Annotated in this window: 52 protein-coding genes, 1 pseudogene and 1 riboswitch (1 of these 54 cut by a window edge); of the genes and pseudogenes, 11 read left to right on the top strand and 42 right to left on the bottom strand. The window is 70.7% G+C overall.

Going from position 1 to position 57022, the window contains the following annotated elements:
* From AB0I98_RS30615 to AB0I98_RS30580, 8 genes are all read right to left on the bottom strand, one after another.
* A protein-coding gene (locus AB0I98_RS30615; RefSeq protein ID WP_362947677.1) for a hemolysin family protein crosses the window boundary here: on the bottom strand, positions 1-1125 show its 5' portion. Its footprint begins 204 nt before the window's first position; 1125 of the gene's 1329 nt are visible here — the first part of the coding sequence; its start codon is at positions 1123-1125; its stop codon lies off the left edge, out of view.
* A 174-nt stretch (positions 1126-1299) separates the two neighbouring features.
* Positions 1300-1743: a PH domain-containing protein gene (locus AB0I98_RS30610; protein WP_362947675.1), complete on the bottom strand. Its 444-nt coding sequence runs from the start codon at positions 1741-1743 to the stop codon at positions 1300-1302.
* 15 nt (positions 1744-1758) lie between these two features.
* Entirely contained in the window at positions 1759-2607 is an 849-nt protein-coding gene (gene hisG, locus AB0I98_RS30605) for an ATP phosphoribosyltransferase (protein WP_362947673.1), read from the bottom strand.
* 45 nt (positions 2608-2652) lie between these two features.
* Positions 2653-2925 carry a phosphoribosyl-ATP diphosphatase gene (locus AB0I98_RS30600; protein WP_086760055.1) on the bottom strand — a complete coding sequence of 91 codons (273 nt, stop codon included), beginning with the start codon at positions 2923-2925 and terminating at the stop codon, positions 2653-2655.
* Between the two features lie 34 nt (positions 2926-2959).
* Positions 2960-3445, bottom strand: coding sequence for a 6,7-dimethyl-8-ribityllumazine synthase (ribH, locus tag AB0I98_RS30595; protein ID WP_362947672.1), 486 nt, complete (start codon positions 3443-3445; stop codon positions 2960-2962).
* 20 nt (positions 3446-3465) lie between these two features.
* Positions 3466-4755, bottom strand: a complete 1290-nt coding sequence (locus tag AB0I98_RS30590; protein WP_362947670.1) for a bifunctional 3,4-dihydroxy-2-butanone-4-phosphate synthase/GTP cyclohydrolase II — start codon at positions 4753-4755, stop codon at positions 3466-3468.
* Positions 4752-5393 carry a nicotinamide mononucleotide transporter family protein gene (locus AB0I98_RS30585; RefSeq protein WP_362947669.1) on the bottom strand — a complete coding sequence of 214 codons (642 nt, stop codon included), beginning with the start codon at positions 5391-5393 and terminating at the stop codon, positions 4752-4754. Before AB0I98_RS30585 ends, AB0I98_RS30590 begins: the two co-directional genes overlap by 4 nt.
* The gene (locus AB0I98_RS30580) at positions 5390-5995 is read right to left on the bottom strand and encodes a riboflavin synthase (RefSeq protein WP_362947667.1); all 606 of its coding nucleotides are present in this window, start codon (positions 5993-5995) and stop codon (positions 5390-5392) included. The genes AB0I98_RS30585 and AB0I98_RS30580 overlap by 4 nt, the downstream gene beginning before the upstream one ends.
* 145 nt (positions 5996-6140) lie before the next feature.
* Positions 6141-6271: riboswitch (FMN riboswitch) on the bottom strand.
* A 345-nt stretch (positions 6272-6616) separates the two neighbouring features.
* Between AB0I98_RS30580 and AB0I98_RS30575 the strand changes: the two genes are divergently transcribed.
* Together AB0I98_RS30575 and AB0I98_RS30570 are read left to right on the top strand one after the other, a co-directional pair.
* Positions 6617-6802 (top strand): hypothetical protein, encoded by a 186-nt coding sequence (locus AB0I98_RS30575; protein WP_362947665.1) that lies wholly within the window; start codon positions 6617-6619, stop codon positions 6800-6802.
* Positions 6799-7562: pseudogene (locus tag AB0I98_RS30570) on the top strand (NAD(P)H-binding protein). Before AB0I98_RS30575 ends, AB0I98_RS30570 begins: the two are co-directional and overlap by 4 nt.
* Positions 7563-7610: 48 nt before the next feature.
* Here AB0I98_RS30570 and AB0I98_RS30565 read toward each other — a convergent pair.
* A complete protein-coding gene (locus tag AB0I98_RS30565) occupies positions 7611-8987 on the bottom strand; it encodes an ROK family transcriptional regulator (protein ID WP_362947664.1) in 1377 nt (458 codons plus the stop codon).
* Between the two features lie 109 nt (positions 8988-9096).
* Between AB0I98_RS30565 and AB0I98_RS30560 the strand changes: the two genes are divergently transcribed.
* Positions 9097-10308, top strand: a complete 1212-nt coding sequence (locus tag AB0I98_RS30560) for an MFS transporter (RefSeq protein ID WP_362947663.1) — start codon at positions 9097-9099, stop codon at positions 10306-10308.
* A 22-nt stretch (positions 10309-10330) separates the two neighbouring features.
* Here AB0I98_RS30560 and AB0I98_RS30555 read toward each other — a convergent pair whose 3' ends face one another.
* Together AB0I98_RS30555 and AB0I98_RS30550 are read right to left on the bottom strand one after the other, a co-directional pair.
* On the bottom strand, positions 10331-11599 hold the full coding sequence (locus tag AB0I98_RS30555; protein WP_362947661.1) for an alginate lyase family protein: 1269 nt from the start codon (positions 11597-11599) through the stop codon (positions 10331-10333).
* A gap of 142 nt (positions 11600-11741) precedes the next feature.
* Complete coding sequence (locus AB0I98_RS30550; protein WP_362947732.1) at positions 11742-12878, bottom strand: glycoside hydrolase family 6 protein; 1137 nt, start codon at positions 12876-12878, stop codon at positions 11742-11744.
* Positions 12879-13080: 202 nt separating this feature from the next.
* Between AB0I98_RS30550 and AB0I98_RS30545 the strand changes: the two genes are divergently transcribed.
* The gene (locus AB0I98_RS30545; RefSeq protein WP_362947659.1) at positions 13081-13767 is read left to right on the top strand and encodes a DUF5995 family protein; all 687 of its coding nucleotides are present in this window, start codon (positions 13081-13083) and stop codon (positions 13765-13767) included.
* A 6-nt stretch (positions 13768-13773) separates the two neighbouring features.
* Here the strand turns inward: AB0I98_RS30545 and AB0I98_RS30540 are convergent, their stop codons facing one another.
* Positions 13774-15471: an NAD(P)/FAD-dependent oxidoreductase gene (locus AB0I98_RS30540; protein WP_362947657.1), complete on the bottom strand. Its 1698-nt coding sequence runs from the start codon at positions 15469-15471 to the stop codon at positions 13774-13776.
* A 40-nt stretch (positions 15472-15511) separates the two neighbouring features.
* Positions 15512-16300 carry a carbon-nitrogen hydrolase family protein gene (locus AB0I98_RS30535; RefSeq protein WP_362947655.1) on the bottom strand — a complete coding sequence of 263 codons (789 nt, stop codon included), beginning with the start codon at positions 16298-16300 and terminating at the stop codon, positions 15512-15514.
* A gap of 299 nt (positions 16301-16599) precedes the next feature.
* Between AB0I98_RS30535 and AB0I98_RS30530 the strand changes: the two genes are divergently transcribed.
* A complete protein-coding gene (locus AB0I98_RS30530) occupies positions 16600-17169 on the top strand; it encodes a hypothetical protein (RefSeq protein WP_362947653.1) in 570 nt (189 codons plus the stop codon).
* Here the strand turns inward: AB0I98_RS30530 and AB0I98_RS30525 are convergent.
* The 9 genes from AB0I98_RS30525 to AB0I98_RS30485 form a co-directional block, all read right to left on the bottom strand.
* The gene (locus AB0I98_RS30525) at positions 17166-17543 is read right to left on the bottom strand and encodes a DUF742 domain-containing protein (protein WP_362947651.1); all 378 of its coding nucleotides are present in this window, start codon (positions 17541-17543) and stop codon (positions 17166-17168) included. The genes AB0I98_RS30530 and AB0I98_RS30525 overlap by 4 nt on opposite strands.
* A 7-nt stretch (positions 17544-17550) precedes the next feature.
* Complete coding sequence (locus AB0I98_RS30520) at positions 17551-17988, bottom strand: roadblock/LC7 domain-containing protein (protein WP_362947649.1); 438 nt, start codon at positions 17986-17988, stop codon at positions 17551-17553.
* Positions 17978-20275 carry an ATP-binding protein gene (locus AB0I98_RS30515; RefSeq protein ID WP_362947647.1) on the bottom strand — a complete coding sequence of 766 codons (2298 nt, stop codon included), beginning with the start codon at positions 20273-20275 and terminating at the stop codon, positions 17978-17980. The genes AB0I98_RS30520 and AB0I98_RS30515 overlap by 11 nt, the downstream gene beginning before the upstream one ends.
* A gap of 143 nt (positions 20276-20418) precedes the next feature.
* Complete coding sequence (locus tag AB0I98_RS30510) at positions 20419-21561, bottom strand: MFS transporter (protein WP_362947730.1); 1143 nt, start codon at positions 21559-21561, stop codon at positions 20419-20421.
* 104 nt (positions 21562-21665) lie between these two features.
* Positions 21666-22118, bottom strand: coding sequence for an Lrp/AsnC family transcriptional regulator (locus tag AB0I98_RS30505; RefSeq protein WP_062713983.1), 453 nt, complete (start codon positions 22116-22118; stop codon positions 21666-21668).
* 10 nt (positions 22119-22128) lie between these two features.
* A complete protein-coding gene (locus AB0I98_RS30500) occupies positions 22129-23598 on the bottom strand; it encodes an amino acid permease (RefSeq protein WP_362947645.1) in 1470 nt (489 codons plus the stop codon).
* A 234-nt stretch (positions 23599-23832) separates the two neighbouring features.
* Positions 23833-24327, bottom strand: a complete 495-nt coding sequence (locus AB0I98_RS30495; protein ID WP_362947643.1) for a GNAT family N-acetyltransferase — start codon at positions 24325-24327, stop codon at positions 23833-23835.
* Positions 24328-24416: 89 nt separating this feature from the next.
* Complete coding sequence (locus AB0I98_RS30490) at positions 24417-25883, bottom strand: GuaB1 family IMP dehydrogenase-related protein (RefSeq protein ID WP_362947641.1); 1467 nt, start codon at positions 25881-25883, stop codon at positions 24417-24419.
* A gap of 134 nt (positions 25884-26017) precedes the next feature.
* Entirely contained in the window at positions 26018-28168 is a 2151-nt protein-coding gene (locus AB0I98_RS30485; RefSeq protein ID WP_362947640.1) for an MMPL family transporter, read from the bottom strand.
* A gap of 379 nt (positions 28169-28547) precedes the next feature.
* Between AB0I98_RS30485 and AB0I98_RS30480 the strand changes: the two genes are divergently transcribed.
* Both AB0I98_RS30480 and AB0I98_RS30475 read left to right on the top strand, forming a co-directional pair.
* The gene (locus AB0I98_RS30480; protein ID WP_362947639.1) at positions 28548-29756 is read left to right on the top strand and encodes a sensor histidine kinase; all 1209 of its coding nucleotides are present in this window, start codon (positions 28548-28550) and stop codon (positions 29754-29756) included.
* Positions 29753-30430 carry a response regulator transcription factor gene (locus AB0I98_RS30475; RefSeq protein ID WP_362947637.1) on the top strand — a complete coding sequence of 226 codons (678 nt, stop codon included), beginning with the start codon at positions 29753-29755 and terminating at the stop codon, positions 30428-30430. Before AB0I98_RS30480 ends, AB0I98_RS30475 begins: the two co-directional genes overlap by 4 nt.
* Positions 30431-30434: 4 nt before the next feature.
* On the opposite strand, the gene AB0I98_RS30470 is transcribed toward AB0I98_RS30475, so the two are convergent.
* On the bottom strand, positions 30435-30749 hold the full coding sequence (locus tag AB0I98_RS30470; RefSeq protein ID WP_362947635.1) for a barstar family protein: 315 nt from the start codon (positions 30747-30749) through the stop codon (positions 30435-30437).
* 130 nt (positions 30750-30879) lie between these two features.
* Between AB0I98_RS30470 and AB0I98_RS30465 the strand changes: the two genes are divergently transcribed.
* Positions 30880-31479: a hypothetical protein gene (locus AB0I98_RS30465; RefSeq protein WP_328368269.1), complete on the top strand. Its 600-nt coding sequence runs from the start codon at positions 30880-30882 to the stop codon at positions 31477-31479.
* 15 nt (positions 31480-31494) lie between these two features.
* Here AB0I98_RS30465 and AB0I98_RS30460 read toward each other — a convergent pair whose 3' ends face one another.
* The 3 genes from AB0I98_RS30460 to rpe all read right to left on the bottom strand — a co-directional run bounded on the left by AB0I98_RS30460 (position 31495) and on the right by rpe (position 33898).
* Positions 31495-31962 (bottom strand): DUF1801 domain-containing protein, encoded by a 468-nt coding sequence (locus tag AB0I98_RS30460; protein ID WP_362947633.1) that lies wholly within the window; start codon positions 31960-31962, stop codon positions 31495-31497.
* A 127-nt stretch (positions 31963-32089) separates the two neighbouring features.
* A complete protein-coding gene (locus AB0I98_RS30455; RefSeq protein WP_362947632.1) occupies positions 32090-33133 on the bottom strand; it encodes a sugar-binding domain-containing protein in 1044 nt (347 codons plus the stop codon).
* A gap of 78 nt (positions 33134-33211) precedes the next feature.
* A complete protein-coding gene (gene rpe, locus AB0I98_RS30450) occupies positions 33212-33898 on the bottom strand; it encodes a ribulose-phosphate 3-epimerase (RefSeq protein WP_362947630.1) in 687 nt (228 codons plus the stop codon).
* A gap of 134 nt (positions 33899-34032) precedes the next feature.
* On the opposite strand from rpe, the gene AB0I98_RS30445 reads away from it, so the two are divergent.
* Entirely contained in the window at positions 34033-36213 is a 2181-nt protein-coding gene (locus AB0I98_RS30445) for an MMPL family transporter (protein ID WP_362947629.1), read from the top strand.
* Here the strand turns inward: AB0I98_RS30445 and AB0I98_RS30440 are convergent.
* Positions 36194-37603: a transcription antitermination factor NusB gene (locus AB0I98_RS30440; protein ID WP_362947628.1), complete on the bottom strand. Its 1410-nt coding sequence runs from the start codon at positions 37601-37603 to the stop codon at positions 36194-36196. The genes AB0I98_RS30445 and AB0I98_RS30440 overlap by 20 nt on opposite strands.
* Positions 37604-37715: 112 nt before the next feature.
* Positions 37716-38648, bottom strand: coding sequence for a methionyl-tRNA formyltransferase (fmt, locus tag AB0I98_RS30435; RefSeq protein ID WP_362947627.1), 933 nt, complete (start codon positions 38646-38648; stop codon positions 37716-37718).
* A gap of 344 nt (positions 38649-38992) precedes the next feature.
* Between fmt and AB0I98_RS30430 the strand changes: the two genes are divergently transcribed.
* Positions 38993-39535 (top strand): hypothetical protein, encoded by a 543-nt coding sequence (locus tag AB0I98_RS30430; protein ID WP_362947626.1) that lies wholly within the window; start codon positions 38993-38995, stop codon positions 39533-39535.
* 155 nt (positions 39536-39690) lie between these two features.
* Here AB0I98_RS30430 and AB0I98_RS30425 read toward each other — a convergent pair whose 3' ends face one another.
* The 14 genes from AB0I98_RS30425 to pyrR form a co-directional block, all read right to left on the bottom strand.
* Positions 39691-41841: a primosomal protein N' gene (locus AB0I98_RS30425; protein ID WP_362947625.1), complete on the bottom strand. Its 2151-nt coding sequence runs from the start codon at positions 41839-41841 to the stop codon at positions 39691-39693.
* A 125-nt stretch (positions 41842-41966) separates the two neighbouring features.
* A complete protein-coding gene (metK, locus tag AB0I98_RS30420; RefSeq protein WP_362947624.1) occupies positions 41967-43175 on the bottom strand; it encodes a methionine adenosyltransferase in 1209 nt (402 codons plus the stop codon).
* Between the two features lie 239 nt (positions 43176-43414).
* Positions 43415-44617 carry a bifunctional phosphopantothenoylcysteine decarboxylase/phosphopantothenate--cysteine ligase CoaBC gene (gene coaBC / locus AB0I98_RS30415; RefSeq protein ID WP_362947623.1) on the bottom strand — a complete coding sequence of 401 codons (1203 nt, stop codon included), beginning with the start codon at positions 44615-44617 and terminating at the stop codon, positions 43415-43417.
* A 102-nt stretch (positions 44618-44719) separates the two neighbouring features.
* The gene (gene rpoZ, locus AB0I98_RS30410) at positions 44720-44992 is read right to left on the bottom strand and encodes a DNA-directed RNA polymerase subunit omega (protein WP_003982715.1); all 273 of its coding nucleotides are present in this window, start codon (positions 44990-44992) and stop codon (positions 44720-44722) included.
* A 38-nt stretch (positions 44993-45030) separates the two neighbouring features.
* A complete protein-coding gene (gene gmk, locus AB0I98_RS30405; RefSeq protein WP_362947622.1) occupies positions 45031-45588 on the bottom strand; it encodes a guanylate kinase in 558 nt (185 codons plus the stop codon).
* A 58-nt stretch (positions 45589-45646) separates the two neighbouring features.
* A complete protein-coding gene (locus AB0I98_RS30400) occupies positions 45647-45970 on the bottom strand; it encodes an integration host factor (RefSeq protein WP_003977346.1) in 324 nt (107 codons plus the stop codon).
* Positions 45971-46248: 278 nt separating this feature from the next.
* Entirely contained in the window at positions 46249-47091 is an 843-nt protein-coding gene (pyrF, locus tag AB0I98_RS30395) for an orotidine-5'-phosphate decarboxylase (RefSeq protein ID WP_362947621.1), read from the bottom strand.
* The gene (locus AB0I98_RS30390) at positions 47088-48194 is read right to left on the bottom strand and encodes a quinone-dependent dihydroorotate dehydrogenase (RefSeq protein ID WP_362947620.1); all 1107 of its coding nucleotides are present in this window, start codon (positions 48192-48194) and stop codon (positions 47088-47090) included. The genes pyrF and AB0I98_RS30390 overlap by 4 nt, the downstream gene beginning before the upstream one ends.
* Before the next feature lie 54 nt (positions 48195-48248).
* Positions 48249-51557: a carbamoyl-phosphate synthase large subunit gene (carB, locus tag AB0I98_RS30385; protein ID WP_362947618.1), complete on the bottom strand. Its 3309-nt coding sequence runs from the start codon at positions 51555-51557 to the stop codon at positions 48249-48251.
* Positions 51550-52692, bottom strand: a complete 1143-nt coding sequence (carA, locus tag AB0I98_RS30380; protein WP_362947616.1) for a glutamine-hydrolyzing carbamoyl-phosphate synthase small subunit — start codon at positions 52690-52692, stop codon at positions 51550-51552. Before carA ends, carB begins: the two co-directional genes overlap by 8 nt.
* Positions 52689-53264, bottom strand: coding sequence for a hypothetical protein (locus AB0I98_RS30375; protein WP_362947615.1), 576 nt, complete (start codon positions 53262-53264; stop codon positions 52689-52691). The genes carA and AB0I98_RS30375 overlap by 4 nt, the downstream gene beginning before the upstream one ends.
* Entirely contained in the window at positions 53261-54547 is a 1287-nt protein-coding gene (locus AB0I98_RS30370; protein WP_362947613.1) for a dihydroorotase, read from the bottom strand. The genes AB0I98_RS30375 and AB0I98_RS30370 overlap by 4 nt, the downstream gene beginning before the upstream one ends.
* 5 nt (positions 54548-54552) lie before the next feature.
* Positions 54553-55530 (bottom strand): aspartate carbamoyltransferase catalytic subunit, encoded by a 978-nt coding sequence (locus tag AB0I98_RS30365; protein WP_362947611.1) that lies wholly within the window; start codon positions 55528-55530, stop codon positions 54553-54555.
* Positions 55531-55620: 90 nt separating this feature from the next.
* Positions 55621-56202: a bifunctional pyr operon transcriptional regulator/uracil phosphoribosyltransferase PyrR gene (gene pyrR, locus AB0I98_RS30360; protein ID WP_362947610.1), complete on the bottom strand. Its 582-nt coding sequence runs from the start codon at positions 56200-56202 to the stop codon at positions 55621-55623.
* Between the two features lie 252 nt (positions 56203-56454).
* On the opposite strand from pyrR, the gene bldD reads away from it, so the two are divergent.
* Positions 56455-56958 (top strand): transcriptional regulator BldD, encoded by a 504-nt coding sequence (gene bldD / locus AB0I98_RS30355; protein ID WP_062722566.1) that lies wholly within the window; start codon positions 56455-56457, stop codon positions 56956-56958.
* The last annotated feature ends 64 nt before the right edge of the window (positions 56959-57022 follow it).

Genomic DNA, 57022 nt, shown 5'->3' with positions numbered 1-57022 from the left:
GAGGACGTCGACGCGGCAGCTGCCGTCGACGTCCCACGCGGCCCTGCCGTCCTCCGGCGGGGCGGGGGCGAGTTCGGGCACGTCCTGACCGTCGTGCTCGTCACGGACCTCGCCGACGATCTCCTCGACGATGTCCTCCAGGGTGACGACCCCGGCCGTACCGCCGTACTCGTCGACGACGACGGCGATGGGCTGCTCGCTGCGCAGCCGGGCCAGCAGGGGCTGCACCGGCAGGGTCTCGGGAACCAGCAGGGGCGTTTGGGCGATTCGGGTGACGGGGGTGCGCAGCCGTTCGCGCGCGGGGACCGCCAGGGCGTCCTTGAGGTGGACCATGCCGACGATCTCGTCGATCCGCTCCCGGTAGACCGGAAAGCGGGACAGACCGGTGGCGCGGGTGAGATTGACGACGTCCTCGGCGGTCGCCGACGACTGCAGCGCGCTGACCTTCACCCGCGGGGTCATGACGTGCTGTGCGGTCAGCTCGGCGAGCGACAGGGTCCGTACGAACAGGTCCGCGGTGTCCTGTTCCAGGGCGCCGGCGCGTGCTGAGTGCCGGGCCAGGGAGACGAGTTCGCCGGGGGTGCGGGCGGAGGCCAGCTCCTCGGTGGGCTCGATGCCCAGGGTGCGGACGAGCCGGTTGGCGACCGCGTTCAGCCCGGCGATCACTGGACGGAACAGCCGTGCGAAGGCGTGCTGCGGGCGGGCGACGAAGCGCGCGACCTGCATCGGGCGGGAGACCGCCCAGTTCTTGGGCACGAGTTCGCCGATCACCATCTGCACGGCCGAGGCCAGCAGCATGCCGACGACCACGGCGACGCCGGGTACCGCACCGTCGGGGATGCCGATCGCCGTGAGCGGGCCGTCCAGCAGCTGGGCGAGCGCCGGTTCGGCAAGCATGCCGACGACGAGGGAGGTGATGGTGATGCCGAGCTGGGTGCCGGAGAGCTGGAAGGACAGCTCCTTCAGCGACTCGACCACCCTACGGGCGCGTTTGTCGCCCTCGGCGGCGGCCTTCTCGGCGTCCGCGCGCTCGACCGTCACCAGGCCGAACTCGGCCGCGACGAAGAAGCCGTTGGCGAGAATCAGCAGGAATGCGGCTGCGAGCAGCAGCAAGGGGGTGGTCATGCCGCCGCCTCGATATGTCGGGAGGGGGCGGCGCAGGTACTACAGGACGATCCGTCCATCGCTGGAAGGAGTCACTCCTCGGGTAGCAGGGGGCCTCTGAAGACTCGGTGGAACATCAGAGACGGAGGCGCAACGAATACGCCTCCGCCAACAGATTAATCAAGACATGGCCTTCTACGTCAGATCCCTCATCGAGTGTGCTTCGGCGAGCGCCCGCAGGGTCCTGGCGTCGGCGATGGCGCGCTGCTTGGCGATGCCCGGCTGGATGCCGAGCGCGGGCAGGCTGGTGCCGTCGCTGAGGTCGAGGAACACCCAGGGGTCGCCCGGACGCAGGTTCACCTGAAGGATTTCGGCCCATTCGAGATGCCGCCGGCCGGCGATGTTCACGACGCTCACCCCGGTCTCGTCGGCGACCACTTTCGGCCGGGCGAGCATCAGGAGGACGCCGCACAGCAGGGCCGCCGTGAAGATGAAGCTGAGGCGCTCGCCGGGGCTGAGCTGCTCCAGCAGCAGCGCGACGGTCGTGATGACGACGAAGATCGCGGCAGCGGCGGTGAGCAGGACGGCCCGGGTGCGAGTCGGCCGGAAGGTGACGGGGAGGGCGGGCAGGTCGGACATGTTCTCCACTGCCTCTCAGAGACGGCAGGCGTGGATGGCCGTGGTCAGGATGGCCCGGGCACCGATGTCGTACAGGTCGTCCATGATCCGCTGGGCTTCCTTGGCGGGGACCATCGCGCGGACGGCGACCCAGCCCTCGTTGTGCAGCGGGGAGACGGTCGGCGACTCCAGGCCGGGCGTGAGCGCGACGGCCTTCTCCAGCTGCTCGACGCGGCAGTCGTAGTCCATCATCACGTACGTCCGGGCGACCAGGACGCCCTGGAGGCGGCGCAGGAACTGCTGCACCTTGGGCTCCTCGCCGTTCTCGCCGGTGCGGCGGATCACGACGGCCTCGGACTTCATGATGGGCTCGCCGATGACCTCGAGGCCCGCGTTGCGCAGGGAGGTGCCGGTCTCGACGACGTCCGCGATGACTTCGGCGACACCGAGTTCGATGGCGGTCTCGACGGCGCCGTCGAGGTGGACGACCGAGGCGTCGATGCCGTGGTCGGCGAGGTGCTTGGCGACGATGCCCTCGTAGGAGGTCGCGACCGTCATGCCGTTGAGGTCCTTCACGCCACCTGCCGTGCCCGGCTTGGTGGCGTAGCGGAACGTGGAGCGGGCGAAGCCGAGCGGGAGGATCTCCTCGGCGTTGGCGCCGGAGTCGATGAGCAGGTCACGGCCGGTGATGCCGATGTCGAGGCGGCCGGAGGAGACGTAGATCGCGATGTCGCGGGGGCGGAGGTAGAAGAACTCGACCTCGTTGTGCGGGTCGACGATCCGCAGTTCCTTGGACTCGCGGCGCTGCTGGTAGCCGGCCTCATGCAGCATCTCCGCCGCAGGGCCGGACAGTGAACCCTTGTTGGGGACGGCGATGCGCAGCATGAGGTCGGCTTCCTTTGCTTGAAGGGTGGTGCGGGGGACGGGGATTCACAGGTGGGCGTAGACGTCGTCCAGGGAGATGCCGCGGGCGACCATCATCACCTGAACGTGGTAGAGCAGCTGCGAGATCTCCTCGGCGGCCGCCTCCTTGCCCTCGTACTCGGCGGCCATCCAGACCTCGGCGGCCTCTTCGACGACCTTCTTGCCGATGGCATGGACGCCCTTCCCGACCAGTTCTGCGGTGCGGGAAGTGGCGGGGTCGCCGGTGGCGGCCTTCTGCTGGAGCTCGGTGAAGAGCTCCTCGAACGTCTTCTTGGACATGGTGGCGCCCACTTTACGCGGTGGGGCGACCGACCTAACGCCACGGCTCGGATACTGAGCGGAGGGTCGCCGCCGTCGCCACCGCGGCCGTCACCGCCTCGTGTCCCTTGTCCTCGTTCGAGCCGGGCAGCCCGGCCCGGTCGAGGGCCTGCTCGTCGGTGTCGCAGGTCAGCACGCCGAAGCCGATGGGGACGCCGGTGTCGACGGAGACCTGGGTGAGGCCCTGGGTGACGCCCTGGCAGACGTACTCGAAGTGGGGGGTGCCGCCGCGGATGACGACACCGAGGGCGACGATCGCGTCGTAGCCGCGGCCCGCGAGGACCTTCGCGACGACCGGGAGTTCCCAGCTGCCGGGGACCCTGAGGAGGGTCGGCTCGTCGATGCCGAGGTCGTGCAGGGCGCGCAGGGCGCCGTCCACCAGGCCGTCCATCACCTTCTCGTGCCACTGTGCCGCGATGACGGCGACCCGCAGGTCCCCGACGTTGCGTACGGACAGTTCCGGTGCACCCTTGCCGCTCACGTCTCTCCTCGGTTCTGTTCTTACTGGTTGCCGCAGGTGGACACGGCAGGCGTGTCCAGCCAGGGCAGGTCGTGCCCCATCCGGTCCCGCTTGGTGCGCAGGTAGCGGAGGTTGTGCTCGCCCGCCTGTACGGGCATCGGCTCGCGGCCGTTGACCTTGAGGCCGTGCCGGACGAGCGCGTCGGTCTTGTCGGGGTTGTTGGTCATCAGGCGCACGCTGCGGACGCCGAGGTCCTCGAGGATCTGGGCGCCGGCGCCGTAGTCCCGGGCGTCGGCGGGCAGGCCGAGTTCCAGGTTGGCGTCGAGGGTGTCGCGGCCCCGCTCCTGAAGCTCGTACGCCCGCAGTTTGGACAGCAGCCCGATGCCGCGGCCCTCGTGGCCGCGCAGATAGACCACCACTCCCCTGCCCTCGGCCTGGATGCGCTCGAGGGAGGCGCTCAGCTGGGGGCCGCAGTCACAGCGCAGGGAGTGGAAGATGTCGCCGGTGAGGCATTCGGAGTGGACGCGGACGAGGACGTCCTCGCCGTCGCCGATGTCGCCGTGCACGAGGGCGACGTGCTCGACGCCGTCGACGGTGGAGCGGTAGCCGTACGCCGTGAAGTCGCCGAAGGCGGTGGGGAGTTGGGTCTCGGCCTCGCGGCGGACGGTGGGCTCGGAGGTGCGGCGGTAGGCGATCAGGTCCTCGATGGAGATGATCGTCAGGCCGTGCTTGCGGGCGAACGGGATCAGTTCGGGGAGGCGGAGCATACGGCCGTCCTCTCCCGCGATCTCGACGATCGCGCCGGCCGGGCGCAGCCCCGCGAGGCGGGCGAGGTCGACGGCGGCCTCGGTGTGGCCGTCGCGCACCAGCACGCCGCCGGGCCGGGCGCGCAGCGGGAAGATGTGGCCGGGGCGGACGAAGTCGTCGGCCTGGGCCTCGCCGCCCGCGAGGAGTTGCAGGGTGGTGGCGCGGTCGGCGGCGGAGATGCCGGTGGTCACGCCGTGCGCGGCGGAGGCGTCCACGGAGACGGTGAACGCGGTCTTCATGGACTCGGTGTTGTCGTCGACCATCTGCGGCAGCCGCAGCCGGTCCAGCTCACCGCCCTCCATGGGGGCGCAGATCAGGCCACGGCACTCGCTCATCATGAAGGCGACGATCTCGGGGGTCGCCATCTCGGCGGCGATGACGAGGTCGCCCTCGTTCTCCCGGTCCTCGTCGTCGACGACCACGACCGGGCGGCCGGCGGCGATGTCGGCGATGGCCTGCTCGATCGGGTCGAGCGACCAGTCCTCGATGTTGTCGGTGCTGTAAAGGATCGGTGCCGCGGTCATGCCGGCGCTCCTTCCAGAACGGGCCGCGCGTCCTCGCGGGAGCGCAGCCACCAGTCGCGCATGCCCCACAGGACGAGTGCGCCGTAGATGACGTAGACGAAGCCGGAGAAGGCGTAGCCGTTGGCGAAGTTGAGCGGCACGCCGACCAGGTCGACGAGCAGCCAGGCGAACCAGAACTCGACCATGCCGCGGGCCTGGGCGTACATGGCGACGATCGTGCCGACGAAGATGTACGCGTCCGGCCAAGGGTCCCAGGACAGGGTCGGGTATGCCTTGAAGAGCAGGGCGACCGCGACCGTGCCCGCCGCGGCGGCGGCGATCATCGCCGCGCGCTCGCGCCAGGTGGCGAACCGGACGGAGATATGGCCGTCCGCCGCGCGGTCCTTGCCGCGCTGCCACTGCCACCAGCCGTACAGCGCGACGGCCATGACGACCGCCTGCTTGCCGGCGCTGCCCGTCAGATGGCCGAAGAAGGCACCGAAGAGGATGAGGCCGGCGGCGAACTGCACCGGCCAGGTCCACAGGGAGCGCCGCCAGCCCAGCGCGAGGGCGATCAGGCCGAGGACGTTGCCGACCATGTCCGACCAGATGATGTGCTGGCCGAAGAGGACGAACGCCTCGGAGTTCAGCCAGCTCACCGGTCCGCCTCTCGGCCCGCCGCGAGCAGCCGCTCGACGTACTTGGCGATGACGTCGACCTCGAGGTTGACCGGATCGCCGGGCTGCTTGAGGCCGAGCGTGGTCAGGGCGAGGGTGGTGGGGATCAGGCTGACGGAGAAGTGGTCGGGGCCCGCGTCGACGACGGTGAGGCTGATGCCGTCGACGGTGATGGAGCCCTTCTCGACGACATAGCGCGTGAGGTCCGCGGGGAGGGAGATCTTCACGATCTCCCAGTTGTCGGACGGCTTGCGCTCCAGGATCTCGCCGGTGCCGTCGACATGGCCCTGCACGATGTGGCCGCCGAGGCGTGCGCCGACCGCGGTGGGGCGTTCGAGGTTGACGCGGGAGCCTGCGGCGAGGATGCCCAGGCTGGAGCGGTTGAGTGTCTCGGCCATGACGTCGGCGGTGAACTCGTCGCCCTCGTGGTCGACGACGGTGAGACAGACACCGTTCACGGCGATGGAGTCGCCGTGCTTCGCGCCCTCGGTGACGACGGGGCCGCGCAGCCGGAAACGGGAGGCGTCGCCGAGGTTCTCGACGGCGGTGATCTCGCCCAGCTCTTCGACGATTCCGGTGAACACTTCCCGGGTCCTCCTGCCTCTTCGGGCACGGACTCCGGGGCTGTCGATGACGACAGAATGTACGGACTGCGGCACTGGGCGACGCCGGACGGACCCGTCCCCGAGGGAACGAGCAAGATCGGCGGCGCGCACGAATGCCCGCCCGCCGCGCACTGCCTCCCATCCGGACTTTAACCGTCGGTCCAGGAATTTCACCTGGTCAACCGATCACTGGAGGCGATCGGGTCGCGGACTGTAACCGCCGGTTCGGACTTTCACCGACCCCGGAGTGCGCTGCTTCTGGTACAGAGCCAGTGTGCCACGCCTGATCGAGGTCCATACGGGTGAAGGGTGTGGAGTGGCTCACAGACGGTGTGCCTGGACTTCCCGGGCGGGCCATGACGGGCCCAACTCCCCCCTGGGGTGAGGGTCTTGAGATTGGTCCATACCTATTGACGTACTGGTCTAGTCCTTTCTAAGCTCCTGTGCCAAGGTCTCATCCCGAGCAGACCGGCCCGGCGGCGGTGACGACGGCCCTTGCCCGCCGTCGGGCCCTCCCATCCCCCGCCCGTGTGCCCTCTGGCAGGGTGAAGTCATGAGGTCGTCACCAACCTCTGTCTCTCCCGGCTGACCTCGGCCACCGTGAAGTCCAGGCCCGAGGTCAACGGCGAGAGCGCGCTGGCGGCATGGGACGGCGGGACGCTGATCGGCGTGGCCGCGGTGGACGCGCGGGACGGGTTGATCGTAGGGATGCGGGCCGTGGTGAACCCCGAGAAGCTGGAATTCGTACGACGTCAGCTCGGCGCGGAAGGGACGGAAGCGGCATGACCACGATTCTCGTGACCGGCGGTACCGGAACGCTCGGGCGGCATGTCACCGAGCGGTTGCGAGCGGACGGGCACGAGGTGCGGGTGCTCAGCAGGCACAGCGCGCCGTACGCCGTCGATCTGCGCGAGGGCGGCACCGGACTGGACGCGGCCGTCGCGAGCGTGGACACGATCGTGCACTGCGCCTCCAGTCCGCGCGGCGGTGACGAGCAGGCGGCGGAGCGTCTCATCGCGGCCGCGCACCGGGCGGGTGTGGGCCATCTGGTCTACATCTCGATCGTCGGCGTGGACCGGGTGCCGTTCGGCTACTACAAGTCCAAGCTCGCCGTGGAGAGGCTCGTCGGGGACTCGGGGACTCGGGGCTGGACTGGACGGTGCTGCGCACGACGCAGTTCCACGATCTGCTGGCGCAGGTGTTCGGGGCGCTGGCCAAGCCGCCCGTGATGCTGCTGCCGGCCGGTGTCTCCGACCAGCCGATCGAGGTGGCCGAGGTCGCGAACCGGCTCGCCGAGCTGGCCGCGGGGGCTCCTGCCGGGCGCGTCGAGGACATGGGAGGACCGGAGGTACGGTCCTTGGAATCGCTGGCCCGCGCGTATCTGGCGGCGACGGGCCGGAAGCGGCGGATCCTGAACGTGCCGCTGGCGGGCAAGGCGTACCGGGCGTTCCGTGCGGGCGGACACCTCACACCCGAACTGGCCGTGGGGAAGGGGACGTTCGAGGAGTACCTCGCGGCTCGGTACGGGGCGGGGCAACGGCCGTGAGCAACGGTCCGTCGGCTACCGCTCTCCCGTGAGCGCCGTGCCCCTCGGCTAGCGTTCCTCCCCCGGCGCGAACAGCTTCTCCTGAGCCCGGTCGCGAGCGGTCAGCAGGGCCCCGCGCAGCACCGCGCCGCCGCCGAGGCTGCTGGCGCGTACCTCCGTGGGCAGCGGCGACATCCGGGCGAGCCGTCGGTGCACCCGAGCCGCCAGCTCGTCCCCGCCCGCCCGGCCGACCTCGCCCGCCAGCACCACACAACCGGGGTCCAGTACGGAGACGACGGCGGCGACGCCGAGGACCACGCGGTCGGCGAGGGCGTCGAGGAAGCGGTGGGCTGCCTCGACATCGGCGGTCGCTTGGTCGGCACCTCCAGCATGGTCGGCACCCCCGTCCACATCACGCCCGCTCGCGCCGACCAGGCCTTCCCCAGCCGCCGCCCCCGTCACCCGCCCCACCGCCGCCCGGACCAGCCGTACCGCACGCGGCTCGTCGGCCGCGCCGGATGCCGTGATGCCGTGCTCGGCCGCCGGCGTCGCGATCGCCGCCGCGCCGGATGCCGTGACCCCGTGCTCCGCCGCCAGCGTCGCGATCGCCGCCGCGCCGGCCAGGGAGTGGAAGCCGCCCTCGCAGTCGGTCGCCGAGGGCAGGCCGGTGGTGCCCGGTACCGGCAGGAAGCCGAGTTCGCCGGCGCCGCCGGAGGCGCCGCGGCGGAGGCGGCCGTCGAGGACGACGGCGGCGCCGATGCCCATGCCGAGCCAGAGCAGGACGAAGGTGTCGCGGTCCCGGGCGGCGCCGTCGCGCATCTCGGCCAGGGCGGCGAGGTTGGTCTCGTTCTCGACGTTGACGCGGGCGTCCGGGAAGCGTTCCTGAAGGGCGGCCACCAGTCGGCGATGCCACTCCGGCAGGCCCGAGGAGTCCCGGAGTTCACCGTCGGCCGGGTCGATCAGGCCGGGCGCGCCGATCCCCACGGTGTGCAGCCGCCCCCACTCCTGGGCGGGCGCGCGTGGAGGCGCCGCCAGCGTCCCGGCCTCCTTCACCGCGCGCTCGACCAGCGTCACCGCCTGCTCCACCGCCGGTCCCGTGCCGGTGTCGTCGCCGATCGGCACGGACGCGTCGGCGAGCACCCTGCCGAGCAGGTCGGCGACGACGACGGAGACGCCCTCGGTGCGGACGTCGAGCGCGGCCAGCTGGGCCCGGTCGGCGACGATCCCGTACACCTTCGCGTTCGGCCCGCGCCGCTGCTCGCCCGACTCCCCCACCACCTCGATCAGTCCGGCGGCGGTGAGGCGTTCGACGAGGTCGGCGACGGTTGGCCGGGACAGGCCGGTCAGCTGCTTCAACTGCCCCGCCGTCAAGGGGCCCTCCTGCTGGAGCAGACGCAGGGCGAGCCGGTCGTTGATGGCTCGGGCGGTACTCGGGGATGCGGGCATGCCGGGATCCTTCCAGATCGGGCGGCCGGTATTCCGCTATCTATCAGGCAGGCTTCCTGATAGTTTACGCGGCGCGAGCGGGAACCATGAGCCAGGGAGGGGCCGGAGAATGAGTGCAGTGGTGTACGACCTTCGTGAGGTGAGGCGGGCCCGCTATGCCGTGGCCGCCGTCTTCGCCGTGCACGGCGCCGTCACCGGCTCCTTCGCGACCCGGGTGCCCTGGATCCAGGACCATGCGGGGGTGAGCGCGGGCCAGTTGGGACTCGCTCTCGCCTTCCCGGCGCTCGGCGCCTCCGTCGCGATGCCGCTCGCGGGCCGGATCAGCCACCGTTTCGGCGCCCGGACCGCCCTGCGCGGCCTGATCGCACTGTGGACGCTCTCACTGGTTCTGCCCGCCCTCGCCCCGAACTTGCTGACGCTGTGCCTGGCCCTGTTCACGTACGGCGCCACGGCGGGCATGTCGGACGTGGCGATGAACGCGCTCGGCGTCGAGGTGGAGAACCGTCTGGGCCGCTCGATCATGTCCGGCCTGCACGGCATGTGGAGCGCGGGCGCCCTGATCGGCTCGGCGGGCGGCACGCTCGCCGCGCACCTCGGCGCGGACGCCCGACTGCACCACACGCTGGCGGCGGCCGTCCTGACCGTACTCGGCGTCGCCGCCTGCGCCTGGGTGCTCGACCTCCAGCCCGCCGAGGACGAGGAACCGCCGCCCCGCTTCGCCCTGCCGCCCAGGTCGGCGCTGCTGATCGGCGCGGTCGGGTTCTGCGCGGTGTTCGCGGAGGGCGCGAGCCTGGACTGGTCGGCGGTCTATCTGCGTGACCAACTGGAAACCTCGGCCGGTCTGGCGGCGGCCTGTACGACGGGCTTCACGCTCACCATGGCGATCGCCCGGATCGCCGGGGACAAGGTGGTGGACCGGTACGGCTCGGTGCGCACGGTGCGCACGAGCGGCGTCCTCGCCGTCCTCGGCGGGCTGCTGATCGTCGTCTCGGATCATCCGGCGGTGGCGATGAGCGGCTTCGCGCTGATGGGCCTGGGCATCGCCGTGGTCGTCCCGCTGTGCTTCGCCGCGGCGGGCCGCAGCGGGTCCAACCCCAGCCTGGCCATAGCGGGCGTCGCGACGATCACCTACACCTCGGGCCTGATCGCACCCAGCGCCATCGGCACGCTGGCCCAGGCGACCAGCCTGGTGGTGTCGTTCGGGCTGGTGACCGTCCTGTCCGGCGGGCTCGTCGCCTTCGCCGGCGTGCTGCGCGCGGGCGACCGAGACCGGCCGAAGGTCAGCGCGCCGGACACGGCGGTTCCCGACCCTCGGCCCTGAGACGGCCACCAGCCTGGTCCGGTCAGCCCGCGATCGAGTCCAATTGCTCGGTCGCCGGGCGCAGCGCCCACAGGTCACCGCCGGGCGGCGCCTCCAGCAGCGGCACGGCCTGCCGCGCCCGGGCGTCGCCCGCGTCGGCCGCCGCGTGTACGACGTCGGTCGCCGCGTACCGGTGGAACTCCATCTCCGGATGCGGCCACGCCTCGGCGCCGGTCGCGGCGGGCAGTAGATACCGCACCGCCTTGAACAGGCTCTGCCCGTCCGGGCCTTGATGGGCCCACAGGTTCACGCCGAGGTTCCGGCCGATGGCCGCGAGCCGCGTGTAGGCGACGAGGTCGAAGGTCGAGTAGTGCCAGCTGCGGGTGCGGGTCAGCTCCTGCGGCTGGCTGCCGTCGGCCGCGATCTGCGGATCGATACGTCGGGAACCCGCCTCGCGGACCGTCGTGCGGGCCAGTTCCCTGTCGCCGGTCGCGTGCGCGAGGGCGGCGAGCTGCATGTCGTAGAACGTGCCGTGGTTGTTGGTCGCGGCGGCCTCCTGCTTGCCGAACTCGCTGTTCTTCAGCCAGTCGAGGAAGTCGGCGTTCCAGCGGTCCATCCGCGTGCGGTCGGCCTTCGTCCAGCCGGGGGCGCCCGTGCGGAGGATCGCCAGCGCGTCGACGACGGCGGTGTAGGACTGCGAGAAGTCGATGATGCCGATCGCCCGGCCGTCGTACTTGCAGGGGATGAACTGTGCGTGGTTCAGGTTCGGGTTCATCCGTGTGGCCGGGTCGAGGAACCAGGTGCGCAGAATGCGTCCGGCCTTCTCGGCGTACCGCGGCCGGCCCGTGTAGTACCAGGCGAGCGCCAGGTCGTACGTCGAGTCGAAGACCTTCTCGACGTCCTGGCGGTCGGTACCGCTGTCCACCTCGGGGTTGCGCTCCCCGTCGCGCTGGACGTAGGGGCAGCCCCAGGGGTTGTCGGCGGTGGGGGGCTTGGTGGGCCACCAGTAGGGCGCCTGGCTCAGGTAGTCGTGGACGTCACCGCCGGGCGCGGGCTTGGGCTTGTCGACGACCGTCCAGGGGCCCTTGTCCAGCCAACGGTCGGCGCGGGCAGTCAAGTCCCGCAGGGCACGGCGGAGTTGGGGGTCGCCTCGGTCGAGCCGGATCTTCGTCTGCTTGAGCCGGGTGCCGTCGAGGACTGCCGTCTCCGGGACCTTGGGAGCCGTGCCCTCGGCGGCGGTCGCCGGGACGATCCCCGTGGCGAACACGGCCGCCAGGACCGGCAGGACGCTCAGGCGTTGTCTTGCACTCATCGAGCCTCCGATCACAGATGTGAACATCGTTCATGAGCAGGACTGGGTGAGCGTAAGACCGGCAGGTACAAGTGACAATGACTCGGACGGCCTTCATGTACGGAGTCGCGACGCAGCTACCGCCACCGGCCGAGGGGATCTCCTACGACGACGCCAGGTCGAAGGCGTACGACGGACTGAACGTGCCCGGCGTGCCCTTGCAGCCGTCCGACTCCCCCGGCAGCTTGACCCACAGGTAGCCGTCGATGCGGGCCTCGCCGGTGTTCAGGGTGGGCGCCCGGCCGATCTTCCGGCCGGCCGGGTCGCACCACTGGCCGTCGGGCGGGGCGCCGTTGCCGTTGCGGCTTGTGTCGATGACGGCGCCGAGGGAGGCGGGGCCGCCGAGGGCGTCGAGGACCTGTCGGTCGTAGGCGATCTCGTCGGCCGTGCGGTGGAAGTTGGAGACGTTGCTGAAGATGCCGTCGGAGGAGGCGGCCGAGGCGGCGCCCGCCTGCTTCAGCAGAGCCGCCTGCTTGGCGGCCGGGTTCCAGCCGGAGTGGCCCGCGTCGAAGTAGACCCGCGCCTTGGGGTTCGCGGCCTTGAGGACGCGGCCCGCGCGGGCCAGCGAGGCGAAGCGGTCGGCGCGGGCACCCGCGGAGAGACAGTCGGACTGGGCGATAGAGTCGGGCTCCAGAATCACGATGACGTCACCGGAGCCCAGCCCCGCCGCGAAGGCGTCGATCCAGGCGTCGTACGCCCCGAGGTCGGGCGCACCGCCGTCCGAGTACCCGCCGCAGTCGCGGTCCGGGATGGCGTACGGCACGATCACCGGCGCCCGGCCCTGCGCCGCGCCGCCGGAGGTGACCGCGCGGACCCGGTCGGTGATGGTGGCCGGTGTGTAGTCGGCGAACCACACGGCCGCCGGATGATCGGCGATACGGGACTCGATGACCGCGTGGCGCGGGTCGCCGGGGTTGGCGCGGACCCAGTCGAGCACCTGGGACTCGGGGTGGCGGTAGAGCCGTGTGGACGCGGCGGCGGTCTGCTGCGTCGGCTCCGTCTTCGTGGGCGAGGGGGTCGGCTTCTCTTCCTCCCTCTTCTTCGAGGGAGACGGCGACGGGGTCGGGGAAGCGGACGCCTTCGTCGACGAGGACGCCGACGGGATTGCGGGCAGCGGTTCCAGGCGTGGGGAGCTGGTCACCTCGGGCCTGGCCTCGTCGGACCCTCGTCCGTCGTCGAGCGCGGACATCATGCCGGTCACCGTGCCGATGGCGACCACGACCGAGGCCGCCGCGACCATGGCGCCGCGCCGGGCGGCGCTTCTGCGCTCGGCCCTGCGTGCGGCCAGGCGGCGGGCACGTGAGCCTGACACAGTCCAGCTCCCCCCTTGTTTCGCACCCTGCGCGACGTTCTCCCCCTGCGCGACGGGCGCGTTACCCCATTCCGGCGAAGCGTCGGGCCCGCCGGTACCCCGGCCAGCCTAGGCCTGCGACCCTGCGTGCATGGCGCAATTGGAACAGATCACCACACCCGTCGACACGGTCGTCTCCCGCATGCGCGCCCTCGACGCGGCCCTGCCCGAGCGGGACGGGCTCGCCGTGTTCAACCGCGTCTACCTCACCGTCACGGAGGCCGTCGACCGGCGTATCGACGCGGGCCGGTTCACCGACCCACGGGCCGCGATCACGCTGGATGTGCGGTTCGCGGAGCGGTACTTGGCGGCCGTGGACGCGGTTGCCGACGAGCGGCGCCCGCCGGCCTGCTGGCGGCCCCTGTTCCAGTACCGCCGCCATCCCGGGGTACGTCCGCTGCAGTTCGCGCTGGCGGGCATCAACGCGCACATCGGTCACGATCTGGCGCTCGCGGTCGTGGACGCCTGTCGTACGCTCGGCTGCGAACCCGCCGAGCTGGAGGACGAGTTCGACCGCGTGGGGGATCTCCTCGTCTCGCTGGAGGAGCGCATCCGCGAAGATCTGATGCCGGGCCCCGATCTCCTCCAGATCGCCGACCCGCTCACCCATCTGCTCGGCTCCTGGAGCCTGGAGCGGGCCCGGGACGCCACCTGGTCGACGGCCCGGGCACTGTGGGCGCTGCGTGAACTCCCCGATGTCGCCGAGGAGTTCACCGAGCGACTGGACGCGGTGGTGGGGTTCGCGGGGCGGATGCTGCTCACCCCGCTCCCCGACTGAGCCGGGTCAGTCCTCCGGGAGCTCCACCGGCGCGATCTCGTCGTACACGTCGCCCGGGCCGGGGTTGGTCGCGTCGGTCTCTCCGCCGAAGTGGTGCATGACGCCCCACACCGCGTTCAGCGCGGTCTGGATCGCGCCCTCGGCCCAGCCCGCCGTCCAGGAGATGTCGTCGCCGGCCAGGAAGATGCCCCGCTTGTCCTCGGGCAGCCGGTCCTGCATGAAGTGCGTGAACAGGCGCCGCTGGTAGCGGTAGTGACCGGGCAGGTTGGCCTTGAACGCGCCCATGAAGTAGGGCTCGTTCTCCCAGGACACGGTCACCGGGTTACCGATGATGTGCTTCCTGATGTCGACTTTCGGATAGATCTCGCCCAGCGACTTGAGCATGACCTCCATCCGCTCGTTCGCGGACAGCGGCAGCCACTTCAGGCTGTCGTCGCACCAGGTGTACGACAGACAGATCACCGCGGGCCTGTCGGGGCCGTCGTCGAGGAGGTAAGTCCCGCGCGTCATACGGTCGGTGAGGGTCATCGACATGACGTCGCGGCCGGTCTCCTCGTCCTTGTCGAGCCAGAAGGGCCGGTCGACGGGGACGAAGAGCTTGGAGCTCTCCATGTAGTGGGTGCGCTCGATCGCGGTCCAGTGGTCGATCGGGAACAGCGAGTCGTCGCAGGCGATCTTCGACAGTAGCATCCATGACTGGGCGGTGAAGACGGCCGCCTTGAAGGTGCGGATGTCGCCATTCGCGTCGGTGACGGTGATGTGGTTGCCGGCGGTGCGGTGCAGGCGGGTCACGGCGGGGCGCGGTTCACCGTTGTCGTGCAGGGACTTCAGCGAGGTGCCGTACGCCCAGTGCACGATCTTCTCCGGCTCGCGCTCCCAGAGCCTGAGCGGCAGCTGCTGCGAGCCGCCGACGATGCCGCGGTGGTGGTCGTCGGCCTCGGTGTAGACGACCCGCAGGATCTCCAGGATCGAGTTGGGGAAGTCGGTGTCCCAGCCGCCGGTGCCGAAGCCGACCTGGCCGAAGATCTCGCGGTGCCGGAAGGACTTGAAGGCCTCGGAGTCACAGAGGAAGCCGTAGAAGGTCTGGTTGTCGAGCTTCTCGACGAGCTTCGCCCAGATCTCCCGGATGCGCGGTACGTCACGCTCGCGCAGGGCCCGGTTCATGTCGGAGAAGTCGGCGCCCTCCTCCAGACACCTGTTCCAGGCCTCGGCGACGTCCCGGTAGACCTGCGGCAGGTCGTCGACCGTCTCGGCGTAGTGCGACTCGCCCTTGAGGTCGACGACCGTCGAAGGGGTGGCCTCCGCAAGGGGGTTGGGGAAGGGCCGGGTCTTCAGGCCCACCAGGTCGATGTAGTGCTGGAGCGCCGTGGAGGACGGCGGGAAGCGCATCGCGCCCATCTCGGCGGTGAGGGAAGGGTCGCAGCCGTCGAAACCGACGGTCCGCAGCCGGCCGCCGATCTGGTCGGCCTCGTAGACCAGGGGCTTGAGGCCCATCTTCATCAGCTCGTAGGCGGCCACGATGCCGGACAGCCCGCCGCCGATCACCGCGACCTCGGTGCCGTGCTCGGTCGCGGGTATCTGGCCGAGGCCCGCAGGGTGGGCGAGGAAGTCGTCGTACGCGTACGGGAAGTCCGGACCGAACATGGTGATCGGCGGCTGCTGCGCGTCGGCGTGCTGGACGGCGTTGGGCACCGTGGACGTCATGGGGTAGGGACTCCTTGCACGAACAGAGCGGGGTGGGGGTTCAGGTGAGGGACCCGTAGAGGCCGGGGCGGCGGTCCTGCAGATACGGGTTGGCCTCGCGGGAGGCGGCGAGGAAGGCCGGGGCGACGTCCGCGAGGAGCAGCTCCTCGCCGCGGCCGGCGCGGGTGCGGGCGATCCCGTCGGGTCCGGCCAGCGTGGAGAGGCCGATGAACTCGAACTCGCCCTCCTGGCCGACCCGGTTCACGTACGCGACGTACATCTGGTTCTCGAAGGCCCGCACCGGGACCACGGACTCGGCGACGAACTGGAACGGGTGCATCTGCGCGGTCGGCACCAGGAGGAGGTCGGTGCCGGCGAGAGCGTGGGCGCGGACGTTCTCCGGGAACTCGATGTCGTAGCAGATCATGAGGCCGACGCGGAGGCCGTTCAGCTCGGCCTGGACGACCGGCTGCTCGCCCGGGGTGAAGTGATCGCGCTCGAAGCAGCCGAAGAGATGGGTCTTGCGGTAGTTCGCGAGGCGGGTGCCGTCGGCGGAGATCAGCTGGGCGGAGTTGAAGACGGTCTCGCCGGAGCGCTCGGGGTAGCCGTAGGTGATCGCGAGGCCGTGTCGCGTGGCGGTCTCGGCGACGGCGTCGGCCCAGTCGCCGTCCGCGGGTTCGGCGAGGCGGGCGATGTCGTCGCCGATGGCATACCCGGTCAGGAACATTTCCGGCGCGACCAGCAGCCCGGCACCGGCGTCCGCCGCCCGGCCCGCGGCCTCGTCGAGGACCTTGAGGTTCTCGACGACGGAGCCGGGGCGGCCGGAGCTCTGGAGCAGGGCGGTGCGCATGCGTGAACCTCACCGGGACGGAAGGGTGGTTGTGGGGGCCACGTAGACGGTACGGGCGGCCGGCTCAGGCGGACAAGGAGGAGCCGTTGCGCGTCAGTGAGCGGAATGTTGCGTCCGTTCCGGCTCCGGCGTCGATTCGTTGCGCGACCTCGGGCGGAGGTCCAGTACCCCCTGAGGCGCAGATCACCGCGGTGCCCCCGCCGGACGGCGGAGGCAGGGTGCCGCCCCTGGCGCGATGTGGCGCGGGCGCCGCCCGGCGAGAGTGGTGAGCGTCCGGTTGACCTGCGGAAAGGACCGCCATGAACCGCCGTACGAAGACCGCCGTACTCGGCGCCGCGCTGCTGCTCACCGCCGGAGCGGCGGGATCGGCCACTGCCGGTGACGAGCGACAAGACGCACGACAAGGTGCCACCGCTGGTGACGAGCGGCGCGAGGCCGCCGCGCTCACCGGCACCGCGAAGCTCTACCGCGTCGCCGGGGACGACATCACCTTCACCTTCGACGCACATCTGGCGGCGAAGAACACCGACGACCCGATGAAGGCGACCGGCACCTTCCAGTGGAGCCACTACTCACTCGACGGCGAAGGCGGCTGGGCGAAGGCCAAGGTCGACTGCCTGGTCACCGGCGGCAAGGTGGCCGTGGTGTCCGGGGTCGTCACGGACACGGACCTCGACGGGGTGGAGGGCATCCGGGTGGGCATCACCGTCCACGACACCGGCGGACTCGACCGGCTCGGCTACAGCTGGGCGGCAAGTGAGGACCTGGGGACGAAGGACCTGCCCAAGTGCGTGAGCTCGGCACCGTTCGAGCGGGTGAAGAAGGGCACGGGCGACTTCAGGGTCGTGCCCTGGCAGCCGGGCTTCTAGATCTCGCGCAGCCGCGCGACGATCACCCGCAGCAGTTCGGGGTCGGCGGCGGGACCGTCCGGCCCCGTCCGCCGCGGTTCGTCGATGCGTACGAGTCCGGCCTCGGCCAGATCCCCGAGCAGTACGCGTACGACGGTCAGCGGCAGGTCGGCGTCCGCGGCGAGCTCGACGACCGGGCGAGGGCCGCGGTGCGCCAGGGCGAGCAGGGAGGCTCGGGCGTGGTCCACGCCCGGCGGTCCGCCGTCCGGCCGTAAAGCCGTGACCTGCGCCAGCATGTCGATGTGGTCCGCGGGCCGGGTGCGGCCGTGCGTGACGGTGTAGGGGCGCACCATCGCCCCGGTCTCGTCCTCGTACCAGTGCTCGTCGTCGGTCACGGGCGGATCAGGGGTCTGCCGGGTCGGCGGCGGCCGACCGTGCGCCGGTGGCCAGATGCCGGCCGACGCGGCGGACGAGCAGGGCCATCTCGTGGGCGAGCTGTCCGACGTCGGTCTGTGTACCGCTGAGCACGGCGAGCCGGGTGCCGTCGCCGGCCGGGGTGATGAAGAGGTAGGCGTCGTCGAGCATCACCATCGTCTGCCGCACCTTTCCCGCGGCGAACCGCTCCCCTGCCGAGCGGGCGAGCCCGTGGAAGCCGGAACTGACGGCGGCGAGGTGCTCGATGTCCCTGGCCGCCATGCCCTCCGACATGCTCAGCGGGAGGCCGTCGGCGGTGAGGAGTACGGCCTGGCGGACGTGATCGGTCCGCGCGACGAGGTCGTCGAGGAGCCAGCCGAGGTCGGTGCCGGCGCGTTCTGGAACGGAGTTCTGGTCAGGGCGCATCGTCGGCGTCCGTCCCCTCGGTATCGGTTCGCTGCGTGGTGTCGGCGGGCAGGCCTTTGCGTCCGCGGTCGGTGCCGCGTTGGAAGGCCCCGAAGATCGCTCGCATCTCATCGGGCGTGACGTCGGGCATTCCATCCGTGACCGGCGCGTCCGTGGCCGGCCCGTCGTCGCGCAGGCCCTCGGCGAGCGATGCCTGGCGGACGCGGGTGGGCAGAGCGGGCGTGGCCCGGTCGCGACCGCGCAGGGCGAGCACGGCCGCCCCGCTCCCGGACTCCTCCCGCCCCTTCCGTGACGGCGGCGCCTCGGACGGCCCCGCACTCCGCACCACCGACGACGCCCCCGGCCTCCCGCTCTCCGCCGCCTCCGGCGTCCGCCCGTCCACCTCCGCCAAAACGGCTTCCGGCAGTAGCACCACCGCCGTCGTCCCGCCGTACGGCGACCCGCACAGCGTGACCTCGATGCCGTGCCGCGCCGCCAGCCGGCCCACGACGTACAGGCCCAGCCGGTCGTGCCAGGTCGGGTCGAAGTGGTCCGGGTCGGTGAGGGTGCGCCGGGCCTCCTCGAGCTGGTCGGGGTCGAGGCCGAGTCCCCGGTCGTCGATCTCCAGGACGAAGCCGCCGCGGGCCTGCCCGGTGCGCATGGTCACCCGGGTGTGCGGCGGCGAGAACACCGTGGCGTTCTCGACGAGTTCGGCGATGAGATGGACGACATCGGCGACCGCGTCCGCCGCGACGCCCACCCGCGGCATCGGCGGCACCTCCACGCGCGCGTAGTCCTCGATCTCGCCCACCGCGGAGGAGACGACGTCGGCGATCGGCACCGGACGCCGCCATCTGCGGCCGGGCGCCGCGCCGGAGAGGATGATCAGGCCCTCCGCGTGGCGCCGCATCCGGGTGGTCAGATGGTCGATGCGGAACAGCTGGTCGAGGACGTCCGGGTCGTTGGTGCGCCGCTCCAGCGTGTCGACGAGTTTCAGCTGGCGGTGCACCAGCGCCTGGTTGCGCCGCGCGATGGTGAGCAGCACCGAGAACTGGCCCCGGCGAAGGGTGGCTTGCCGCACGGCCGCCTCGATCGCGGCGTGCCGGGCCGCGTTGAAGGACCGGCCGACCTGCCCGATCTCGTCGGCGCCCGCCTCCCCGTCGGCCAGTGGCGGCGCCTCGGCGAGCGCGTCCACTTCCTCGCCCGCGCTCAACCGCTCCATGACATCCGGGAGTTGCCGCGTCGTGAGCAGATCGGCCGCGTCCCGCAGATCCTCCAGCCGACGCGAGATACGACGCGCCCCGCGCACCGCGAACCACAGCGACAGCCCTACGGCCGCCAGTCCCACGACACCCACCACCGCGGCCTTGGCCAGCTCACGGTAGGCGAACGCCCGCCCGCGCTCGGCGGAGTTCCGCGCCGCCTCGGTGCACAACTCCATGTACCGCTTGACCGCACGGTCGGTCGTCGTCCGCCATGAGTCGGCCGCGACGGCCTGCCCCGCCCCCTCCGCGCCGGCCCGCAGCAGCGCGTCCTCACCGGCGGTCAGCGCCCGGTGCACCTCCCCGCGCCGGAACTCCTCGAAGAGCGCCCGCGAGTCGGACGGCAGATCCGGCACATACGTCCGCTGGAAGACCCGGCGGTCCTCGATCGTCGCCGTGAGTGCGTCGTACTGCCGGTCGGTGAGGGTGCCGGCCGCCCGCGCACCGGCAACGAGGGCGTCCTCGCGGGAGACGAACTCCCGTACCCGGACGAGCTCGATGACGACCTGCGCCTCCCGTGCCAGCTGCCCGGCCTGGAGCGCGGTGAGCGTGGACTGGACGTCGAACCCGGGGTCCACGAGCGCGCCGTACTCGGTGACGGCACGGTCCCAGGAGATCTCGCGGGTCAGCACGCGCTCGCGCAGGCCGTCGAGTTCGTCCACGGTGTCGAGCATGGTGGCGAGGGCCCGCCGCTGCCGGTCGGAGAGCCGGTCGCGGTCCCCGTCCCGGACCGCCTCGCGCAACGCGGTCACCGCGTGATCGGTGCGGCGCTGCTGTTCCATGAGGTCCAGGGCGGCCGGTGTGCGGTGGCCGGCGCCCAAGTAGGCGGCGGCGAGCCGTCGTTCGATCTGGATCTGCCCGATCGCCGTGTCGACGGGGGTGCCGAAGTCGTCGTACACCCCCTCGACCCGGGCGAGAGCGCGCAGTTCGCCGGTGACCGACACCATGGCGAAGCTCCACAGCGCCATCAGTGCGACCACCGGGGCGAGTGCGAGCGCCACGATGCGGGCGCGGACCGTGGTGGGACGGCCGATGAGCCGGCGCATGGTCTCCTCAGGGTTACCCGCAGGTGTTACCCGCCGGTAGCACGCGGGCGCCTGCAACTTACGGGATGCCGCACGGGGAACGCAACGGTTGCCGGGAGTAACAGGAACGCCCGCCGCGTGGTCCCCCAGCGCGACCCGTCACCTCACCGCCTCGCCGCTCTCGCGGCCGCCAGCAGGGCCGCTGTCACCAGGTACGGCACCGCGAACACGGCGAAGGCGGTGCTGTGCGCGGCCGTCGCGCCGATCGTCGCGTACGCGCCGTACGTGGCGACCGTGGCCAGCTCGGTGCCGAGGCCGGCGAGCGAGGTCAGGGTGGCCCGGCGGCTGTCGTCGATACGGTCCTGGAGGCGGGCGTCGGCGAGCACGGTCGCCAGCTGGAAGCCGCCGAAGGCGAGGGCCACGAGGCCGATCCCGGCCACGGACGACGCCGTGGCACCGACGGCGAGGGCGAGCGCGGCGCCCGCGAGGAGTCCCGCGAACCCTGCCGTGCCGAGGCGTTCGGCGGGACCGGCCAGCAGACTCCCGGCCGTGGCACCCGCCCAGATCAGCAGCAGCAGGTACGGAACGCTCTCGTCCGGCACGCCGAAGTCCCGCACCAGGAGCGCCGTGTACTCGTCGAGCGCGCTCCACACCGCGGTGACGGCCGGGACGAGCAGCAGCGCCCCGACCACCGACCGGTCGGCGCGTGCTTCGGCGAGCCCCGCCCGCAGGGTCGCGGCCCAGTTGTCGTCATCCTCCGCGGGCGTCCGGTGCTCCGGGAACCGGCTCGCGGTCGCCGCGGCGAGCAGACAGGCCAGGACGCTCGCCGTCCCGACGGCCGGGTAACCGCCCCACGCGAACACCGGCCCGGCGAGCCCCATCGCCGCCATGACGCCGATCAGCCCCGCCGCCCGCGCCCGGCCCATCACTCGGGCGTACCGGTCCGCCGCGCCGAGCCGGTCCAGCTCGTCGTAGACCAGCGCCTCCAGCGCACCGGAGCCGAGCGCTCCACCGGCGCCCCACAGCACGAAGCCGGCCGCGAAGGCCCAGTACGACGGGACGATCACCCACAGCGCGAAGCCGGTGGCGGTCAGCAGCGGTCCGAGCCACAGCAGCAGCCGGCGGGAGACGGCGTCGGCCCAGGCACCGGAGGGGACCTCCAGCAGGACGCCGGTGATCGACCACAGGGCGAAGAGGGAGGAGATCTGCCAGACCGACAGCCCGGTGTCGCTGAACAGCAGCGCGTACACCGGGTAGAGCAGGACGAACTCGTCCAGGAAGGAGTAGCCGTACAGCGTCGCGGTCAGCCGTCGGACGCCAGGCTCTGGTGAGGATCAATGTCGCCAGGTCATGACACCGATGGTAGACCGGCCGAGCACATCCGTGCCGGGAATTATGCGGGCGGCCCCGACTACGTGGGCGATCCCGACGAGAAGCGGCGCAGCAGCGGCGACAGGACCAGCACCGACTTCGTCCGCTCCACGAACGGCTCGCCCGCGATCCGCTCCAGCACCCGCTCGAAGTGACGCATGTCGGAGGCGAAGACCTGGACGACCGCGTCCGCGTCACCGGTGACGGTGGACGCGGCCACGACCTCCTGATAGCGCTCCAGGCCCCGCCGGATGGTCTCCGGCGAGGTGTTGTGCCGGCAGTAGATCTCGACGAACCCCTCGGTCTCCCAGCCGAGCGCCGACGGGTCCACCCGTACGGTGAAGCCGGTGATGGCGCCGGTGGCACGCAGCCGGTCCACGCGCCGCTTCACGGCGGGCGCGGACAGGCCGACCAGTTGCCCGATGTCCGCGTAGGAGCGGCGGGCGTCCTCGGCGAGGGCGTGCACGATGCGTTCGTCGAGATCGTTCAGCACTGCGGGAAGGTCACTTCACTTCTGGTGTTGCAAGGCGGGACCGGCGATAGCCGTACACGAAGTAGAACACGAGACCGGCGGCCATCCAGAACCCGAAGACCACCCAGGTCACGGAGTCCAGGCTGAACATGTTGTACGCGCAGAACAGGAAACCCAGCACCGGCAGGACCGGCCCGAAGGGGACCTTGAACGTCCGCTCCAGCTCGGGTCGCTTGTAACGCAGCACGATCACCGCGATGTTGACCAGCGCGAAGGCGAACAGCGTGCCGATGCTGGTGGCGTCGACGAGCTTGCCCAGCGGGATCAGGGCGGCGAGCGCACCGCAGAACAGCGACACGATCACCGTGTTGAGGCGGGGTGCGCCGGTCTTGGCGTGGACCTTGCCGAGCGCCTTGGGCACCAGGCCGTCGCGGGACATCGCGAAGAGGATGCGGGTCTGGCCATAGAGCACGGTCAGGACCACGCTCGCGATGGAGATCACGGCGCCGAGCGCCAGCAGGGTGCCCCAGTAACTCTTGCCGCTGATGTCGTTCATGATCGCGGCGAGGGAGGCCTCGGAGCCCTCGAACTTGGTCCAGTTCCAGGCGCCGACGGCGACGGCCGCGACGAGCACGTACAGCGCGGTGACGATGATCAGCGAGAGCATGATCGCCCGCGGCAGGTCCTTCTTGGGGTTCTTCGCCTCCTCACCGGCGGTGGAGGCGGCGTCGAAGCCGATGTAGGAGAAGAAGAGCGTGGCGCCGGCCGCGCTCACGCCCGCCATGCCGAGCGGCATGAAGTCCTCGTAGTTGCCGGACTTGAAGCCCATGAAGCCGACCGCGCAGAACAGCACCAGCGCGGCGATCTTCACCGCGACCATGATCGTGTTGGCGCGGGCGGACTCCCGGACGCCGCCGAGCAGGAACACCATCGCGAGCAGGACGACGATCAGCGCGGGCAGGTTGATGATCCCGCCCTCACCGGGCGCGGACGACAGCGTCGCCGGGATGGTGACCCCTATCGTCCCGTCGAGCAGCTCGTTGAGGTACTCGCCCCAGCCGACCGCGACGGCGGCCACGGACACGCCGTACTCCAGCACCAGGCACCAGCCGCAGACCCAGGCCACGAGTTCGCCCATCGTTGCGTACGCATACGAGTACGAGGAGCCCGCGACCGGGATGCTGCCCGCGAGTTCCGCGTACGACAGCGCCGAGAACAGGGCCGTGAGACCGGCGATGACGAAGGCGAGGGTGACCGCGGGGCCCGCCTCGGGGACGGCGTCGCCGAGCACGACGAAGATGCCGGTGCCGAGCGTGGCACCGATGCTGATCATGGTCAGCTGCCACAGTCCGAGGGAGCGGCGCAGCGACCCTCCCTCACCCTGGCCGCCCTCCGCGACCAGGTGTTCCACGGGCTTGCGACGCAACAGGCGCGCGCCGACGCCCGGGGAGGCGGGGACGGTCTGACTGCGGTCGTGCGGGGGTGCGCCTTGGTCGAGCACGCGCTGGCTCCTTCATCGCTGCCGGTCAGGGGCGACAGGGACCGGCGGCACCCCTTCGGGCAGGGACCCACCGAGCGGGGTCCCTGCCACGCCACGTACGAGGCGACAGCCTACGAGGAAGGGCGTTGCCGTTGTAATGCAGCAACCTTGCGTATGCCCGTAAGATCATTGCGTCGATCATGGATGGGTGAGCGTTTGTTGCACGGCGGCTGTCGAGCGTTGCGTACGGGGCTCTCAGAGGGCCTTGACGAGGAACACGCAGGCGTCGGCCTGCTCATGCCGTACGCCGTCGGCGTCCGCGTAGGCCCAGCGGTCGACGTATGCCACCGTGGGCCGGTATCCGAGCCGCGCGTAGAGCGCCGCCGCGCGCGGGTTGCCGTCGTCGACGCCGAGCCCCATGACCCCGACGCCACGCTCCCGCGCCAGTCGCTCGGCGGTACGCACCAGCGCGGTTCCGATGCCCTGTGAGCGAAGCGACTCGGGCCACACCGAGAGACCGTTGATCTCCGGGCATCCCGGCAGAGCGGCCCGCACCTCCGGCGCCTCGCACCCGGTCCAGCGCACCTCCGCGTGGCCCCCGGGGCTGCCGTCCAGCCACGGGATCAGATAGGTGCTGTCGCCCGCCTGCTGCCGCGCGAAGCGTGCCCCGTGGTGGCCGTCGACGCTGTTCGACGGCATGAAGCGATCCAGCACTTCGACGTCCTCGGCCCTGCAGGCGACGATCTCCATGCCTCCGACGGTAGGCGCCCGCGCACGCGAACGGCCCCCGATTTTCCCGCCGACGCGGGACAACGGGGGCCGTGCGCAAGGGACTTGGCTCAGTTCCAGCTGGCGTGCAGCGGCTTGCCCTCCGCGTAACCGGCCGCGCTCTGGACGCCGAGGACGGCCTTCTCGGCGAACTCCTCCAAGGAGCCCGCACCGGCGTACGTGCAGGACGACCGTACGCCCGCGATGATCGAGTCGATCAGGTCCTCGACGCCGGGGCGGGCCGGGTCGAGGAACATGCGGGAGGTGGAGATGCCCTCCTCGAACAGCGCCTTGCGAGCCCGGTCGTAGGCCGATTCGTCGGACGTACGGTTGGCCACGGCCCGCGCGGACGCCATGCCGAACGACTCCTTGTAGAGACGGCCGTCGGCATCCTGCTGAAGGTCGCCCGGCGACTCGTACGTGCCCGCGAACCAGGATCCGACCATCACGTTGGACGCACCGGCGGCCAGCGCCATGGCGACATCGCGAGGGTGCCGGACACCGCCGTCGGCCCAGACGTGCTTGCCGTACTTCTTCGCCTCGGCGGCGCACTCCAGGACCGCGGAGAACTGCGGCCGGCCGACCCCGGTCATCATGCGGGTGGTGCACATCGCACCCGGTCCGACACCGACCTTGACGATGTCGGCGCCGGCCTCGACGAGGTCCTTCACACCGGCCGCGGACACGACGTTGCCCGCGGCGATCGGGACCTGCGGGTCGAGGGCGCGGACCAGCCTGAGCGCGCTGATCATCGACTCCTGGTGGCCGTGTGCCGTGTCGATGACGAGCGTGTCGACGCCCGCGTCGAGCAGCTGCTTGGCCTTGCCCGCGACATCGCCGTTGATCCCGACGGCGGCGGCGATCCGCAGCCTGCCCTGGGCGTCGACGGCAGGCGTGTAGAGCGTGGCGCGCAGGGCGCCCTTGCGGGTGAGGATGCCGGCGAGGCGGCCGTCGCCGTCGACCGCGGGGGCGTACCGCCGGTTGTGGTGGTCGAGGGTGTTGAAGGCCTCGCGCGGGTCCATGTCGGCGTCGAGCAGCAGCAGGTCCCGGGACATGACGATCTCGAGCTGCGTGAAGCGGTCCACCCCGGACAGGTCCGCGTCGGTGACCACGCCGATCGGCCGCTGCTCCTCGTCCACGACGACACCGGCGTTGTGCGCCCGCTTCGGCAGCAGGGACAGCGCGTCGGCGACGGTCTGGTGCGGGGCCAGCACGATCGGGGTGTCGAGGACGAGATGGCGGCTCTTCACCCAGGAGACGACCTCGGTCACCACGTCGATCGGGATGTCCTGCGGGATGACCACGAGGCCGCCGCGCCGGGCCAGCGTCTCGGCCATCCGGCGACCCGCGATCGCGGTCATGTTGGCGACGACCAGCGGGATCGTGGTTCCGCTGCCGTCCGGGGAGCTGAGGTCCACATCCTGCCGCGAACCGACCGCGCTGCGGTTCGGCACCATGAACACGTCGTCGTACGTCAGGTCGTAGGGAACCGGAGATGTTTCTACGTGGCGACCGGTGCTGGCCTCAAGAAAACGCATTGACCCACAATTTCACGTGAAATTACGCAGGTCACTCCCACGAAGACACAGCGAAACAGCCCCACGCTCATGTGATCCTCCAGGGAGGTACGGGGACTCCTGTGCCGGGCAGGAACCTGCCTTGCAACAAAACGTTACCCGAGTGCTTGTGTGACCGGCGAGCCGAGCTCGGCGGCATCCTCCGTGCTGGTGCGGGGCAGCAGCCGGTCGAGGGGACGGGGCAGCCACCAGGCGGCGCGTCCCAGCAACGCCATGGACGCGGGGACGAGCACCATCCGGACGATCGTGGCATCGAGCACGACGGCCGTGGCCAGCCCCAGGCCCATCATCTTGACGAGCGGTGAGGGATTGACGACGAAGCTGAGGAACACCACCGTCATGATCAACGCGGCGGAGGTGATGACGCGGCCCGTGACCGCCATGCCGCGAGCCACCGACTCCTTGGGGTCACCCGTGGCGTCGTACTCCTCGCGGACGCGCGAGAGCAGGAACACCTCGTAGTCCATGGACAGGCCGAAGAGAACGGCGAAGAAGATCGTCGGCAGGGGTGAGGCGATCGGCAGGGTTTCGTCGAGGTTGAACAGTTCCCCGAGCCAGCCCCACTGGAAGACAGCCACCACGACGCCGTACGCGCCGCCGATGGACAGCAGGTTCATCACGGCCGCCTTCAGCGGTACCGCGATGGAGCGGAACACCACCATCAGCAGCAGGAACGACACCACGAGGATCGCGGCGATGAAGATCGGGAGTGTGTCGGCGAGTTGGCGGGTGAGGTCGTCGGTCATGGCGGTCAGGCCCGACACGGCGACGTTGTCGGGGACGACGTCGCGGATGCGTTCGAGGGTGTGAGAGGTGGCGGCGTCCGCGGGGGCGGTGGTGGGGAGCGCGGGCAGGACGACTGTGTCCCCCGCCGCGGAGATCTGGGGCTCGCCGACCGACGCGATGCCGGGGTCGTCGGCGAGGCGGCGGGACAGCTCGGGGATGCCCTCGGCGTCCACGCCGGGGCTGCGCAGGTCGGCGACGATGAGCAGAGGGGCGTTGAAGCCGGGGCCGAAGCCCTCCGCCATCAAGTCGTAGGCACGGCGGTGGGTGGTGCTGGTCGCGTCGTCGCCCGCGTCGGGAAAGCCCGTCTCCATGCGCAGCGCCGGGGCGGCCAGCGCCAGCAACGCCGCGGACGCGACCAGCAGATACGGCCACGGCCGACCGGAGACGCGGTGCGCGAACCGCCACCACGCGGTCTCCTCGGGCTTGTTCACCCGGCGCGTGCGGAGGCCCCGGCGCCGCCGCTTGTGGATGCGGTCGCCCAACAGGGACAGCAGTGCGGGCAGCAGCGTCAGGGCGGTCGCCACGGCGAACAGCACGACCAGCGAGGTGCTCAGCCCGACCGAGGTCAGAAAGCCCAGGCCGGTCACCGCGAGCGCGGTCATCGCCACGACGACGGTGCCGCCGGCGAACAGGACGGCCGCGCCCGACGATGCCATGGCGTTCGACAGCGCGCCGGCGTTGTCCTGGCCGGCGGCGTGGTTCTCGCGGTAGCGGGCCACGACGAACAGGGCGTAGTCGATGCCGACGCCCAGGCCGACCATCGCGCCGATGGTGGGGGCCGCGGTGGAGACGTCCATCGCGTGGGCGAGCAGCGTGATGCCGCCCAGTCCGGCGGCGACGGCGACGAGGGCGAGAGCGATCGGGACCAGCGCGGCCACGAGCGTGCCGAAGACGACCACGAGGATGACCAGGGCGGCCAGCAGGCCCGCCGCCTCCGCGCCCGAGGTCGGCGTCTCGGCATTGATGAAGACGGTGTCGCCGCCGAGTTCGGCGACGACACCGTCATCGCGTACGGGTTCGATCGCGCCGCTCAGGGCATTGATCTGCTCGGGACTCACCTCCATCGTCGGTACGTCGAAGGTGACTTGGGCGTAGCCGATCCGTCCGTCGGGCGAGACCGTGCCGGCGGTGAAGGGATCGGTGGACGTGGCGACGTGATCCAGCTCGGCGATCCGGGCGACCGCCGCCTCGATGGCGGGCCGGTGGCGATCGAGCCGCTTCCCTTCCGGCGCGGCGAACACCGCCATGGCGCTGCCGCCGGATGCTTCGGGGAAGCGTTCTTCGAGGAGTTCCATCGCCTCCTCGCTCTGGCTGCCGGGAGCGACGAGATCGTCGACGAACGAGCCGCCCGCAAGGCCGGCCAGGGGCAGCACGAGTGCCAGGGCGGCCAGCCAGGCGGCGATGGTCACCCACGGTCGGCGGGCGCTCGCGTCGCCGATGCGGCGCGTGAGTCGGTTCATGGTGGTGGGCTCCTGTGAGACGGGTGCCGACCGGCGGCACGTGTCGGCGGGGCTCCTGCGGTCTGCTGCCGAGCGACGTCAACCGGGGGCCTGAATGCCGTGGTTGGCCGCCGGCCGACTGCACCGGACCGGCGTTCGGCGGCAGTGGGAGCGGGCAGTCCCATCGTGGGCGTCGGCACCGGTGCCGTCTCCCGCCCCGCGGCGGGTTCGGGCCTCCCGCGCGCGACGGGGAGAACAGGGCGGTTGCCTCCTGCCGGCGGCGGAGGACCGGATCCGTCCACAGGCGGGTGACGGTGCCTGCGAGCCGGACTTACGATGACCTGCCCGGTGCGTCCCGATGACCCGCGCCAGGCCCCGGACGCCTCTTGATGGAGCGACGATGAATCGCAGGGCGCCGCATGCCGAGACGCCGGGCCGCAACGCGCCGGGCAGGTTCCGCGGCCCGTTCACACGCTGGCCGCGGGGCGCGGACGCCGTCCTCGCGGTGGCGATATTCCTGCCGACGATGCTCCTTGAGGGAGGTCCGGGGGACACGATGGTCGTCCGCCCGGTCTCGGAAATCCTCCATCCCGCCGTCCTGCTCTTCCTGGTGGCCGGCGCGGCGCTCTACCGGCGTCGGAGCAGGCCCGTCGCGGTGCTGTGGGTGACGCTCGCCGCGTGGGCCGGGACGCTGGGAAGCAGCCACTCCGCCCTGGGCGGAATGGTGATCGTCGCGCTGTACAGCGTCGGGCGGCACTCCGACGACAACCGGTGGGGCCCGCTCGGCATCGTCGCGGCCATCGCCAGCCTCACGATCGACGGCCTCCTGCTTTCCCTCCCCTGGTCGGACATCGTCTTCGGCGCCCTCGTCATGTCCGGGGCCTGGTATCTCGGCCGGCGCCTACGGCTGCGGGCCGGGCGAGCTGCCCGGCGGCTACGGGACCAGGCCGCCGAGGCACGGCGGATCGTCACCGAGGAGCGCACCCACATCGCCCGTGAACTGCATGACGTGGTCGCCCACCGGGTGAGCATGATGACGGTGCAGGCCGGCGCGGCGCGGATGGTGGCCGCCGAGGATCCGCAGGGTGCCCTGGAGGCGATGGCGGCGGTGGAGGAGGCGGGACGCCAGGCGCTGGACGAACTGCGGCACCTGCTGGGAGTGTTGCGGCCGGACTCCGAGCGCGACGGTCTGGGGCCCCAGCCGGGACTGGCCGATCTGCCCCGGCTCGTGGCCGAGGTACGCGAAGCCGGTATCGACGTCTCGGTCACCAACGGCATCCGGGACCCTCTCCCGGCTCGCGTCGATCTCTCGGCGTACCGCATCGTCCAGGAGGCCCTGACCAACGTGCTCAAGCACAGCGGACCGCGCACCCACGCCCATGTGCACCTGCGCGACGAACGCGACGGCCTCACCATCGAGGTGCTCGACGACGGCCGCGGCGCCGCCCTCCAGGCCGCGCCGGTCGCGCACAAGGGCCCGCCCGGCCACGGCATCGTCGGCATGCGGGAAAGAGCCCATCTGCTCGGCGGAAGCCTCGACGCCGAGCCGCGTCCCGGCGGCGGATTCCGGCTCACCGCCCATCTGCCCGTCAAGGGGGAGACCACGTGAGCATCCGCGTCGTCGTGGCCGACGACCAGGCGCTGGTCCGGCGAGGCTTCGCCATGATTCTCCGGGTCCACCACGACATCGAGGTCGTGGCCGAGGCGGGCAACGGCCTCGAGGTGATCGAGGCGGCACGCCTGCACCGTCCGGACGTGATCCTCATGGACATCCGCATGCCCGAGATGGACGGCCTCGAAGCGACCTCCCGGATCCTCCAGGAGGCCGACTGGAACCCCAGGGTGCTGATCCTGACCACGTTCGACCCGGACGAGTACGTCTACAAGGCGCTGCGCTCCGGAGCCAGTGCCTTCGTACTCAAGGACATTCCCCCCGAGCAACTGGCCACCGCCGTACGCACCGTGGCCGAGGGCGGAACGCTGCTGGCCCCCTCGATCACCCGGCGCTTCATCGACAGGTTCGCGCAGCACCGTCCCGTCAACGCCGCCGTCGCGGCCCGCCTGGACCGGCTCACCGGCCGGGAACGCGAGATCATGACCGCCGTCGCCCGCGGCGCGAGCAACGCCGAAATCGCCGAGCGACTCGTCATCGGTGCCGCCACCGTCAAATCACATGTGTCGAGCATCCTCACCAAACTCGGGCTGCGCGACCGCATCCAGATCGTGATCTTCGCCTACGAAAGCGGCCTCATCGAAGCGGGCGATCACGACGTGGGCCACTGAATCGCTAGTCAGGGGTTCCGAGAGCCAGCGCCACGGTCAGCGCCGGCGCCGTGTCGGCCGCCTGCCCGAACACCTCCCGCGCGGTCTCCCACTCGCCCGGCCGCGCGGCGGCGTACGGCTGCCAGTTCCGTACGACGACGAGCAGCCCCTGTTCCACGGCTCCGTCGGGCCAGACGGTGTGGTCAGAGAGGGAGTCGGCCAGCGCGTCCCAGTTGCGGCCGAACCAGTCGGGCAGCGACAGGGCACGGGCGCAGCGGTCCATCAGGCCGCTCTTGTCCGTGACCCCGTCGAGGTCCAGCGTGACCACGACTTCCGTCATCTCAGTACCGCCCTGAACGTTCGTAGTGATCACCGGTGTGGTGGTCATTGTGCCGCAGGCCCGGCAGCGCGTCGCCACCGCCCGGCCCCGGCCTGTACGCTGCCCAGCGCCATCGTGTGAAGGGGAGCCCATGGACGTCGGCGCTGTGCAGTCCCAGCGGCAGTTCCACATCCACCAGCGGGTGACCATGATGGTCAACCGCTACGAGATCTTCGCCGACGACGGCGTCGGCGGGCCCGGTGCGAAGGTCGCCTTCGTCGAGCAGAAGCGCATGAAGTTCAAGGAAGAGGTCACCCTCTACACCGACGAGTCGAAGCAGTCCGTCTTCGCCGGCTTCAAGGCCCGCAAGGTCGTCGATCTCGCCAGCGCCTATGACGTCACCGGCGCCGGGCAGCCGATAGGCGTGTTCGGCAAGAAGTTCGGGAAGTCGCTGCTGCGCTCGACCTGGACGCTCGACCAGCCGGGCCTGCCTGCCCTGACCGTTCAGGAGCGCAACGCCGCCCTGGCCGTCTTCCGGCGCGTGTGGGGGCTGCTGCCGTTCATCGGCGACCTGCCCTTCATCTGGAAGTACCACTTCGACTTCGTCGACACGGACGGCCGGAACGTGGGCTTCTTCGAGAAGAAGACCCGCTTCCGTGACCACTATGTGCTCCGGATCGAGGACGACCGGTTCGACCGGCGCCTGATGCTCGCGCAGGCGGTGGCCCTGGACGCGCTGCAGTCGCGCTGACGTCGGTCCGGCGCCTCAGCGCACCGCCTTCCGCACGAGTGCGGCGATCGTCTTCTCGTGGGCGGCGGTCAGTTCCGTCACGGCGAAGGCGGTCGGCCACATCGTGCCGTCGTCGAGCGTGGCCGAGTCGTCGAAGCCGAGCGTCAGATACCGGGACTTGAACTTGGCCGCGGCCTGCACGAAGCAGACCACCTTGCCGTTCTTGGCGTACGCGGGCATCCCGTACCAGAGCTTCGGCGCCAGCTCGGGCGCGTTCTCCTTGATGAGGGCGTGCAGCCGCTCGGCGATCACGCGGTCCGCTTCCGGCATCTCGGCGATCTTCTCGAGCACGGCGGCTTCCGCGTCGGCCTTGGTCTTGCGCTTCCCGCCGCGCACGGCCTTGATCTCCTGAGCGTGCTCCTTCATCGCGGCCCGCTCTTCGTCCGTGAAGCCGTCGTACGACGTGGCGGCCGTGCTCTTGGCGGACTTCTGTGTGTTCGGCATGACAGGCATCCTTCTGCGCGATCGGCTGGGAACACCCTCAATGCTAGGAAGCCGCGGCGGCATCGGCTTCTTGAAAACTGACCGATGCTGCCACGGCTCTCCTGTCACGCCTTGCTCTGAAGGACCGTCAGGGCCCGTCGGGGTCCGCCCGGTTGAGGGCGGGCCGCGGCGTCGACCCCGTCGTCATCAGGTGGTCGGCCGCGGACGTGTCCGTCACCAGGCTCGTGACGAGCCCCGACCGCAGCACCGCGTCGATCGCGCCCGCCTTCCGCGCTCCGCCCGCGATCGCGACGACCTCAGGGATACGGCGGAGCTGGTCGGCCTTGACCGTGATGCACCGCTCCCCCAGGTCCCGTCCGACCCGGCGGCCCTCGGCGTCGAAGAGGTGCGCGGACGTCTCGGCGGCGACACCGAGGGACGAGTAGTGCGCCCGCTCCTCGTCGCTGAGCATGTCGTACACCGTCGAGATGCCCGGCTCCCAGGAGCCGATGGAGACACAGGCGACCGTGACCTTGTCGAAGTACTCGAAGGCCCGCGCGATCCCGGTCTGGTTGCGCAGCGCCGCCGCGGTGGCCACGTCCGGCAGCAGCATGGGCGCGTAGATGGGATGGGCGTCGCCGCCGGACACCTGGGCGGCCCGGCGCACGGCCTCCACCGAACCACGCTCGGCGGTCCCGGCGTCGTACACGCCCGTCAGCTGCACCACCGTGCACGGCGGCAGCCGGTCGAGGGCCGCGGCCATGTGGATGGTGGAGCGGCCCCAGGCCAGACCGAGCACATCGCCCTCGTTGACGAGTTCGCCGAGCAGGTCGGCGGCCACCTCACCGAGGTTCTCGGGGTCGGGCGAGTCCTCGGGCTCGGCCGGGGACTCCACCACGACGGCATGCCTGAGGCCGTAGCGGGCGCGCAGCGCGTCGGAGCGCTCGGCGTCCAGTTCGGCCGGGACGCGGATCTCGATCCGTACGAGATCCCGTTCGAGAGCGGTCTCCAGGACCCGGGCCACCTTGAAGCGGCTGACGCCGAACTCCTCGGCGATCTGGATCTTGGACTTGCCCTCGAGGTAGAAGCGGCGGGCCATGGCCGCCGCCTGCACCAGCTCAGCGGGTCCCATCCGCATGGCTGACCGGCCCGCCGACATTGCCGACACGGCGCTCTCCTCACTGCTGTTCACACTCTGGATTCGCTGTTCATCCTTGCAGATCCGGCCCGCTTGATCCGCCCCGAAGGGCGCCGTTCACGTTCCCTTGGCTCAGTGGTCGCACGCCCAGGACGCGACGGCCGTGGCCGCCTCCGCCTGGGTGCGCAATGCACGTACCGCGTCGGCCGGATCGGCGGCGCCGTACACCGCCGAACCAGCCACGAAGACATCGGCTCCGGCCTCCGCGCAACGCTCGATCGTGGCCGCCGAGACTCCACCGTCGACCTGAAGCCACAGCTCCAGGCCGTGCTTGCTGATCAACTCGCGGGTGCGGCGAATCTTCGGAAGCATGATGTCGAGAAACGCCTGGCCACCGAAGCCCGGCTCGACCGTCATGATCAGCAGCATGTCGAGTTCGGGGAGCAGATCCTCGTATGGCTCGATCGGCGTCGCCGGCTTGAGCGCCATGGAGGCACGGGCACCCTTGGCCCGGATTTCCCGGGCCAGCCGCACCGGAGCGGAGGCCGCCTCGATATGGAACGTGACGGAACCGGCACCCGCTTCGACGTACTGAGGCGCCCACCGATCAGGGTCCTCGATCATCAGATGGCAGTCCAGCGGGGTGTCCGTCGCACGGGCCAACGACTCTACGACCGGCACGCCGAGCGTGAGGTTCGGCACGAAATGGTTGTCCATGACGTCGACGTGGAGCCAGTCGGCCCCTTCCACCGCCTTCGCCTCCTCGGCGAGCCGGGCGAAGTCGGCGGACAGGATGCTGGGGTTGATCTGCACGGCCATGACCCAAGCCTCCCATGTCCGGGCACGAATGTTCGCCTCGGTCCGTACCTAAGACGTTCATCGGATGTTCTGCGCGGGCCGAGCGTGCCATGCTGGGCCGCCCACCGGCTCCACGGGCGGCTGCGGGGGTGGCCATGACGGGGACCAGTTCCGAGACGAAGTCCGAGATCACGACGGGCACGAAGGGCATCGCACACCTGGTGTGCGGACGCCGTGCCAAGTGGGTCGTGCTGGTGCTGTGGCTGGCGGTGCTCTTCCTGACGGCGCCCTTCGCGCAGAAACTCACCGACGCCCAGGACAACGACGCGGCCTCCTGGCTGCCCGGGTCCGCCGAATCGACCCAAGTCCTGGAGATCTCCGAGGACTTCAGGCCCGAGACGATCCCGGCGATCGTCATCTACGCCCGCGAGAGCGGCCTGACCGCGCAGGACCGGGCGCAGATCACCGAGGACGTACGGCAGCTCAAGCAGCTCACCGACCACGGCATCCGGGGCGCCGAGACCCGCGGCCCGACCTTCGACCGGGAGACCGACCCGAGGGCCGCCCAGATCTACGTCCCGATCACCATGGACGAGAAGGGCTGGGAGCGCATCGCGCCCGCGGTCGACGCGATCCGGGACGACGTCGGGGAGGGCGGCGACGGGCTCGCCGTGCACATCACCGGCCCGGGCGGCACCTCCGCGGACTTCTCCGAGGCCTTCGAGGGCATCGACTCGACGCTGCTGGTGTCCGCGATGGGCGTCGTCATCATCATGCTGCTGCTGACGTACCGCAGCCCCTCGCTTCTGCTGATCCCGCTGCTCTCCGTGATCGCCGCCCTGTTCACCGCACAGGCCCTGATCTACTTTCTCGCCGAGAACGCGGGCCTGACGGTGAACGGCCAGAGCGCGGGCATCCTCACCGTGCTCGTCTTCGGCGCGGGGACGGACTATGCCCTGCTGCTGGTCGCCCGCTACCGGGAAGAACTGCGCCGCCACGAGGACCGGCACGAGGCGATGGCCCTCGCACTGCACCGCGCCGGGCCCGCGGTGATCGCGTCCGGCGCCACGGTCGTACTGAGCATGCTGGTGCTGCTGGCCGCCGAGATGAACTCGACCCGCGGCCTCGGCCCGGTCGCCGCGATCGGCGTCGCCGTCGCGCTGCTGGCCATGATGTCGCTGTTCCCGGCCCTGCTGGTGATCTTCGGCCGCTGGATCTTCTGGCCGGTGATCCCGCACCACGGCTCCCCCGACCCGACCGAGCGGGGCGTCTGGGCCCGCATGGGACGCCGTATGTCCCACCGTCCGCGCATGGTCTGGGGCGTGACCGCGCTGATCCTGGCGGTCTGCTCGCTCGGCCTGATCCAGCTGCGTGCCGAGGGCATCAGCAACGCGGACGCGTTCACCGGCACCCCGGACTCGATCACCGGCCAGGAGGTCTCGGAGCGCTACTTCCCGGCGGGCAGCGGCGATCCGCTGGTCATCGTCAGCAACCAGGCGCAGGCCCAGCAGGTGGGCCAGGCGGTCACCGCTACCGAGGGCGTCGTACCCGAGTCGCTGGGCCTGCCACCGGGCACGAAACCGTCCTTCGAGGGCAAGGTCCTCTTCGAGGCCACGATGACCGACCCGGCCGACAGCGAGGCCGCGAAACAGACGGTCGAACGGGTCCGCGACGCCGTGCACGCGGTGCCCGACGCCGATGCCCAGGTGGGCGGCGGTACGGCGGCCCTGCTGGACATGGACGAGGCGACCACGCACGACAACGTCCTGATCATCCCGCTGGTGCTGATCGTCGTACTGCTGATCCTCTGTGTCCTGCTGCGCGCCCTGATCGCCCCGCTGCTGCTGATCGGAACGGTGATCCTGTCGTTCGCGGCGGCACTCGGAATCAGCGCCCTGGCCTTCCGGTACGTCTTCGACTACGCGGGCGAGTCGACGGACTTCCCGCTGTTCGTCTTCGTCTTCCTGGTGGCCCTGGGCATCGACTACAACATCTTCCTGACCACCCGCATCCGCGAGGAGGCGGCCCGCCAGGGCACCCGAGCGGGCGTGATCACGGGCCTCGCGGCGACCGGCGCGGTCATCACCTCCGCCGGCCTGGTCCTGGCCGGCACCTTCGCCGCCCTCGGCACGCTCCCGATGATCGCCTTCGCGGAGATCGGCTTCACGGTCGCCCTCGGCGTCCTGCTGGACACCTTCATCGTCCGCTCGATCCTGGTCACATCCCTGTTCCTGGACGTCGGCCCGAAGGTCTGGTGGCCGCACCGGCTGGCGAAGGAGGACGGGCAGGCCATGGCCCGCGAACCCGCGCAGAGCGTCACGCAGTCCGGCGGATGAGCGCCAGATACATCGCGTCGGTCCCGTGTCGATGCGGCCACAGCTGTACGTCGGGACCGTCGCCGAGGTCCGGTACGCCCGGCAGCATCGGGCGGGCGTCGAGGAGTTCGGCGTGCGGATCGTGCTTGAGCATGTCGTCGACGACGGCCCTGGTCTCGGCGAGGTGCGGCGAGCAGGTGGCGTAGCCGACGACTCCGCCGACCCGCACCGAGTCGAGCGCGGTACGCAGCAGGGCGCGCTGCAGCGGAGCGAACCCGTCGAGATCCTCCGGCCGCCGCCGCCAGCGCGCCTCGGGCCGCCGCCGCAGCGCCCCGAGCCCGGTGCACGGCACGTCCATCAGCACCCGGTCGAAGGAGCCGGGCAGCCACGGCGGCCGGGTCCCGTCGCCGGCGATGACCTGATACGGACCAGGGTTCCCCTGGAGCGCCTTCGCGACCAGCCCCGCCCGGTGCGGCTGCTTCTCGGAGGCGACGAGCATCGCCCCCCGCTCGGCGGCGAGGGCGGCGAGCAGCGCGGCCTTGCCGCCGGGCCCGGCACACCCGTCGAGCCACTTCGCGTCGGGGCCGTCGATCGGCGCGTTGGCCAGAGCGAGCGCGACGAGCTGACTGCCCTCGTCCTGCACACCGGCCCGCCCCTCCCGCACGGCCTCGATCGCACCGGGCTCGCCGCCCTCGGTGAGCCGTACGGCGTACGGCGACCAGCGCCCCGGCACCGCCGCCTCCTCGCCGAGCAGTTCCTCGGCCGTGGCCCGCCCGGGCCGCGCGACCAGGGTGACCTCGGGCCGCTCGTTGTCGGCCTCCAGCAGCTCCTCGATCCCGGCCCGCCCGCCGCCGAGGGAGTCCCACAGCGCGGAGACGACCCAGCGGGGGTGGGAGTGGACGACGGCGAGATGCTCCTCGGGATCGTCGTCATAGGGCGGAGCGACCTTGGCGAGCCACCCGTCGAGATCGTCCTGCGCGACCTTCCTGAGGACGGCGTTGACGAACTTGGCCCGCCCGTCCCCGAGCACGACCCGGGCCAGCTCGACGGAGGCGGACACCGCGGCGTGCGTGGGGATCCGCGTCCCGAGCAGCTGATGCACGCCGAGGCTCAGCACATCGAGCACCGGCGGGTCGACCTCACGCAGGGGCCGGTCCACACAGGCGGCGATGACGGCGTCGTACGTCCCCTGCCGCCGCAGCGTCCCGTACACCAGCTCGGTCGCGAGCGCGGCGTCCCGCCCGTCGAAGTCGCCCTTCTCCCGCGCCTTCCTGAGCAGCGACGGCAGGACGAGGTTGGCGTACGCGTCCCGCTCGTCCACCGCCCTGAGCGCCTCGAAGGCGAGGAAGCGGACGGGGTCCTTCTTGGGCCGGCGGTAGGGCTTGCGGGGCCGGCGGGACTGCTCACTCACGTAAAAGGTGCTCCGGATGAAAGGGGTGAGATGTGCCCCCATGGCATGAAGGGGGGTGTCCCCAAACAAGTGGGGATGTGCCCAGCGTACGTCGACGCCGACGACCGCGGCGTTACGCGCCCAGCGTCTCGCCGTCGGCGTCCCGCACGCCACGCGCCCAGTCGGCCGCCCGCATCGGCTTCTTGCCCTGGGCCTGGACCCAGAGCAGTTCGACGGCGTACGAGCCCGTGCCGACGTACACATGGTTCTTGCCGACGGAGAGGACACCCGGGGCGAGTTCGTCGCGGTCGGGCACGGTGGCGACCTGGATGAGCTTGAGCCGCTCACCGTGGATCGTGGTCCAGGCGCCGGGGGCCGGCGTGCATCCGCGTACGACGCGGTCGACCCGCAGGGCGGGCGCCGACCAGTCGATGCGGGCGTCCTCGACGGTGATCTTCGGGGCCATGGTGATGACTTCGGACGGCTGCGGTACGGCCTTCAGGGTGCCGTCCTCGATGCCGTCCATGGTCGCGGCGAGCAGCCCGGCGCCGGCGAAGGCGAGCCGGGTCAGCAGGTCGCCGCTGGTGTCGGTGGGCCGGATCGTCTCGGTCACGGTGCCGTAGACGGGCCCGGAGTCGAGCCCCTCCTCGATGAGGAAGGTCGAGGCGCCCGTCATCTCGTCGCCGGCCATGATGGCGTGCTGCACGGGTGCCGCTCCCCGCCAGGCGGGCAGCAGCGAGAAGTGCAGATTGACCCAGCCGTGGGCGGGGATGTCGAGCGCCACGCGGGGCAGCAGGGCGCCGTACGCCACGACCGGACAGCAGTCCGGCGCGATCTCCTTGAGCCGCTCCAGGAATACGGGGTCCCGCGGCTTGGCGGGCTTCAGCACCTCGATCCCGGCCTCCACCGCCCGCTCGGCGACCGGACTCGCGACCAGCCTGCGTCCCCGCCCGGCCGGCGCATCGGGCCGCGTGACGACAGCGGCCACCTCGTGCCGCCCAGAGGCGATCAGAGCGTCCAGTGCGGGAACGGCGACCTCGGGGGTCCCGGCGAAGACGAGCTTCATGGCTGGGTACGGGCCTCTCGGGCGGGGGTTGGACGGGCGACGCACCAGTCTATGGCGCCGGCGAAGTCCCGTGCGGTTCGGCAGCGCCCCGAAGGGGCGCAGGGCTGTATCAATGTGCGGCTCCGCCGCGTGGGCGCGACCAGCCCCCACCGGCCCGCAGAATGCACCCCCTCGTTCCGCGGAGCGCCAGCGCACGCCCGAGTGACAAGGGCGCACGCATATGCCCATACGCCCCCTCTGCGTGACCCGCGGAGCGAATCCGCGTTGGTCAAGAAAGAGTTGACCACAAGGGCCGCACATCGCGCGGCCCGATCCTTTTCAACGCCGGTTCGAGAGGCTTGTTCATGGCCGACCACGCAACCCACGACGCCCAGGCTCGGGCCAGCCTGCACTTGCTGGTGCGGGACATCGAGCGGGTCCGCCGGCAGGTGGACGCACTGCGCACCCTCACCGCCCAGTTGGGCAACGTCTACCGCCCGCGCCGCTCCGGCCCGTCCACGGGCTTCGTCGTCTACGGACGCGCCCCCGCCCCGACGGTCCGCCTCGCGCAAGAACTGCGCGACAGTGTCGAGACCCTGGTCACGGCCGCCGTGGATTTCGACCGCTCACTCGGCTTCTCCTGGGACGCGGTGGGCTCCGCACTCGGCGTCACCAAGCAGGCCGTGCACCGCCGTTACGGATCACGCCGTGCCGCGACGCAGACGGCCACCGAGGCCGAGCACCCCACGGAGCCGAAGAGCGCCCGCACGGTCAACGTCAACACCGGCTTCCCCACGATGCCGACGGTCCCCGCCGCCCGCTCCATGCCGACCCAGCCGACGGCAGGCAGCCCGGCCCTCCGCGACGAGGCCAGGCCGACGGCCTTCCCGGGCCCGCGCAACGGCTGACGACGCCCGCACTGCCCTCCCGGAACGGAACCGGGAGGGCAGAAGCATGCCGGGCCCGGCAGCGCCCCGAAGGGGCGCGGGGCTGTATCAATGTGCGGCTCCGCCGCGTGGGCGCGACCAGCCCCCACCGGCCCGCAGAATGCATCCCCCTCCCCTCACCCAATGTCCGGCGGATCAATCCGAACCCGAACCGCCTCCCCGCCCCCCTTGGCCATCCGCGCAGCCTGCGCGGCCTTCAACGCGGCGGCCAGCGCAGCCCCCCGCCCCGGCGGCACCCGGATCAAGGCCCGGTCCCAGTGCTCCCCGGGCGGCGGCGCCCCCACTCGCCGCGGTCCCCCCACGGCCGTGGCAGGCACCGGCACGGGCCCCAACACCTGGGCTTCCCGAGGCAGTTCCACCGCCTCCAGGAACTCCGCGACGGCCTCTCCCGGCCCGGTCACGGCAGCCATCCGCGACACCGGCGGAAACCCCAGCTCGGCGCGCTCACCGAGCTCCCGTACCGCATGGCCGACGGGATCCCACCGCACCAGCGCCTGCACGGGCCGCAACGTGGGTTCGGCGACGACCACCACGGTGCCGCCTTCCCCCTGCGGCCGGACAAGCGCGGACGCGGCGATCCACCGCCGCAACGCATCCTCGCCGGCGCGCAGATCGGGCCGCCCGAGCATGGCCCAGCCGTCCAGCAGCAGGGCCGCCGCATATCCGCCCTCGGCAACCGGCTCGGCCCCGGGCGTACTCACGACCAGTGCGGGAGCCCCCGGGACGGTGTCCAGCACATGCTCACGCCCCGACGTCCGCACCGGAACGGCCGGGAAGGCACGCCCCAGTTCCTCGGCGGTCCGCCGCGCCCCCACGACCTGCGCCCGCAGCCGGAACGACCCGCACTCCGGACAGTGCCAGGCGCCCTCCTCGCGCCCGCACCAGCCGCACCGCAGCGCCCCGGCGTCCTGCCCCTCCATCGGCCCGACGCAATGCCGGCACCGCGCCGGCGTCCGGCACTGCGCGCAGGCCATCCGCGGCACGTACCCCCGCCGCGGCACCTGCACGAGCACCGGCCCGGTGCGCAAGGCGTCCCTGACGACCTGCCAGGCAAGGCTCGGCAGCCGTGCCGCCCGCGCGGCCTCGTCCCGCGCGAGATCCAAGTCACCCACGGTCCGTACGAGCGGCGCGGCGCCCCGCACCTGCTCGCGCGCCGCCACCAGTGGCCTCGCCCACCCGCTCTCCACGAGCTGCGCGGCCTCCACCGTGCAGCTCCAACCGCCCAGCAGAAAGGCGCACTTGTCCTGGGCGGCCCGGAGCAGCAGCACCTCACGCGCATGCGGCTGCGGCGCATGCAGCTCGCTGTGGCTGTCGTCGCCGTCGTCCCAGATGGCGACGAGCCCGAGATCCCGCACAGGTGCGAACATCGCGGCCCGCGTCCCCACGACGGCTCGCACGGACCCCCGCCGCACCGCCAGCCACTCCCGATACCGCTTCTCGGGCCCGGCATCGGCGGTGAGCACCGCATGCCGCCCCTCCCCCAGCAGCGAGGTCAACGCGGCGTCGACCCGCGCAACGGCCCGCCCGTCCGGCAGCACGACCAGCGCCCCGCGTCCGGAGGCGAGCGTCGCCACAACGGCCCGGGCCAGCTCATCGCTCCAAGCATCGGCACCGGGCAGCGCATTCCACACAGCACGCGGCGCACCCCCGGAGGCCAACGCCTCAAGAAACGCGCCCCCTCGCTCGTACCGCGCCCATGACCCCACATCCGGCACCCCGGGCGCGGACAACGGCTCGGGCGACGGCCGTTGCTCGGCCCGCGCGCTGCGCGGCGGCACCGCGAGCTGCAACACATCGGCGAGACTCCCCGCATACCGATCGGCGACCGCGCGAGCCAGTCCGAGCAGTTCCTCGCTCAACACGGGCTCGGGCGACACCACTTGGGCCAGCGCGGCCAACGGCCCCGCGTAGTCGGACTCGGCCCGCCGCTCGACGAGAAACCCGTCGATCAGCCCGCCGCCCTCACGCCGCCCGTCCCGCACCCGATGCCGCCCGGCCCCGAACCGCACCCGCACCCGCACCCCCGGCTGCGCCTCGGCGTCGAGCTCCTCGGGCACCGCGTAGTCGAAGTACCGATCAAGATGCAGCACCCCCTTGTCCACCAGCACCCGCGCAACAGGCAGCTCCTTCGCGAGCGCGGCCCCCCGCCACGTCCGCGGCTTCGCCCGCGGCGCCTTCGCCTGGCGCACACTCTCCCGAATGAGCGCGAGCTGCTCAGGCGGCGCACCCTCCACGCCACCTTCCCCCTGCCCGTTCTCGCTGCTCACCCTTGCATTCTTCCAAACGCCACTGACAACCAGCGGCGCCCGAGGTCCCGGGGGCCGGAAACGCACCGAGGCCCGGCGCCCCGAAGGGGCACCGGGCCTCGCAGAAAGCCGTGGGACCTACAGACCTACAGCCCCGCCGCCTGCCGCAATGCGTCCACGCGGTCCGTGCGCTCCCAGGTGAACTCGGGGAGCTCACGGCCGAAGTGGCCGTATGCGGCGGTCTGGGCGTAGATCGGGCGGAGGAGGTCGAGGTCGCGGATGATGGCGGCCGGGCGGAGGTCGAAGACCTCGTCGATCGCCTTCTCGATCTTCTCGTGGTCGATCTTGGCGGTGCCGAAGGTCTCGACGAAGAGACCGACCGGCTCGGCCTTGCCGATCGCATAGGCGACCTGGACCTCGCAGCGGGAGGCGAGACCCGCGGCCACGACGTTCTTGGCGACCCAGCGCATCGCGTACGCGGCAGAACGGTCCACCTTGGACGGGTCCTTGCCGGAGAACGCGCCGCCGCCGTGGCGGGCCATGCCGCCGTACGTGTCGATGATGATCTTGCGGCCGGTGAGGCCGGCGTCGCCCATCGGGCCGCCGATCTCGAAGCGGCCGGTCGGGTTGACCAGCAGGCGGTAGTTCTCGGTGTCGAGCTTGATGCCCTCGTCCAGGAGCGCCTTCAGCTCGGCCTCCACGACGAACTCGCGGATGTCGGGGGCGAGCAGGGACTCCAGGTCGATGTCGCTCGCGTGCTGCGAGGAGACCACGACCGTGTCGAGGCGGACGGCCTTGTCGCCGTCGTACTCGATGGTGACCTGGGTCTTGCCGTCGGGGCGCAGGTACGGGATGGTGCCGTTCTTGCGGACTTCGGACAGGCGCTTCGACAGACGGTGCGCCAGGAAGATCGGCAGCGGCATCAGCGTCGGCGTCTCGTCCGTCGCGTAGCCGAACATCAGGCCCTGGTCGCCCGCGCCCTGCTTGTCCAGCTCGTCCTCGTCGCCCTCGACGCGGTTCTCGTACGCCGTGTCGACGCCCTGCGCGATGTCCGGGGACTGCGCGCCGATGGACACCGACACACCGCAGGAGGCGCCGTCGAAGCCCTTCTTCGAGGAGTCGTAGCCGATCTCGAGGACCTTGTTGCGGACAAGCGTCGCGATGTCCGCGTACGTCTTGGTGGTGACCTCGCCGGCCACATGCACCAGGCCGGTCGTGATCAGCGTCTCGACGGCGACCCGGGACGTCGGGTCCTCGCGCAGAAGCGCGTCGAGAATGGTGTCGCTGATCTGGTCAGCGATCTTGTCGGGGTGGCCCTCGGTCACAGACTCCGAGGTGAACAGGCGACGGGACACAACGCTCCCTGGGGTTGCAGCGGCTGCTGGCTGATCATGGTCGGACGGGCTCGGGGGCTGCGCCCGGCTCCGTCCGAGAACAGTTTATCGGTCGGCTCGGCCGTCGGTCCTCCTGTCTCGCCACTCGGGAGCACGGTGACCTGCGGCACGGGCATTCTGCCCAATCCACGGTGACCTTGGCCAGGGGTGCCACGCCTCTATGTCCGAGGCGTGGGAGAGCCGTGAAGCGAATGAAACGTTCACAGCAGCCGCTGGGCCACCAGGTCCCACACAGTTTCGGCCAGGGCTTCCTTGGGGCCGTGCGCGACGGGGGTCTCGGTGCCGTCGGCGCCCAGCACGACCGCCTCGTTCTCCTCGGCGCCGAACGTCTTGCGCTCCCCCACCTCGTTCACCACCAGCAGGTCACAGCCCTTGCGTGCCAGCTTCTTGCGTCCGTTGGCCAGGACGTCGTCCGTCTCGGCGGCGAAGCCGACGATCACCTGTCCGGGGCGGGCGCGGTCGGCCGAGATCTCCGCGAGGATGTCCGGATTCCGCACCAGCACGATGGGGTCCGGGTCCTGGCCGTCTCTCTTTTTGATCTTTCCGGCCGCGTAGGTCGCCGGGCGGAAGTCCGCGACCGCGGCGGCCATGACGACCGCGTCGGCGTCCGCAGCGGCCTTCAGTACCGCCTCACGCAGTTGTACGGCCGTCCCGACCGGCACGACATCCACACCCGCCGGGTCGGGCAGGGCCGCGTTCGCGGCGATCAGCGTCACACGGGCGCCGCGCGCCGCGGCGGTACGGGCGAGGGCGTAGCCCTGCTTGCCGGAGGAGCGGTTGCCGAGGAAGCGGACCGGGTCGAGGGGCTCGCGGGTGCCGCCCGCGCTGACGACGACGTGCCGTCCGGCCAGGTCGGGTTCCCGCACTCCCCGGGCGAGGACGCGACGGCAGACCTCGAAGATCTCGGCGGGCTCGGGCAGCCGGCCCTTGCCGGTGTCGACGCCGGTGAGGCGGCCCACGGCCGGTTCGATGACGATCGCACCACGGCGGCGCAGCGTCGCCACGTTTTCCTGGGTGGCCGGGTGCTCCCACATCTCCGTGTGCATGGCGGGAGCGAAGACGACCGGGCAGCGGGCCGTGAGGAGAGTGTTGGTGAGCAGGTCGTCGGCGAGGCCGTGGGCCGCCTTCGCGAGCATGTCGGCGGTCGCCGGGGCGACGACCACCAGATCGGCGTGCTGGCCGATACGGACGTGCGGGACCTCGTGGACGTCGTCCCAGACCTCCGTCGAGACCGGGTGGCCGGAGAGCGCGGACCAGGTGGCGGCGCCGACGAAGTGCAGGGCGGAGGCCGTCGGCACGACTCGCACGTCATGGCCGGACTCGGTGAGTCTGCGCAGCAGCTCGCACGCCTTGTAGGCAGCGATGCCACCGCTGACCCCCAGAACGACCTTGGGCTTGTCCACCGTCTCTCCCCGGACTCGGCAAACGTACGACTCCACTACACACCACAGGCCCGGCAGTCGCGCTGCCGGGCCTGTGGAAAAGTCAGCTGCAAGCTGTAAATACTACTGCGCCGGACCCTCAACGGCCTCGGACGTCAGCAGACCCGCGTTGATCTCACGCAGGGCGATCGAGAGCGGCTTCTCGTGGACGTGGGTGTCGACGAGCGGACCGACGTACTCAAGGAGACCCTCGCCGAGCTGCGAGTAGTACGCGTTGATCTGGCGGGCACGCTTGGCCGCGTAGATCACCAGGCTGTACTTCGAGTCAGTGGCCTCAAGCAACTCGTCGATCGGCGGGTTGATGATGCCCTCGGGCGCGGTGATGGAAGAGGACACGCTCTACCTTCCGACAGATGGGATGAGATCGAAAACGATCACACAACGTCCACCAAGGCTAGCAGCTCGCGCGCCACGTCCTCGACGGAGGTGTTGACCAAGGTCACATCGAACTCCGGCTCGGCCTCCAGCTCGACCTTCGCGGCGTCCAGACGCCGCTCGATCACCTCGGGCGGCTCCGTGCCGCGTCCGGTGAGTCTGCGCACCAGCTCCTCCCAGGAGGGAGGAGCCAGGAACACCAGCTGGGCCTCCCGCATGGACTCGCGGACCTGCCGGGCACCCTGGAGGTCGATCTCCAGAAGGACGGGCTCACCCGCCTCCAGGCGCTCCAGCACGGCCCTGCGGGGTGTGCCGTAGCGGTTGCCGGCGAATTCCGCCCACTCCAGCAGCTCGCCATTGGCGATCAGCTTGTCCATCTCCTCGTCGGTGACGAAGAAGTAGTGGACCCCATGCCGCTCGCCGGGGCGGGGCTTACGGGTCGTCGCCGACACCGAGAGCCAGACCTCGGGGTGTTCCTTGCGCATATGGGCGACGACCGTGCTCTTGCCGACCCCGGAGGGGCCGGAGAGCACGGTCAGCCGCGGACGTTCACTCATGCAGCGATTATTCCAGCTATCCCGGCATGCCCGGGACTCCCTGCCCGCATGGCCGGACTCAGGAGCCGGTGCTGCCGAACTCACGCTCCAGGGAAGCGATCTGGTTCGAGCCGAGGCCGCGCACACGACGGCTCTCGGAGATGCCGAGTCGCTCCATGATCTGCTTGGCGCGGACCTTGCCCACGCCCGGCAGGGACTCGAGGAGGGCGGAGACCTTCATCTTGCCGATGACGTCGTTCTCCTGGCCCTGCTTGATGACCTCGTGAAGGGAGGCGCCGGAGTGCTTGAGTCGATTCTTGACCTCGGCCCGCTCCCGGCGAGCCGCGGCGGCCTTTTCGAGCGCGGCTGCGCGCTGTTCAGGGGTAAGGGGCGGAAGAGCCACGCCTACGTCACCTCGGATGTTGAACTGTCGGATACGGACCGGTGAGGAACCTAGTCGCCCCACACCTGGGGAGCTACGAGCAACACGCTTGCCCGTTCACTCTGCTCGGAGACTAGCGGCCAAGTCCGCCAGAGTCAGCGAGAACAGCGGAAAAGTCCTGGTCAGCCTCCCTGGAGACGGACATTTACGACATACTGCCCCGGATTTGAGAATGTATTCAGGCTCAAGTCGGTTCCGAGGCACTCATCGGAGGACTGGTACGACCCTGTTCGAACGCCTCAGGCGGTGGTCACGGCCGCCCGGATCTCCTCCGCGAACCGCTCGGCGGCCCCCCGCAGCGCGCCGACGTCGGGCCCGTACCGCAGCACGCCCCGGCTGACGTTCGGAACGACGTTGCGCACCGCCGCGCCGAAGACCCCGGGAAGGTCGGCCGGAGTGGCCCCCTGGGCGCCGATCCCGGGTGCGAGGAGCGGACCGTTGATGTCGAGGTCGTACGACGACAGATCGCCGAGCGTGGCGCCGACGACCGCCCCGAAGGAGCCCAGCGGCTCCTCCCCCGCGTTCTCGGCGGCCAGGTGTGCCAGCATCGTCGCTCCGACGGTCCGCCCGTCGGAGCGGACGGCGTGCTGGACCTCGCGGCCCTCGGGGTTGGAGGTGAGCGCCAGCACGAACAGGCCCGTGCCGCTCTCCCGGGCCAGCGCGACGGCCGGGCTGAGCGAGCCGTAGCCCAGATACGGCGAGACCGTCAGCGCGTCCGAGAAGAGCGGGGAGTCCTTCCGCAGGAAGGACTCGGCGTACGCGGCCATGGTCGAGCCGATGTCGCCCCGCTTGGCGTCCATCACGACCAGCGCACCGGCAGCACGGGCCTGAGCGACCGTCTCCTCCAGGACGGCGACACCCCGCGATCCGAAGCGCTCGAAGAACGCGCTCTGCGGCTTGAGGACGGCGATCCGGTCGGCCAGCGCCTCGACGACCGTGCGGCTGAACCGCTCCAGGCCCGCGATGTCGTCGCTCAGGCCCCACTCGCTGAGCAGGGAGGCGTGCGGGTCGATGCCGACGCACAGCGGGCCGCGCTCGTCCATGGCGCGGCGCAGGCGTGCGCCGAAGGGCTCCGGGCTCATGCGGCCTTCCTAACGTCGGCGCCGACCGCGTCGGCGAGGGTGGCGTACGGGCTGGTGCTCAGGCGGGCGGCGAGGCCCTTGTGGATGGCACGGGCGTAGAAGGGGCCTTCGTAGACGAAGGCGCTGTAGCCCTGGACGAGGGTGGCGCCGGCGAGGATGCGCTGCCAGGCGTCCTCGGCGTCCTCGATGCCGCCGACGCCCACGAGGGTGATCCGGTCCCCCACGCGCGCGTAGAGGCGGCGCAGCACCTCCAGGGAGCGCTCCTTGAGGGGGGCGCCCGAGAGTCCGCCGGTCTCCTGGATCAGCGAGGGTTCGGATGTCAAACCGAGGCCCTCGCGCGCGATAGTGGTGTTCGTGGCGATGATCCCGTCCAGACCGAGCTCGACGGCCAGGTCGGCGACCGCGTCGACGTCCTCGTCGGCGAGGTCCGGCGCGATCTTCACCAGCAGCGGGACGCGGCGGTCGGTGACCGCACGGTCGGCGGCCTCACGGACGGCGCTCAGGAGGGGGCGCAGGTGATCCACGGCCTGCAGGTTGCGCAGGCCGGGCGTGTTCGGCGAGGAGACGTTCACGACCAGGTAGTCGGCGTACGGCGCGAGGCGCTCCGTCGACTTCACATAGTCCCCGGCCGCCTCGGCCTCCGGGACGACCTTGGTCTTGCCGATGTTCACGCCCACGACGGTCTTGAAAACCGGCGTACGGGAGGCCAGCCGGGCGGCGACGGCCAGCGAGCCCTCGTTGTTGAAGCCCATGCGGTTGATCAGCGCCCGGTCCGGCACCAGCCGGAACAGCCGCTTCTTGGGATTGCCCGGCTGCGCCTCCCCGGTGACCGTGCCGATCTCGACATGGTCGAAGCCCAGCATCGACATGCCGTCGATGGCGATCGCGTTCTTGTCGAAGCCGGCGGCGAGCCCGAAGGGGCCGTGCATGCGCAGCCCGAACGCCTCGGTGCGCAGCTCCTTGTAGCGGGGCGCGAGCACGGCCGCGACGAACGTGCGCAGCACGGGGATGCGGACGGCGAGGCGGATCCAGCGGAACGCCAGATGGTGGGCCTGTTCCGGGTCCATCCGCTGGAACGCCAGACGGAAGAAGTGCTTGTACATCACTGTGTCCTCATGAAGAGGGGGACACCGTTTCCGATGTCCCCCTCAGGGCTGCTAGTCGCGGGCCGCGGTCATGAACCGCGCATGTTCCTGGAGTGAGCGCACGCCCACATCACCGTGGTTGAGGGCGTCGATGCCCTGGACGGCGGCGGCGAGCGCCTGAACCGTCGTCAGGCACGGTACGGACCGGGCCACGGCCGCCGTGCGGATGTCGTAGCCGTCGAGGCGGCCGCCGGTGCCGTACGGGGTGTTGACGATGAGGTCGACCTCGCCGTCGTGGATGAGCTGGACGATGGTCCGCTCGCCGTTCGGGCCGGTGCCCTCGGACTGCTTGCGTACGACGGTGGCGTGGATGCCGTTGCGCTTGAGGACCTCGGCCGTGCCGGACGTGGCGAGCAACTCGAAGCCGTGGGCGACGAGTTCACGCGCCGGGAAGATCATCGAGCGCTTGTCGCGGTTGGCGACGGAGATGAAGGCGCGGCCCTTCGTCGGCAGCGGACCGTAGGCGCCCGCCTGCGACTTGGCGTACGCCGTGCCGAAGACGGAGTCGATGCCCATGACCTCGCCGGTGGAGCGCATCTCCGGGCCGAGGACCGTGTCGACGCCCCGTCCGTGGATGTCACGGAAGCGCGACCACGGCATGACCGCTTCCTTCACGGAGATCGGCGCGTCCAGCGGGAGTTCGCCGCCGTCGCCGGTCGCCGGAAGCAGGCCCTCCGTGCGCAGTTGGACGATGGTCGCGCCCAGCGAGATCCGGGCGGCTGCCTTCGCCAGCGGCACCGCGGTGGCCTTCGAGGTGAAGGGCACGGTGCGCGAGGCGCGCGGGTTGGCTTCGAGGACGTACAGGATGTCGCCCGCCATCGCGAACTGGATGTTGATCAGGCCGCGGACGCCGACGCCCTTCGCGATGGCCTCCGTCGACGCGCGCAGCCGCTTGATGTCGAAGCCGCCGAGCGTGATCGGGGGCAGCGCGCACGCCGAGTCGCCGGAGTGGATCCCGGCTTCCTCGATGTGCTCCATCACACCGCCGAGGTAGAGCTCCTGGCCGTCGTAGAGCGCGTCGACGTCGATCTCGATGGCGTCGTCGAGGAAGCGGTCGACCAGCACCGGCCGGGTGGGGCTGATCTCGGTCGACTCGGCGATGTAGGCGGACAGCCGGGTCTCGTCGTACACGATCTCCATGCCGCGCCCGCCGAGCACGTACGACGGCCTGACCAGGACCGGGTAGCCGATCTCGTCGGCGATGGCCTTGGCCTCGGCGAAGGTGGTGGCGGTGCCGTGCTTGGGGGCCGGGAGGCCGGCCTCCTTGAGGACTCGGCCGAAGGCGCCGCGGTCCTCGGCGGCGTGGATGGCCTCCGGCGGCGTGCCGACGACCGGTACGCCGTTGTCCTTCAACGCCTGCGCCAGGCCCAGCGGCGTCTGGCCGCCCAGCTGGACGACGACACCGGCGATCGGCCCGGCGAGGGACTCCGCGTGGACGATCTCCAGCACGTCTTCCAGCGTCAGCGGCTCGAAGTACAGGCGGTCGGAGGTGTCGTAGTCCGTGGAGACCGTCTCGGGGTTGCAGTTGACCATCACGGTCTCGTACCCGGCGTCGCTCAGCGCGAAGGAGGCGTGGACGCAGGAGTAGTCGAACTCGATGCCCTGGCCGATGCGGTTGGGGCCGGAGCCCAGGATGATGACGGCTGGCTTCTCACGCGAAGCGACCTCCGTCTCCTCGTCGTAGGAGGAGTAGAAGTACGGCGTCCTGGCGGCGAATTCGGCGGCGCAGGTGTCGACCGTCTTGTAGACGGGTCGGATACCGAGGGCGTGCCGGACCTCGCGGACGACGTCCTCGCGCAGGCCGCGGATCTCGCCGATCTGCTGGTCGGAGAAGCCGTGCCGCTTGGCCTCGGCGAGCAGATCCGGGGTCAGCTCCGGCGCCGCGGCGAGTTCGTCGGCGATCTCCTTGATGAGGAAGAGCTGGTCGACGAACCACGGGTCGATCTTCGTCGACTCGAAGACCTCCTCGGGCGTGGCGCCCGCGCGGATGGCCTGCATGACGGCGTTGATACGGCCGTCGGTGGGCCGTACGGCCTCACGCAGCAGCTCCTCCTTGTCGCCGGTCTCACCGACGAACGTGAACTGGCTGCCCTTCTTCTCCAGCGAGCGCAGCGCCTTCTGGAACGCCTCGGTGAAGTTGCGGCCGATGGCCATGGCCTCGCCGACCGACTTCATGGTGGTGGTCAGCGTGGAGTCGGCCTGCGGGAACTTCTCGAAGGCGAACCGCGGCGCCTTGACCACGACGTAGTCGAGGGTCGGCTCGAAGGAGGCCGGGGTCTCCTGCGTGATGTCGTTCGGGATCTCGTCGAGCGTGTAGCCGACGGCGAGCTTCGCGGCGATCTTGGCGATCGGGAAGCCGGTCGCCTTGGAGGCGAGCGCCGACGAACGCGACACGCGCGGGTTCATCTCGATGACAATGACCCGGCCGTCTTCGGGGTTCACCGCGAACTGAATGTTGCAGCCGCCGGTGTCGACGCCGACCTCGCGGATGACGGCGATGCCGATGTCCCGGAGAATCTGGTACTCGCGGTCGGTCAGTGTCATCGCGGGCGCGACGGTGATCGAGTCGCCGGTGTGCACACCCATGGGGTCGAAGTTCTCGATGGAGCAGACGACCACGACGTTGTCGTGCTTGTCGCGCATCAGCTCCAGCTCGTACTCCTTCCAGCCGAGGATGGACTCCTCCAGGAGCACCTCGGTGGTCGGCGACAGCGTGAGGCCCTGCCCGGCGATGCGGCGCAGCTCCTCCTCGTCGTGCGCGAAGCCGGAGCCGGCGCCGCCCATGGTGAAGGACGGGCGCACGACGACGGGGTAGCCGCCGAGGGTCTCGACGCCCTTGAGGATGTCGTCCATGGAGTGGCAGATGACCGAGCGGGCGGACTCGCCGTGGCCGATCTTGGCGCGGACGGCTTCGACGACCACCTTGAACTGGTCGCGGTCCTCGCCCTTGTGGATCGCTTCGACGTTGGCGCCGATCAGCTCGACGCCGTACTTCGCCAGTACGCCGTTCTCGTGCAGCGAGATCGCCGTGTTGAGTGCCGTCTGACCGCCCAGGGTGGGCAGCAGGGCGTCCGGCTGCTCCTTGGCGATGATCTTCTCGACGAACTCCGGGGTGATCGGCTCGACGTAGGTCGCGTCGGCGATCTCCGGGTCGGTCATGATCGTCGCCGGATTGGAGTTGACGAGGATGACGCGCAGGCCTTCGGCCTTGAGCACCCGGCACGCCTGGGTGCCGGAGTAGTCGAACTCGGCGGCCTGGCCGATGACGATCGGGCCGGAGCCGATGACCAGGACGGACTGGATATCGGTGCGCTTAGGCACGCTGGCCCTCCATCAGGGATACGAAGCGGTCGAACAGGTAGGCGGCGTCGTGCGGGCCCGCTGCCGCTTCGGGGTGGTACTGGACGCTGAAGGCCGGCCGATCGAGGAGCTGCAGCCCCTCCACCACGTTGTCGTTGAGGCACACGTGGGAGACCTCGGCGCGGCCGTAGGGGGTCTCGGAGACCTTGTCGAGCGGTGCGTCGACGGCGAAGCCGTGGTTGTGGGCGGTGACCTCGACCTTGCCGGTCGTACGGTCCTGCACCGGCTGGTTGATGCCGCGATGGCCGTACTTCAGCTTGTACGTGCCGAAGCCGAGCGCGCGCCCGAGGATCTGATTGCCGAAGCAGATGCCGAAGAGCGGGGTGCCGCGCTCGAGCACGGCCCGCATCACGGAGACCGGGTGGTCGGCGGTGGCCGGGTCACCGGGGCCGTTGGAGAAGAACACGCCGTCCGGCTCGACGGCGAACACGTCCTCGGCCGTGGCCGTCGCGGGCAGCACATGCACCTCGATGCCGCGCTCGGCCATCCGGTGCGGGGTCATGCCCTTGATGCCGAGGTCCACGGCGGCGACGGTGAACTTCTTCTCACCGATCGCGGGGACGACGTACGCCTCCTTGGTGGCGACCTCGGCCGAGAGGTTCGCGCCCTTCATCTCGGGGGCCTGGCGCACTTCGGCGAGCATGGTGCCCTCGTCGGGCAGTGCGTTGCCGGAGAAGATGCCGACGCGCATGGCGCCGCGCTCACGCAGATGACGCGTCAGCGCGCGCGTGTCGATGCCGGAGATGCCGACGACGCCCTGCCGGCGCAGCTCGTCGTCCAGCGAGCGCCGGGAGCGCCAGTTGGAGGGCACGCGCGCGGGGTCGCGTACGACATAGCCCGCGACCCAGATCTGCTTGCTCTCGGGGTCCTCGTCGTTGACGCCGGTGTTGCCGACGTGCGGGGCGGTCATCACGACGACCTGGCGGTGGTACGACGGGTCGGTGAGGGTCTCCTGGTAGCCGGTCATGCCGGTGGAGAACACGGCCTCGCCGAAGGTGACCCCCACGGCCCCGTAGGCACGGCCGCGGAACGTCCGGCCGTCCTCCAGGACGAGGACGGCGGGAACCTTGGCGGCTCCCCTGGTGGAGGTCGTCATCGTTCGGCGCCTTCCGTGCTGTTGGTGTTGATCATGGAGTTAATGACGTCGACCCACTCGTTGTGCTCGGCGGCCGTGTCGGCGCGGAACCCGGAGTCGAGCAGCCGCTCGCCGTGCGCCCAGGTCACCACGAGCAGTCCGCCCTCGGTGAGCACCTTGCCGGCGATGCCCTTGTCGAGCCGCGCCTCACGCAGGGCCGCCCGGGGGACGAAGAAGTCGGTCGCGCCGGGGCGTACGACGTCCAGTCCTTCGTCCGTCAGCGTGAGCTCGACCCGGCTGCGGGTGCCGAGGCCGTGCGCCACGATGCGGTCGAGCCACTGCCCGGCGGTGGTGGAGCCGTGGTAGCGGCCGCTCATCGTCAGTCTCGCCGCACCGGGCTCGTCCGGCGCGCTGGGCAGCTCGGGCAGGTCTCCCTGGAGCGTGCCGCGCCACTTCCAGCCCTCACGCATCAGCCAGTAGATGAGCGCGACGAAGAGGGCGAGGCCGACGAGCCAGCCGATGCGGGCGGCCCAGTCGGTCACCTCCGCCGACTTCTGATCGGCGGCCAGGTGCGTCAGATGCAGAGGTGTCACGTGAGCTTCCCGTCGACGAGCGTGGCCTTGCCCCGGAGCCACGTGTGCGTCACACGGCCCGGCAGCTCACGCCCCTGGTACGGAGTGTTGCGGCTGCGCGAGGCGAAGCCCTTGGGGTCCACGGACCCACGGTATTCCGTGTCGACGAGCGTGAGGTTGGCGGGCTCACCAGCCGAGACGGGGCGGCCGTGCCCGCCCACCTGCCCGATCCGGGCGGGCTTGAAGGACATGCGGTCGGCGACCCCGGCCCAGGTGAGGAGCCCGGTGTCCACCATCGTCTCCTGGACCACTGACAACGCGGTCTCCAGGCCGACCATGCCCATGGCGGCCGCGGCCCACTCGCAGTCCTTGTCCTCGTGCGGGTGCGGGGCGTGGTCGGTGGCGACGATGTCGATCGTGCCGTCGGCGAGCGCCTCGCGCAGGGCGAGCACATCGCGCTCGGTGCGCAGCGGCGGGTTGACCTTGTAGACCGGGTTGTACGTCCGGACCAGCTCGTCGGTGAGGAGGAGGTGGTGCGGGGTGACCTCGGCGGTGACGTCGATGCCGCGGGACTTGGCCCAGCGGATGATCTCGACGGAGCCGGCGGTCGACAGATGGCAGATGTGGACGCGGGAGCCGACGTGCTCGGCGAGCAGGACATCCCGGGCGATGATCGATTCTTCGGCCACCGCCGGCCAGCCGCCCAGACCCAGTTCGGCGGAGACGACGCCCTCGTTCATCTGGGCGCCTTCGGTCAGCCGCGGCTCCTGCGCGTGCTGGGCGATTACGCCGCCGAAGGCCTTCACGTACTCCAGCGCACGGCGCATGATCACGGCGTCGTCGACGCACTTGCCGTCGTCGGAGAAGACGGTGACTCCGGCCGCCGACTCGTGCATGGCGCCCAGCTCGGCCAGCTTCTTGCCGTCCAGGCCGACGGTGACGGCGCCGATGGGCTGCACATCGCAGTAGCCGTGCTCCTGGCCGAGCCGGTACACCTGCTCGACGACACCGGCGGTGTCGGCGACCGGGAAGGTGTTGGCCATGGCGAACACGGCCGTGTAGCCGCCGCTCGCCGCCGCACGGGTACCGGTCAGCACGGTCTCGGAGTCCTCGCGCCCCGGCTCCCGCAGATGGGTGTGCAGATCGACGAGGCCCGGCAGCAGCACCTTGCCGCCCGCCTCGACGACCTCGGCGCCCTCGTCCGACAGACCGGTACCCACGGCCGCGATCTGCGCGCCCTCGATCAGGACGTCCTGCGGCTCCCCGCCGAGCACCTTCGCACCACGGATCAGGATCTTGCTCATCTGTCTTACTTCTCCTCGGTACGGGGGTGGCTGACGGCCGGCTCGCTGCCGCCCAGCAGCAGGTACAGGACGGCCATCCGGATGGAGACTCCGTTTGCGACCTGCTCGATGGCGGTGCAGCGCTCGGAGTCGGCGACCTCGGCGGTGATCTCCATGCCGCGGACCATCGGCCCGGGGTGCATCACGATGGAGTGCTCGGGCATCTTCGCCATGCGGTCGCCGTCGAGGCCGTAGCGCCGCGAGTACTCGCGCTCGGTCGGGAAGAAGGCGGCGTTCATCCGCTCGCGCTGGACCCGCAGCATCATCACCGCGTCGGACTTGGGCAACGTGCTGTCCAGGTCGTACGCCACCTCGCACGGCCAGGTCTCGATGCCGACCGGCAGCAGGGTGGGCGGGGCGACGAGCGTGACGTTTGCGCCGAGGGTGTGCAGCAGGTCGACGTTGGAGCGGGCGACGCGGCTGTGCAGGATGTCGCCGACGATCGTGATGCGCTTGCCCTCGAGGTCCTGCCCTATCCCGGCGTCCCGCCCGACCAGGCGCCGCCGCATGGTGAAGGCGTCCAACAGGGCCTGCGTGGGGTGCTGGTGGGTGCCGTCGCCGGCGTTGATGACGGCGGCGTCGATCCAGCCGGAGTTGGCCAGGGTGTACGGCGCTCCGGAGGCGCCGTGCCGGATGACGACGGCGTCGACCCCCATGGCTTCGAGGGTCTGGGCGGTGTCCTTCAGGGACTCGCCCTTCGACACCGAGGACCCCTTGGCCGAGAAGTTGATGACATCGGCGGACAGGCGCTTCTCCGCCGCTTCGAAGGAGATCCGGGTCCGCGTCGAGTCCTCGAAGAAGAGGTTGACGACGGTACGGCCGCGCAAGGTCGGCAGTTTCTTGATCGGCCGGTCGGCGACCCGGGCCATCTCCTCGGCGGTGTCGAGGATCTGGACGGCGTCGTCGCGGGTGAGGTCGGCGGCCGAGATGAGATGACGCTGCATCTTTCAGGCTCCGTAAGGCAGTTCAGTTTTGGGAGATTCCGGGCAAGCGGGCGTATGCCAGGGCATACCGGGGCACACGCTGGCCGCTTGCTACTGGGTCGGCTTCACACCGAGCAGCACGGTGTCGCGACCGTCCTCCTCGGCGAGCTGGACCTTGACCGTCTCCCGCAACGACGTGGGGAGGTTCTTGCCGACATAGTCGGCGCGGATGGGCAGTTCACGGTGGCCGCGGTCGACGAGGACCGCGAGCTGCACGGCGCGCGGACGGCCGATGTCGTTCAGCGCGTCGAGCGCGGCGCGGATGGTGCGGCCGGAGAAGAGCACGTCGTCGACGAGGACGACGAGGCGGCCGTCGACTCCGTCACCGGGGATGTCCGTACGGGCCAGCGCACGCGGCGGATGCATGCGCAGGTCGTCGCGGTACATGGTGATGTCGAGCGAACCGATCGGAATCTTCCGGTCGGTGATCTCCTCGAGCTTGCGGCCGAGCCGCTGGGCGAGGAAGACACCTCGGGTGGGGATACCGAGGAGCACCACGTCGTCGGCGCCCTTGGCGCGCTCGACGATCTCGTGGGCGATGCGGGTCAACACCCGCGCGATGTCAGGGCCTTCGAGAACGGGCCGGGCCTCGGACCGCTCTGAGTCCTGCTGGATGTCCTGCTGCTTGTCCATTTAAAACGGAGCTCCTTCTCCGCCTCACGGGACGGACCTTAAAGGACGCCGGAATTGCGCCATCCACGGTAGCAGGCCGCGACGACTGCCCTGATCACCCCCTTGGCGTAATCAGATGCTGATACCACGGAAGAGTCGGTGTGGACCATTCGGCTTGACGCAGAAGAGTCACGCTGCGTAACCTCACAGTGAGTTACCAGCCGCGCGGCATGGAACCACACCAGCTGCGTCGACACAGTGCCGGGGAGCTATATGTCCAGCGAATACGCCAAACAGCTCGGGGCCAAGCTCCGGGCCATCCGCACCCAGCAGGGCCTTTCCCTCCACGGTGTCGAGGAGAAGTCCCAGGGACGCTGGAAGGCGGTCGTGGTCGGATCGTACGAGCGCGGCGACCGTGCCGTGACCGTGCAGCGCCTTGCCGAGCTGGCGGATTTCTACGGCGTTCCGGTGCAGGAGCTGCTGCCGGGCACCACGCCGGGCGGTGCCGCCGAGCCGCCGCCGAAGCTGGTCCTGGACCTGGAGCGGCTGGCCCATGTGCCGGCCGAGAAGGCGGGTCCCCTGCAGCGGTACGCGGCCACGATCCAGTCGCAGCGCGGTGACTACAACGGCAAGGTGCTCTCGATCCGCCAGGACGACCTGCGCACACTCGCCGTCATCTACGACCAGTCGCCCTCGGTCCTGACCGAGCAGCTGATCAGCTGGGGCGTCCTGGACGCGGACGCGCGCCGCGCGGTCTCCCACGCCGAGGAGGGCTGAGCGCTCGGCCGCTTCAGCAGAAACGTGCCGCCGGGGTGGCCGGACCTTCATGGTTCCGGCCACC

Origin of the sequence: Streptomyces sp. NPDC050211, assembly GCF_040656035.1 — a bacterium.
In the GTDB taxonomy this organism is placed as follows: domain Bacteria; phylum Actinomycetota; class Actinomycetes; order Streptomycetales; family Streptomycetaceae; genus Streptomyces.
The sequence above is the reverse complement of the archived record's forward strand: the minus strand, read 5'-3'. Positions and strand labels throughout refer to the sequence as shown.

Coding starts and splice junctions, on each gene's coding strand:
- AB0I98_RS30610 (WP_362947675.1), bottom strand. CDS start 1,743: ATGTCCGACCTGCCCGCCCTCCCCGTCACCTTCCGGCCGACTCGCACC.
- hisG (WP_362947673.1), bottom strand. CDS start 2,607: ATGCTGCGCATCGCCGTCCCCAACAAGGGTTCACTGTCCGGCCCTGCG.
- AB0I98_RS30600 (WP_086760055.1), bottom strand. CDS start 2,925: ATGTCCAAGAAGACGTTCGAGGAGCTCTTCACCGAGCTCCAGCAGAAG.
- AB0I98_RS30590 (WP_362947670.1), bottom strand. CDS start 4,755: ATGACCGCGGCACCGATCCTTTACAGCACCGACAACATCGAGGACTGG.
- AB0I98_RS30565 (WP_362947664.1), bottom strand. CDS start 8,987: ATGCCCGCATCCCCGAGTACCGCCCGAGCCATCAACGACCGGCTCGCC.
- AB0I98_RS30560 (WP_362947663.1), top strand. CDS start 9,097: ATGAGTGCAGTGGTGTACGACCTTCGTGAGGTGAGGCGGGCCCGCTAT.
- AB0I98_RS30555 (WP_362947661.1), bottom strand. CDS start 11,599: ATGAGTGCAAGACAACGCCTGAGCGTCCTGCCGGTCCTGGCGGCCGTG.
- AB0I98_RS30550 (WP_362947732.1), bottom strand. CDS start 12,878: ATGGTCGCGGCGGCCTCGGTCGTGGTCGCCATCGGCACGGTGACCGGC.
- AB0I98_RS30545 (WP_362947659.1), top strand. CDS start 13,081: ATGGCGCAATTGGAACAGATCACCACACCCGTCGACACGGTCGTCTCC.
- AB0I98_RS30540 (WP_362947657.1), bottom strand. CDS start 15,471: ATGACGTCCACGGTGCCCAACGCCGTCCAGCACGCCGACGCGCAGCAG.
- AB0I98_RS30535 (WP_362947655.1), bottom strand. CDS start 16,300: ATGCGCACCGCCCTGCTCCAGAGCTCCGGCCGCCCCGGCTCCGTCGTC.
- AB0I98_RS30530 (WP_362947653.1), top strand. CDS start 16,600: ATGAACCGCCGTACGAAGACCGCCGTACTCGGCGCCGCGCTGCTGCTC.
- AB0I98_RS30520 (WP_362947649.1), bottom strand. CDS start 17,988: ATGCGCCCTGACCAGAACTCCGTTCCAGAACGCGCCGGCACCGACCTC.
- AB0I98_RS30515 (WP_362947647.1), bottom strand. CDS start 20,275: ATGCGCCGGCTCATCGGCCGTCCCACCACGGTCCGCGCCCGCATCGTG.
- AB0I98_RS30495 (WP_362947643.1), bottom strand. CDS start 24,327: ATGGAGATCGTCGCCTGCAGGGCCGAGGACGTCGAAGTGCTGGATCGC.
- AB0I98_RS30490 (WP_362947641.1), bottom strand. CDS start 25,883: ATGCGTTTTCTTGAGGCCAGCACCGGTCGCCACGTAGAAACATCTCCG.
- AB0I98_RS30485 (WP_362947640.1), bottom strand. CDS start 28,168: ATGAACCGACTCACGCGCCGCATCGGCGACGCGAGCGCCCGCCGACCG.
- AB0I98_RS30480 (WP_362947639.1), top strand. CDS start 28,548: ATGAATCGCAGGGCGCCGCATGCCGAGACGCCGGGCCGCAACGCGCCG.
- AB0I98_RS30470 (WP_362947635.1), bottom strand. CDS start 30,749: ATGACGGAAGTCGTGGTCACGCTGGACCTCGACGGGGTCACGGACAAG.
- AB0I98_RS30465 (WP_328368269.1), top strand. CDS start 30,880: ATGGACGTCGGCGCTGTGCAGTCCCAGCGGCAGTTCCACATCCACCAG.
- AB0I98_RS30460 (WP_362947633.1), bottom strand. CDS start 31,962: ATGCCGAACACACAGAAGTCCGCCAAGAGCACGGCCGCCACGTCGTAC.
- rpe (WP_362947630.1), bottom strand. CDS start 33,898: ATGGCCGTGCAGATCAACCCCAGCATCCTGTCCGCCGACTTCGCCCGG.
- AB0I98_RS30445 (WP_362947629.1), top strand. CDS start 34,033: ATGACGGGGACCAGTTCCGAGACGAAGTCCGAGATCACGACGGGCACG.
- fmt (WP_362947627.1), bottom strand. CDS start 38,648: ATGAAGCTCGTCTTCGCCGGGACCCCCGAGGTCGCCGTTCCCGCACTG.
- AB0I98_RS30430 (WP_362947626.1), top strand. CDS start 38,993: ATGGCCGACCACGCAACCCACGACGCCCAGGCTCGGGCCAGCCTGCAC.
- gmk (WP_362947622.1), bottom strand. CDS start 45,588: ATGAGTGAACGTCCGCGGCTGACCGTGCTCTCCGGCCCCTCCGGGGTC.
- pyrF (WP_362947621.1), bottom strand. CDS start 47,091: ATGAGCCCGGAGCCCTTCGGCGCACGCCTGCGCCGCGCCATGGACGAG.
- AB0I98_RS30390 (WP_362947620.1), bottom strand. CDS start 48,194: ATGTACAAGCACTTCTTCCGTCTGGCGTTCCAGCGGATGGACCCGGAA.
- carA (WP_362947616.1), bottom strand. CDS start 52,692: ATGACGACCTCCACCAGGGGAGCCGCCAAGGTTCCCGCCGTCCTCGTC.
- AB0I98_RS30370 (WP_362947613.1), bottom strand. CDS start 54,547: ATGAGCAAGATCCTGATCCGTGGTGCGAAGGTGCTCGGCGGGGAGCCG.
- AB0I98_RS30365 (WP_362947611.1), bottom strand. CDS start 55,530: ATGCAGCGTCATCTCATCTCGGCCGCCGACCTCACCCGCGACGACGCC.
- pyrR (WP_362947610.1), bottom strand. CDS start 56,202: ATGGACAAGCAGCAGGACATCCAGCAGGACTCAGAGCGGTCCGAGGCC.
- bldD (WP_062722566.1), top strand. CDS start 56,455: ATGTCCAGCGAATACGCCAAACAGCTCGGGGCCAAGCTCCGGGCCATC.